We start from the raw sequence: 55,753 nt of genomic DNA, 5'->3' as shown, positions 1-55,753 counted from the left end.
CGCGCAGTTGCTGATCGACTTGCCCGGCCCCGTGCTCGCGTACTGCCGCAGCGGCAACCGCGCCACGAGCCTCTATCGGCTCGCGCAGCAAGGCGCGCCCACCCAGGCCGCGCAAACCGCGAACGCCGCGCGCGCGGCGACGGCAGCCTGCGCGTGGGAAGGCGAAACCTGGGACGTCGTCGTGATCGGCGGCGGCACGGCGGGCATCGCCGTCACCGCAAGCCTGTTGCGCCGCGAGCCGAACCTGAAGATCGCCATCGTCGAGCCGAGCGATCACCACGACTATCAGCCCGCGTGGACGCTGGTCGGCGGCGGCGCATACGACGTGACGAAAACGCGCCGGCCCATGGCGAGCGTCATGCCCGCGGGCGTGAAGTGGTTCCGCGCGGCCGCCACGCGCGTCGAGCCGGACGCGAACGTCGTGCAGCTCGACAGCGGCGTGCGCGTGGCCTACCGCCAGCTCATCGTGGCGCCGGGACTGCGCCTCGCGTGGGAGCGCATTGCGGGCCTCACGGAAACGCTCGGCAAGAACGGCGTGACCTCGAACTATCGCTATGACCTCGCGCCCTACACCTGGCAGCTCGTGCAGCAGATGAAGGGCGGCACCGCGCTCTTCAGCCAGCCCGGCATGCCGATCAAGTGCGCGGGCGCGCCGCAAAAGGCGATGTACCTCGCCTGCGACCACTGGCGCCGCCAAGGCGTCATCGGTAAGGTCAACGTGGAGTTCAATCTCGCGGGCGCCGTGCTGTTCGGCGTGGCGACCTTCGTGCCGCCGCTCATGGAGTACGTGAAGCGCTACAACGCGAACCTCGCGTTCTCGTCGAATCTCGTGGCCGTGGACGGCCCGGCGCGCATCGCCACCTTCGAAGTGAAGGATGCGAGCGGCAACGTCACGCGTGTGGAGAAGCGCTTCGACATGCTGCACGCCGTGCCGCCGCAGGTCGCGCCCGACTTCATCCGCGACAGCCAGCTCGCCGACGAAGCCGGCTGGTGCGAAGTGGATCACGCCACGCTCCAGCATCCGCGCTATCCGAACGTGTTCTCGCTCGGTGACGTCTGCTCCGCGCCGAACGCCAAGACCGGCGCGGCCGCACGCAAGCAGGCCGTGATCGTGGCCGGGAACCTGCTCGCCGCACGTGCGGGCGCGCCGCTGGCGTATCGCTACGATGGTTACGGCTCGTGCCCGCTCACCGTGGAGAAGGGCAAGGTCGTGCTGGCCGAGTTCGGATATGGCGGGCGTCTCTTGCCCACCTTCCCGCTCGACCCCACGCGGCCGCGCCGCCTCATGTGGCTGCTCAAGGCGAGCGTGCTGCCGAGCTTCTACTGGTGGGGCATGCTCAAGGGTCGCGAGTGGCTCACGCGGGCTGCGCGCGGCTGATGAAACTCGAGGGCAAAGGCTCTTAGCCCTCGAAATCGAGCCCGCCTAGCAGCACCTCCGGCTCGCCTTGCGTGCGCGAAGCGAAATCGACAGAGCGCGCCGACTCCCATGACGCCAGCTTGCGCCCGGTCGCTTCGAGGTAGTGCTCGAAGCGCACTTCGCCGCCGGGCTCCATGAGGCGCTCGATCTCCTCGGTGTCCCAGGTCAGCGCGACGTTCAGCGGATACACATACGGATGCCGGTGCTCGTTCGCGACGCCGCGCAGGCGCACTCGCGTAGGGTGCCCGTGCCCGGCGTTGGGCACGACATCGACGTGCACCGAGGGGCCGAATTGTTTCGCCAGCTTCGCCGCAATGCGCGGTGCGAATTCTTCCTCGAACCGGCGAACGGCTTCGATACTCATACGCGGGGCACTCCACGGCGAATTAGCTGCATACAAGGGCCTTTGCACCATCTGACGACTATCAAACGACGCGGCATCGTCGTCGCATCCTACCTCGCCATCCGTGCGCCGGCCAATATGACGCACGCTTCACGTTCGCAGCGATCGTTCTGCGAGCAACGTGCGCGCTGGAAAACGTGGACAGGTCAAGTGCCTGGCCAGGGTTGGAGGCTTGAGTGACAAGTCGACGCAGCTACAACGGATCGTGGCCAGCACGATATTGAGGCGTCAGCCGGAGATGGAAGCCGTGACGCCCGTATCGATACGCCTGCAAGGGAGTCGCATGATCTGGCGTGCGCCAGGCTTTGTCCGCCCCGAATTCGGGTCTTCGATTCGCGAGGTTTGTGCCAGACGGCTCTGGAAATGGGCACGACCGCATCTGAAGAGACGCTTGTGTACGCAAAATACAGACTTTACGAGAGCCCCTCCGGCGAGAAAGATCAACCCTGCCTTTACAGCCTGTCGTATTTTCTGGATTCCCCGGGGTACGCAGTGCTTCGGCGTTGGGGCGATTCAAGTCCACGTCGCAGACCGGGCTTGACGCCTCCCGTCATGGCATATACTCTTTGTATATACAAGCGAGGTACATCATGCCGAGTCCAACGTCATCCGCGCGGCCAAGAGAGGCCAAGCTCTTTCGCAACAATCGTAGTCAGGCGGTGCGTATCCCTGTCGAGTTCGAGTTGCCAGGCGATCGCGTTCTGATCTATCGGGAAGGCGACAGGCTCGTCATCGAACCGGTGAGGACGCCCGCGAACATCATCGAGCTGCTGGCTGCATGGAGACAGGAGCCGCCGCTCGCACCCGATGATCAGTTTCCGGATATTGAAGATCCGCCTGTTCAATCGGAGGACGTATTTTGAGCGGTTATCTTCTGGACACGAACATCATCAGCGACATGATCCGCAATCCGTTCGGACAAGTGGCCACTCGTATCGAGCAGATTGATTCCAGGGCGATCTGCACGAACATCGTCGTTGCCGCGGAACTTCGCTATGGTTGCGCAAAAAAGGGTTCCGCGAAATTGCTGGCCAAAGTAGAAAGCATCCTCGCGACAATCCCGGTGCTGCCGCTGGAAGTCCCTGCCGACATGGAGTACGGCCGGATCCGCGCGGAGTTGGAGATTGCCGGCCAGAAGATAGGTGCGAACGACCTCTTGATCGGCGCTCATGCCTGTGCATTGGGGCTGACACTCGTGACTAACAACACGAGAGAGTTCAGCCGCATTGGCGGCCTCACGATTGAGAATTGGCTTGAACAGTAGATCGCGGCGCTGAGGTTCACTGAAGCGCTGATCGTGAAGCTCACGGCCGTGGAGTCGGCGCAAACATGCGCGAGCGCAGTGGCGGGCCACAGCGGATAGATGTCGTTCGCAATCGCGGGTAAATCACCGCCCGAGGCGACGCCGCACCCTTGTGCGAGTCATATCACCACCGACCGGCAAATCGCGTGCGTTCAAGTTCACGCCGTTCCGGCGGTCATAGCGAGGCGACATGCACAAGCTATCGAGTGTAATTTGCGGGAACGATGTGAGGACTTCAACGCGGGACGCAACCCCTCGTTGATTGCGTCGCCTGCAGCGTCTCCCAAAAAGAAGGACGCCCCCCTCGGCCCGCCGCTCACGCCGCGCGGCGCGCCCGCGCGGCCACGAGGCTGCGCACGCCTTCGAGCGAATACACGCCGAGCGCGACCCAGATCGCGCCGTAACCCACGGCGCGCACCGCACCGAACGGCTCCCCGTAAATGAGCACGCCGGTGAGCAACTGCAGCGTGGGCGTGACGTACTGGATCAGACCGAGCATCGACAGCGGAATGCGCCGCGCGGCCGCGCCGAAGAGGAGCAGCGGAACCGCCGTGATCGGGCCGGAGGCCGCGAGCAGCAGTTGCAGCCCGCGCGAGGCATGCGTGAAGTGGCTCGCCTCGGCGAGGCCTACGATCGTCAGATAAACGACCGCAACGGGAAAGAGCAGGACGGTTTCGAGCGCGAGGCCTTCGAGCGCGCCGAGCTGCGCGGTCTTGCGCAGGAGCCCGTAGCCGCCGAAGGTCACAGCGAGCGCGAGACTGATCCAGGGCGGCGCGCCGTTCTGCCAGGTAAGCCACACCACGCCCGCAGTGGCCAGCGCCACGGCGGCCCATTGCAGGGCGCGCAGGCGCTCGCGCAGGAACGCATAGCCGAACAGCACGTTGATGAGCGGATTGATGAAGTAGCCGAGGCTCGCCTCGACGATGTGCCCGGCATTGACGGACCAGATATAGATGCCCCAGTTGGCCGAGAGCAGCACGGCGCTCGCCACGAAACGCCCGAGCAGGCGGCGATCGCGCAGCGTCGGCCCGAGCCAGCGCCAGTGATGGCGCACGACGAGCACGACGAGCACGACGAGCACGACGAGCACGAACACGAGCGACCACGCCATGCGGTGCGCGAGCATTTCGAGCGCGGGGATCTGGTGCAGCGTCTTGAAGTAGATGGGGAAGAGCCCCCAGAGAACGAATGCAGCGAACGCGTAGAGGATGCCGGGGTTCATGTCGGATTCTGTTTATGGTGGCGCCAGTGCTGCGCGGCGCTGTTCGGCACGTGCCTGCGAACGAAGGGACGCGGAAGGGACCTGGAAAGCACGTGAAGTTGCGAGCCGGCATCTGGCCCGCATCCTGCCCGTGGATCAATGCGACGGCAATTGAAAGCCAGGCGCCGCGCGCCCGAATTTGCTTAACCCTGCGCCAGGCCGCCGGTTTTGCGACAATAGCGGATTTTCGCCGCCAGCCTTGGCCGTTGTCCAGCCTGACGCGCCGCTTACGGCGCGCGCTGTTCTCAACGCGGCAGGCGACGGCGTAGCCCCCCTGAAACGGCCTCTTCGCGCGCGATGTCCTTCCCCCATATCGATCTGCTGTATTCGCTGTCCGGCCTGTTCGTCGGATTTCTGGTCGGCCTGACCGGCGTGGGCGGCGGCTCGCTGATGACGCCGATCCTGGTCCTCCTCTTCCACGTGCACCCGGCCACGGCAGTCGGCACCGACCTGCTCTACGCGGCCGCGACCAAGTCGGCGGGCACGCTCGTGCATGGGCTCAAGGGTTCGGTGGACTGGCGCGTGACGCTGCGGCTCGCGGCCGGCAGCGTGCCCGCCGCGACGATCACGCTGATCCTGCTGCACCGCTATGGCATGGACACGCCGCGCGCCGGGCATCTGATCCAGGCCGTGCTGGGCGCGGCGCTCCTCGTTACGGCCGTGGCGCTCATTTTTCGCCCGCAGCTCGCTGCGTTCGCCTCGCGCCACCGCCATGGGCCGGGCGAAGCGCGCACGCTCTTTTTCACGATTCTCACGGGTGCGGTGCTCGGCGTGCTCGTCTCGCTGACCTCAGTGGGCGCGGGCGCCATCGGCGTGACCGTGCTGCTGCTGCTCTACCCGGCGCTGCCCACGGTGCGCATCGTCGGCTCCGATGTCGCGCACGCCGTGCCGCTCACGCTCCTCGCGGGCGCCGGCCACTGGCTGCTCGGCTCGATCGACTGGCACATGCTGCTTTCGCTCCTGTGCGGCTCGCTGCCCGGCATCGCGATCGGCAGCCTGCTCGCCTCCAAGGCGCCCGAAAAGCTGCTGCGCGTGCTGCTCGCCGCGACCCTCACGCTCGTGGGCGTGCGGCTCGTGCTCTCCTGAACGCGGCGCACGCCACGCTCGCCGCGCACCTCGTGCGCTTCAGGAGTGGGGCGCCTGGCGGAAAAATCTGCCGTTGAGATCGACCTCGAACTGGCGCAGCCATTGGCCGCGGGCGTCGATGCGATAAGCCTGCGCCCAGGCGCCGCGCCGCACGATCAGCATGTCGCCGTGCTCCGGGTCGCTGGGATCGGCTTCGCCGCGAATGTCGAACTGCATGGGCGCAAAGCCGTGCCGCGCACAGGCCAGCTCGAAGGCCGCGCGGTCGACGAGCGGCAAGTCAGTATAGGTATGAATGGTCATGGCGATTTCCTGCTTTCCAGCAATGAGGCCGCGCTCGACCTCGGGAAGGACGCGCGATACCCACGGTATACCCCCAACGGCGGGAAGACTGTGTGTCAAACTACACTTTGGCGGCTGCATCCAACATGTCAAAGCCGCATGCGGGGAGTGATCCGGGCTGCAGTTTCACGCGCGACGCGTACAAGCTGACGGCTTCGAACGATAACACCCTCAAACACCCGCCAACCGTACGCCTGCCACACCTGCGCAAAAAAAGCCCGGCCGTAGAGGCCGGGCTTTTTGCTATCGCTTGCAGCAGCAGACGCCCCGTTTCCAGGGCGAGTGCGGCGCTTATTGCTGCACTCGGACCGTCAGCTTGTTCGTCACCGACGTCACGCCCGTCACGCCTTGCGCCACCTCGCCAGCCTTGTCGATCTGGCCCTGATCCGGCACCGTGCCGGTCAGCGTGACCGCGCCGCTGCGCGAGCGCACATTGATCTTTGAAACGTCGAGGCCTTGGGTCTTCGAGAGCGCCTTGCGCACCGTGTACCCCAGCTTGCGGTCGACCTTCTTGGCCGACGTCGCCGGAGCAGCCATCGCCGCCGCGGGTGCGCTCGCCGAGTTGTCTTGCGCGTACGACGCGCTGCAAGCCACCGACAGGCACAGTGCCGCGCCCAGCGTCTTCAGAATAGCGACCGATTTCATGTTTTCTCCTTGTGTCTTCGCGTTGTTGCGGGGTGTTGCCTGGAATAGGACCGTCTGCCTAGCCGCCGAGCGGCTCGAAGGCCGCCCGTCAGCCACGCTCTGACGGCTTCGTTACCACTACCGAGGACAGCGCACAGCGCGCAATGCACGTGTACGCGGCCAGGGTCTGGACGCGATGCGAGAGGCAAGGATGAAAGGACGTCGAGTTACAGCCAGGTACGCCCGCCCGGACAGGTCTGCGCCCGTTTCCTGTTTGTTATGCATTGCTTATGCGTTGGTGCTCATGCGAGCCCGCCATGCCAGGTGCAGCAGGCGAATCACAATTTAGCCTGGCCGTGGCGCGAGCGCAAAGAGTTTAGCTCAGGCGCATGTGGCGTGCGCTTAAGGTGTTCCGCGAGGCACGCGGGCATGCCGCCGCAACGCCGATTCTCATGTACCATCGGCTCCACAGAGCCCGCGCGGCGCGCGCGCCTGAGCCGACCCGGCGCCAGCGCCGGACCCGACGCGGACCCGACCCGCACTCCCCCCGAACCACCCGAGGCCCGCCCCACCCCGATGAAGTCCCGTACCGGCCGCAAACCTCCTCCCCGTCTCGTCGCGCGCTTCGTGGCGATCTCGTGGCGCGACCTGGCCGTCACGTTCGGTCCCATCCTGCTCGTGAGTGCGGCGGCCATCTGGCTCGCGGTGCGCCTCATCCAGCCTGCGCCGCCCAGCACGCTCACCATGAGCGCCGGGCCCAAAGGCAGCACCTTCTGGAACGCCGCGGAAAAGTACAAGGCCATCCTCGCGCGCAACAACATCACGCTGAACGTGCTCGAATCGGAGGGCTCGGCGCAGAACCTGCAGCGTCTCGCCGACCCGAAGTCGAACGTCGACGTCGCATTCGTGCAGGACGGCCTCGCGAGCAGGGTGCCAGGCGGGCTCGTCTCGCTCGGCAGCGTGGCTTACGTGCCACTCGTGGTGTTCTATCACGGCCCCGTCGCCACGCGGCTCTCGCAGTTCGAAGGCCAGCGCATCGCCATCGGCGCCGAGGGCAGCGGCACGCGCGAGCTTGCGCTCAACCTGCTCAAGGCGAACGGCATCGAGCCCGGCGGCGCGACGAAGCTCCTGCCGCTTTCCGGCGACGACGCCGCGCGCGAACTCGTGGCAGGCAAGATCGACGTCGCCATTCTCGCGGGCGACTCTGCGCAGCCGCCCGTCATGGGACGCCTCATGCGCATGCCGGGCGTGCGCTTCTTCGACTTCGTCCAGGCCGACGCCTACGCGCGGCGTTTTCCGTACCTCACGGCCATCACGATCCCGATGGGCGCGTTCGACTTCGGCCGCAACCTGCCGCCAGCTCCCCTGCATTTCATTGCGCCCACGGCCGAGCTGGTCGCGCGCGACTCGCTGCATCCCGCGCTCTCCGACCTCCTGATCGAAGCGGCCAAGGAAGTGCACGGCCGCTCCACGCTGCTGCAGCGCGCCGGCGAATTCCCCGCGCCGCGCGCCCAGGACTTCCCGATCAGCGCCGACGCCGCGCGCTACTACAAGTCGGGCAAGAGCTTCCTGTACCGCGTGCTGCCGTTCTGGGTGGCGAGCCTCGCCGACCGGCTCGTGGTGCTGCTCGTGCCGATCATCGTTGTGCTGATTCCAGGCATGCGGATCGTACCTTCGCTCTACGCCTGGCGGGTAAAATCGCGCATCTACCGCTGGTACGGCTCGCTCATCGCACTCGAGCGCGCCGCGATGGCCGACAACTCGCCCACCGAGCGCCGCGGGCTGATCCGCCAGCTCGACAAGATCGAGGAATCGGTGAACGGCATGAAAATGCCGCTCGCCTACGCGGAGCAGTTCTACGTGCTGCGCGAGCATATCGGCTTCGTGCGCGCGCGCCTGTCCGGCACGCGCGAAGCGCCGGACGCAGGCGTTGGGGCTGAAGACGAGCAGGCAGCGCAAAGCGCCGAAGAGGCAGAGGCGCCGGAAGGCGGGGGCAACAACGCAGGCACAGCGGGTACAGAGGCGAGCCATGCAAACGAAAGCGGCGGCAATAAAACAGGCGAGCGCACGCATTAGCGCCGCTGCACGCATTTTGAACCGAACAATGGGCCATGCAAGCAATGGCCCGGAAATCGCCACAGAGCGGAGGAACAGCATGATCGACGGCATCGACGCCAGCCAGCCGGCCTGGTTCTACGACTTCGTGTCGCCGTTTTCGTATCTGTTGCTGGAACAGCAGGACAAGTGGCCCGGCTTCGACTTTGTGCCGACGCCCGTGCTGCTTTCCGAGCTATACCGGCACTGGGGCCAGCCGTTCAGCTCCGCGGTCCCGGCCAAGCGCGTCTTCACCTACCGGCACGCGCTCTTTCGCGCCGAGCAGCTCGGCATTCCGTTCAAGATGCCGCCCGCTCACCCGTTCGACTCGGTGAGGCCGATGCTGCTCGCCATCGCGGCGGGCGGCGACTTTCCATGCGTGCGCGAGATTTTCCGCTTCATCTGGCGCGAGGGTCGCGACCCGTCGAGCGACGAGGGCTTCGAGCAGCTCTGTGAGCGCGTGGGCATTCCCCACGGCGAGTCGCTGATCGAGGAAGAAGCCGTGCGCGCACAGTTGCGCCGCAACACCAACGACGCGATCGCGCTGGGCGTGTTCGGCGTGCCGACGTTCTGGATGAACAAGCAGCTCTTCTGGGGCGAGGACGCCTTGCCGATGGTGCTCTACTGCGCACGCAGCCCGAACTGGCTCGACTCGCGCGAGGTCAAGCGCATCAGCACGCTGCCTTCGGGGCTCGCGAAGCCGGTTACCGAGTAACCGTCAACGCGCCGCAGAACCATCCAACGCGCGTCCTTCTGATGCCGGTCATGCCGCGCACCCTATGGCGGTAGTGCGCGAGCAGGCATATGGTTACGGGTGAATCCGTGCGCGCAACGATGTGCGTCTGCGCGCACGCGCCCTTGCCCGCCACACCCCATGGACGACGATAACGCCCTCACCCTCGACATCTGGCTGGTGCGCGTGCTGCGCACGCTGCTGGTCGAGCGCAGCGTCACGCAGGCCGCGCTGCGCCTGAACCAGACCCAGCCCGCCATCAGCACGGCATTGCGCCGGCTGCGCGAGATCCTGGGCGATCCGATCCTCGTGCGCGGCAAAGCCGGCATGGTGCCGACCGAGTACGGCGAGTCGCTGTTGCAGCACGCGCAGCGCGTGCTGCGCGACGTGGAGTTCGTGGCCACACCGCACGGCGACTTCGACCCGGAGCGCTCGAAGCGCACATTCCGCCTCGCCGCCCCCGACTACCTCAACGACTTCTTCATGCCGACGCTGATCGCGCGCTTTCGCGAGACGGCGCCGGCAGCGCGGCTGGAAATCCTCTCGCTCTCGCCCACGCTCGACCATCACGGCGCGCTGGACTCGGGCGAGCTCGACATCGTGATCGGCAACTGGCCGAAGCCTGAGGCGCGTTTCGCGCGCAGCGACCTCTTCTCCGACAAGGTCGTCTGCATGATGCGCGCGGATCATCCGCTCGCGCGCCGCGAACTCACGCGCGAGGCGTATCTCGCCGCGCCCCATCTCGCGCCCACGCCCTATACGGGCTCGCATGCGAGCGCGATCGATCTGGGGTTTGCGAAGGCGAAAGCCGAGCGCCGCATCGTCGCGACGCTGCCCTACTTCGGGCTCGTGCCGCAGGTCTTGCTGCAATCGGATCTGATCTTCACGACGACACGGCGCTTCGCGCAGCATTACGCGAAGCTCATGCCCATTGCCGTCGTCGAGACGCCGTTCGCGTTTCCGCGCATTCACTGCTACCAGATGTGGCATCCGCAGCCGGACCGGCCAAGCGACGTGGGTTGGCTGCGCGGGTTGATCGAAGCGGTGTCGGGAACGTTGACCACTGAGCGCGGCACGAAGCGCGCCGGGGCGAAGAAGGCCGCGAACGCGACCGGCGAAGCGACGCCCACGCCGCCGCTCGAAGCCGCCTGAACCAACGCAAGCGGGCGCCTCATCATCGAGGCGCCCGCTTCGTTGTGCGGCTCGTGGAATCAGGCGCGCTCGAGCGCGACCGTTCTCACCACCGCCGGGCGCTGCGCCACCCGCATCTGCATGAGTTGCGCGGCGACCGCCACCGCAATCGACGAAGGCGCCTTGTCGACGATCCCCGTCACGCCGATCGGGCACGTCATCTCGTCCATGCGCTGCGCTTGCACGCCGCGCTCCATGAGCCGCCGCTCGAACTTCACGCGCTTCGTTTTCGAGCCGATGAGGCCGAACCACGCGAAATCGCGCCGCCGCATGATGCGCTCGGTCAGCTCGAAGTCGAGCGCGTGATTGTGCGTCATCACGAGAAAGTATGCGCCCGCCGGCGCTTCGTCGACGATGGCCGCCGGCGTGTCCGTCGCTTCGATCTGCACGTTGGCGGGCACTTCGTCGGGGAACAACTCGTCGCGCTCGTCCACCCACTGCACGACGCACGGCAGCATGCCGAGCAGCGTGACGAGCGCGTGCCCCACGTGGCCCGCGCCGAACAGGACGATGTGCATCGGCCCGTAGTGCGGCACCGGCGTACTACGGCGGCCGATGATCACGCGCCCGGTTTCGTCGACGCGCACGCAATGTTCAGGATGGCGATTCATTTCCCAGCCCCCTCGCGCGCCATCGTCCGCACCGCGCGCACGCCCTTGAGGATTTCCTCGGCGGTGGCCGGCGCATTCATCGGCGGATTGAAGCGGTAGTCGGCCACGCTCGCCACAGCGTCGCGAATCGCGAAGAACACCGAGAACGGCAGCAACAGCGGCGGCTCGCCCACGGCCTTCGAGCGGTGGATGCTGTCTTCCGCGTTGCGGTTCTTGAAGAGCCGCACGTTGAATTCGGCCGGCGTGTCGTTCACGGTCGGAATCTTGTAGGTGGACGGCGCGTGCGTCATGAGCTTGCCGTCCGGCTTCCACCACAGCTCTTCCGTGGTGAGCCAACCCATGCCCTGGATGAAGCCGCCTTCCACCTGGCCCACGTCGAGCGCCGGATTCAGCGACGCGCCCACGTCGTGCAGCGCATCGGCGCGCAGCACGCGCATTTCGCCCGTGAGCGTGTCGATCACGACTTCCGATACCGCCGCGCCATACGAGTAGTAGTAGAACGGCCGCCCGCGCAGCGTGGCCTGATCCCAGTACAGCTTGGGCGTGGTGTAGAAACCATCGGACCAGAGCTGGACGCGCGCAAGATAGGCCTTCGACACCAGCGTCTCGAACGGCACGATCGTCTCGCCCACGATCACGGAGTCGTTGGCGAAGCCCACGTCGGCGGCGCTGATTTCACCCTTGCCGTAGCTGGTCGCCGCCAGCGCGGCGAGGCGCACACGCAGCTGGCGTGCGGCGTCCTGGGCCGCCTTGCCGTTCAGGTCGGTGCCGGTCGATGCTGCCGTGGCGGAGGTGTTCGCGACCTTGCTCGTGTCCGTGGCGGTCACGCGCACGCGGCCGAACTCGATGCCCAACTCGTGCGCCACGACCTGCGCGACCTTCGTATTCAGGCCCTGGCCCATTTCGGTGCCGCCGTGGTTCACGAGCACCGAGCCGTCGGTGTAGATGTGAACGAGCGCGCCCGCCTGGTTGAAGTGCGTGACGTTGAACGCAATGCCGAACTTGACCGGCGTGAGCGCAATGCCCTTCTTGAGCACGTCGTTGTTCGCGTTGAATTCGCGAATCGCGGCGCGCCGCGCGCGATAGCCGCTCGTTTCCACCAACTCGTCGATCAGCTCGTGAATGACGTTGTCTTCCACGACCTGGCCATAGGGCGTCTCGTTGTTCTGCGTTTTACCGTAGAGATTGCGGCGGCGCACGTCGAGCGAATCGAGGCCGAGCGTGCGCGCGACGTCGTCCATGATGTATTCGATCGCGAACGCGCCCTGCGGGCCGCCGAAGCCGCGAAACGCGGTGTTCGACTGCGTGTTGGTCTTGCCGCAGAAACCGGCGATCGACACGTCGGGCAGCCAGTAGGCGTTGTCGAAGTGGCAAACGGCGCGCGTCATCACCGGGCCGGAAAGGTCCGCGGAGAAGCCGCAGCGCGAGGTCATGTCGACCGACACGCCTTCGATCGTGCCCTGGTCGTCGTAGCCCACTTCGTAGGTGTAGTGGAAATCGTGGCGCTTGCCCGTGACCATCATGTCGTCGTCGCGGTCGGGGCGCAGCTTCACGGGGCACAGGAGCTTCCAGGCGGCGAGCGCCGCACAGCAGGCGAAGAGGCCCGACTGCGATTCCTTGCCGCCGAAGCCGCCGCCCATGCGGCGGCATTCCACGAGCACGTTGTGCGAGGCGACGCCCAGCACATGCGCGACGAGGTGCTGCATTTCGCTCGGGTGCTGCGTGGAGCACCACACGTGCATGCCGTCGTCGTCCTTCGGCACCGCATAGGCAATCTGGCCTTCGAGGTAGAACTGCTCCTGGCCGCCCAGCAGCATCTCGCCTTCATGCCGATGCGCGGCGCGTGCCGCGCGCGTGGACGCCTCGCCGCGCGCGAGCTTCATCGGCGGCAGCACCGACTGCTGCGCGGCACGCGCCTGCTGCGCCGTGAGCACGGCGGGCAGCTCTTCGTACTGCACCTCGGCGCGGCGGGCGGCGAGGCGCGCCGTGTCGTGCGACGTCGCCACGACGATGAACATGGGCTGGCCCACGTACTGCACGACGCCATCGGCGAGCACGGGATCGTCGTGGATGATCGGGCCGCAGTCGTTCACGCCGGGAATGTCCTCGGCCGTGAGCACCGCCACGACGCCCGGCGTCGCGCGCACTTTGGCGAGGTTCATCGAAACGATGCGGGCGTGCGGCTTCTGCGAAAGCCCGAGCGCGGCGTGCAGCGTGCCGGCCACGACGGGAATGTCGTCGGTATAGGTGGCGCGGCCGCTCACGTGCAGATGCGCGGATTCGTGCGGGCGCGATACATGCACTTGCGCGAAGGGCTCGCGTGCCTTGAGTTCGTCCAGGAACGGTTCGGCTTGCTGGTTCATTGTCTCGTTCTCCGTATGTCTTTTCCGATTCCTGAATGTCTCAAGCAGTTTCTGCGGCTACGTTGCGTACATTGAGCGCTTGCGACGCAAGCGGGTTATGCGGACGCGTTTCGAGCCAGAAGCGGTACAGCGTGTTCTTGGCGGATTCGAGGCGGTAGTCGCTCGTCGCGCGCATGTCGGACAGCGGCGCGTAGTCCTTGCCGAGCGCGATCATCGCGGCCTGGGCCGTCGCTTCGTGCCAGTGCGCATCGGTGAGCACGCCCTCCGCGTGGCTCGCGCGCTTCGGCGTCGCGGCCATGCCGCCGAAGGCAATGCGCGGCTCGCGGATCACGTCGCCATCGGCGATATAGGCGTAGGCGGCGCACACGGCCGAGATGTCCGAGTCGAAGCGCTTCGAGACCTTGTAGGTGCGAAAACGCAGGTTCGCGCGCGCGCCGGTGCGCGTGGGCACCTTGAGCGCGAGCACGAACTCGTGCTCGGCCATGTCCCTCTTCTGGTAGGCGAGGTAGAGGTCTTCGAGCGCCATTTCGCGCTCGATCTCGCCGCCGCGCAGCACCACGCGCGCGCCGAGCGCGATGAGCCCTGGCATCGAGTCGCCGATGGGCGAACCGTTCGCGACATTGCCGCCGATCGTGCCCGCGTTGCGAATGGGCAGCGAGGCGAAGCGCTGCCACATCTCTTCGAGTTCCGGGTAGTGCTTCGCGAGTTCCGCATAACCACGTTCGACGCTCACGCCCGCGCCGATCTCGATCCACGCGTCGCTCACGTCGATGCGGCGCATCGCGTCGACCTGGCCCACGTAGACGATGTCGCCAAGTTCGCGCATCTGCTTCGTGACCCACAGGCCGATGTCGGTGCTGCCCGCGAGAATGCGCGTGTTGGGGCGCGCGGCCTTGATCGCGGCGAGCGCGTCGACGGTGCGCGGCGCGTCGTACTGCTGGCCGCGGCTCTCGTAGTGGAAGGTGTCCGTGCGTTCGAGCGTGGCGAGCGTCTGTGCGAGCGCCTTCACGTCGATGGGCTGCTTCGGCGCGCCGGCCTGGAACATCTGCTCGGCGGCGTCGAGGATCGGCCGGTAGCCCGTGCAGCGGCACAGGTTGCCCGTAAGAGCGTTGGCGATCTCGTCGCGCGAAGGCACGCTGCACGCGCCCTTGGCGGCACAGGCGCTTTGACCGACGTGCGCGGCGTGCCCCGCGTGCTCGTGGCCATGCTTCTCGTAGAGCGCCCACATCGACATCACGAAGCCTGGCGTGCAAAAACCGCACTGCGAGCCGTGGCAGTCGACCATGGCCTGCTGCACGGGGTGCAGCGAGCCGTCGGGCTGGCGCAGGTCTTCGACGGTGAAAAGCGCCTTGCCGTCGAGCGTCGGCAGAAACTGGATGCAGGCGTTGACGGCCTTGAAGCTCACGCCGCCCGCCTCGTTGCGCTCGCCCACCACGACCGTGCAGGCGCCGCAGTCGCCTTCGGCGCAGCCTTCCTTGGTGCCGGTGCAGCGCGCGTCTTCGCGCAGGTACTGCAGAACGGTGCGGGTGACGCCCGCGTCGCTGACTTCGCGAATCGCGTTGCGGTGGTAAAAGCGGATCGGCTGGCTCATGGTTTCTGGCTCGTCGTTGGCTGCGGCTCGCAAAAGGCGTGTGCCGCTCGAGTGGACGGTTCGAAAACTATCACTGCCAATATTGGCAACCCATAGCTAGAGGAGCATGGGGGATATATCGTTGAATCGATGAATCGGCGTGCTGCAGTGCAGCCGCGCTTATGTTGCTGTGTCTCGATCGCGAGATTTCACAGACGATTTGCGAATATCGGACATATTCGACTGACCATTTGGCCGCTGAGATGCCGATTCCTCCGCACGAACGGTCGGACCAGGACGCCGCTACAGCGCGAATTGCCGCCAACGTCGCGCAAAATCTCGGGATCTTCGCAGCTGGGCTATCGGACGTAAAACGCCGTCATCTGCGCAGAAAACGCGTGTTCCGAGGGCCGAAACAGCTTTTCAATTTCTGCATAAAAACCGGTTCCATGGGACAATCACGCCTTTCCTGCCGTTTTCCATCCGCATTTTCCCCATGTCCGCTGATTTGGCGCCCCCGCGCAAAGCCGCGTCGACGACCCTGCAGATCATTCCGGTCGTCTTTTTCACCTTCCTCTGCTACCTGACGATCGGGATTCCGCTCGCCGTGCTGCCGGGCTACGTGCACAACGACCTCGGTTTCAGCACCGTGGTGGCGGGCGCCGCGATCAGCGTGCAGTACATCGCCACGCTCTGCTCGCGCGCGCTCGCCGGCCGCTCGGCAGATACGCTCGGCCCCAAGAAAACCGTGACGATCGGCCTGACGATCTGCGGCGCGAGCGGCGTTCTGCTGCTGCTCGGCACGCTCGTCGATCACTGGCCCGGCCTCTCGCTCGCGCTGCTGGTGGTGAGCCGCCTGTTGCTCGGCTGCGGCGAAAGCCTGTGCGGCACCGGCGCGATCCTCTGGGGCATCGGCCGCGTGGGCACGGCGCACAACGCGAAGGTGATTTCGTGGAACGGCATCGCGACTTACGGCGCGCTCGCGATCGGCGCGCCGCTGGGCGTCGTGATGGCGCACGCCCTCGGCTACTGGATGCTCGGCATTTCGGTCATCGCGATGGCCGCGCTCGGTTTCTGGCTCGCGCGCCCCATCGCGCCGGTGCCGACCGTGCACGGCGAGCGCATGTCGTACCGCAGTGTGTTCACGCGCGTGCTGCCGCACGGCATCGGCCTCGCGCTCGGCTCGGCGGGCTTCGGCTCCATCGCAACCTTCATCACGCTGTTTTACGCCGCGCGCCATTGGCCCAACGCGGCGTTCACGCTCACGGTGTTCGGTCTGATGTTCATCGGCGCGCGCCTGTTGTTCGCCAACACCATCAAGCGCTTCGGCGGCTTTCGCGTCGCCATCGTCTCGTTCTCGTGCGAATGCGCGGGCCTCTTGCTGCTGTGGCTCGCGCCCACGCCGCAAGTCGCGCTCGCGGGCGCGGCGCTCACCGGCTTCGGCTTCGCACTGGTGTTCCCGGCACTCGGCGTGGAGGCGGTCGGGCTCGTGCCGCCCGCCAGCCGTGGCGCGGCGCTCTCGGCCTACTCCGTGTTCCTCGACCTCTCGCTGGGCATTACCGGCCCGCTCGCCGGCTACGTGGCGAATCTGTTCGGCTATGGATCGGTGTTTCTCTTCGCCGCCATCGCGGCCGCTTCCGCCGTGGCGCTTTCGGTCTCGCTTCATCGCAAGAGCGTGCGGGCGCACGCCGCGCACGGTGCACAACACGCGAGCGGCGCCAGCGCGCCCGCAGGGCAACGAGCCGAATAAAGAAGGTTCCTCGCGGATTTCCGGGGAGCGAAGACTACGATCTTTCAGTCATCCGGCCCGGTCGGGGAGCGCCGCACCCGTGTCAGGCGTCGATGCTTTCCTCAAATTCGAATAGTGCGCCTTCATGAGCCTCGAGCATGGTGCGTATATCGGGCAGCGCACGGCGAACCATCGGGCGCGCAGACCTCGGGAGATTCGAGCAGGCGAGCTCGATATCGCCGCTTCTGTGCTCGCCGAGCATCGCGAGCATCACGCACGCCTGCTGGATATCTTTCTGCGACTTGACCAGCATGTTGGTGCGCAGGCGTGAAACGAGGATCTTGTGGATCGCGAAGCGTGCGGGGTCCGGCACGCGAACCGCCACCGCGCCGTGCCTTGAAATCAGTGTGCCCATGTGGGACTCGCCGAGCAGATAGGCGAGATAAGGCATGCCGCTCGCATGCGCGCCAAGCTCTGGAACGGCGACGGTCGGAAAGGTGTTGTCCTTCGAAGGCACGAGCAGATCGACGTGAAAACGCGTCCGCCCCGCCTGTTTGAACGACGTCGGCGGATCGCCCCTGTTGAACCCCGGCACCGGCACGAAGTCGATTCCCGTCTCTTTCAGGATTTCGAGCAGGCCGCCCGAGGGCACACCCTGTAACGCAAGCTGGCCGGCGCGCGCGATATCGATGTCCTCGGTCGCGTAGGCAAGCGCCTTGATGCCGAGGCTGTTGAGCAAAACCGCGTACGCGTGAGAACCCACGAGCACCGCGCCCGCCTGAAAAAGTCCGTGATTGTGGAGGACTGCCATGGTCGCGTAGGTCTTGTTGTCGGCGATCTGGAAGCCGAGCTTCGCGAGCTCGCGGACGCGGCTGATGAGGTCTTTGGACTGCTCGATCTGCGCCATCACCACAGCGACGCGCTCGTCGACAGCCGGATCGCCCTTGGGGCCGCCAAGACTCTCCTGCTGCCGCTTGCCTTCCGCGTTCATGAACTGCCGATAGTAGTAGACAGCGATACCGCGATGGTGCTCGGTGATCGTGCCCGGCGCGCCCACGAGAATCCGCCCCTGGCTGGCGGCCGCCTGCTCGACGTTCGCGTACTGGGAGCAGAACGCCTGATCGTGTCGCTGGTAAAGAGGAAGTCCGTGCATGTCAGATAATTGCAGTAATTTTTCAAATTTTACTGCAAAAGATGAGACCATAATTGCAGTAATTTCATGAAGATTACTGCAATCATCATAAGCTGCTTCGCGGTTGCCAGTTCGATCTTCCGTCGCACCCCAAACGCAATCACGCTCCCGGCTTCGGTTAGTGTGCGCCCGAGGATGCGCGGCAAACGATAGATGCCCCTACCCCGGAACTCTGCGAAGAACCATAAAAAAACCGCACCCGGCAATTCACGCCGGATGCGGCCTGGACTTCAAACGTATCGGGACTCGAGGCGGCTACGCGCCGCCTGCGCTTACTTCTTCACCGAGGTCGGATCGAGGTTCTTGCCCATGGCCTCGTTATAACGCTGCACGTATTCCTCGGTGAGCTTGCGCACCGCGCGGCCGATCTTGCGATAGTCCGACTCGTTGAGGTTCGCGAGCGACACGCGGCCCGACGGATGCGGCGTGCCGAAGCCCTTGCCCGGCAGCAACACCACGCGCGCCTCTTCCGCGAGACGGAACAGCAGTTCGTTCGGTTTGACCTGCTTGAGCAGCCAGTCGACGAATTCGCGCCCGAAGCGCTTCTCGCCCATGTATTCCATGTCGAGGATCGTGTAGTAGTCCACTTGGTTCGGATCGCCCTCGCCGTAGGGCACGCCCATTTCCTCGAAGAGCGCGCGCTTGCGGTTGCGAATGAGGCGCTTGAGCGCGCTCTTGTACGCGTCGGGCGTGTCCATGAGCGAGAACAGCGAGAACAGCACCATCTGCACCTGCTGCGGCGTGGAAAGACCGGCCGTGTGGTTCAGCGCGACAGTGCGGCTGTCGGCCACCAGACGGTCGATGAACTTGAGCTTGTCCGGCTCGGTCGTGATCGACTCGTAGCGCTTGTGCAGTTCCTTCTTCTGATCCTTCGGAAGCTTCGCGAGCGTGTGGTCGAGCACGTTGTCGCGATGCGTGGCGATCGCACCCAGACGCCAGCCCGTCGCGCCAAAGTACTTCGAATAGGAGTACACGAGAATCGTGTTCTTCGGCGCGAGCGCGAAGAGCGAGACGAAGTTGTCGGCAAAGGTGCCGTACACGTCGTCGGTCAGGATGATGAGGTCCGGGCGCTCCTTCACGATCTCGGCGACGTACTCGAGGCTCGCGTCGTCGATCTTCACCGAAGGCGGGTTGCTCGGGTTCACGAGGAAAAACGCCTTGACCTTCGGGTCGCGCAGCTTGTCGAGCTCCTTCTTCGAGTACTGCCAGTTGTTTTCCACCGTGGCGTTCAGATGCACCACGTTGAGCTGGTAGTCGTTGAGTTGCGGAATTTCGATGTACGGCGTGAAGATCGGCATGCCGAGCGCGATGGTGTCCCCCGCCTTGATCAGGAAGTTCTCGCGCATCGTGTTGAAGATGTACGTCATGGCCGCCGTGCCGCCTTCCACCGCGAACACGTCGAACTCGCCGACGAACGGATGTTTGCCGATCATTTCGCGGCGCAGGTACTGCCCGACGATGATCTCCGAAAGCTTGAGCATGCGGTCCGGCACCGGATAGTTGCAGGCGAGAATGCCTTCGCACATCTCATAGAGGAAGTCGCCCGCCGAAAGCCCCAGCTGGTCGCGCACGTACGACACCGCGCCCGCGAGGAACTTGATGCCGGGCTGCCCCTTGCTCTCGCGCACGAAGAGGTCGAAGCGCTCGACGATGCCGTCGCGCTGCGGGAAGCCGCCCACACCCTCGGGCATGTAGGCAAACGAGCGCTCCGACTCGCGCATGGCGAAGAGTCCGAGTTGCCAGAAACCGTGGCGCGGAATCGTGGCGAGGAAGTTGGGATTGCCGCGGCCCGCGTTGAGCATCGCGAGATTGGCCGGGCGCGCGCTCGCACCGCCGCCGGCCGCCTTGATGAGTTCGTCCTTCAGCTCGAACGGGCTCAGTGCATCGAGACCCGACTTTTCTTTCGCGCCGTTACCCTTCGCTTTCGTTGCCATGGTGTTCTCTCCATTGGAAGACGTTGCGCGTGCCGTGCGCGTTGCTTGCGCCTTTGAGCGATCGCATTGCGCCGGCCCGCGGTTTCGACAGATTCGTTGAGGCGAGCCGCACTCACATGAGCGGCCCGCGTTGAGACTCATCAGATTTTGTTCCGAGAAGCCCCGTCATTCATGGCGGGGAAAAAAGGGGCGCCGCTGCTTGACAGTGGCATTCCGCGGTTAAAATGACTGGCTTGATCCTCGTCTACCGCTACCGGGTGAAGTCGCTCAGCGGCCTGCTCAACAAGCAGAGCCGAGCGGTGAACTATGTGTGGAACTTCTTCAATGACACGCAGAGGCACGCGCTCCGGTGGGGCAAGAAATGGCCGACCGGTTTCGACCTTAATGTGTTGACGACGGGCAGCAGCAGGGAGCTCGGCGTCCACTCCGGTACGGTCAACGCGACGTGCGAACAGTACGCGAAGTCGCGCAGCCAGCACCGGCGGCCTTACTTGCGCTACCGCGGCAGGAAGTCTCTCGGCTGGGTGCCCCTGAAGGGGCGCGACCTCAAACGCGAGGGTGAGGCGTTCCGCTTCGCTGGCAATACCTTTCGAGTATTCAACAGCCGCCCGCTGCCTGAAGGCAAGATCAAGGACGGCACCAACTTTGCCCGGGACGCACGCGGCAACTGGTTCGTGAACATCGTCATCGAGGTTGCTGACGTACCCGCGCGGCCAATCCGGTCGGGTGTTGGCATCGACCTTGGTCTGAAGGCCTTTGCTGCACTCTCCACTGGCGAAAAACTGCCCAATGCCCGGTTCGGTCGATGTGCGGCCGACAAGCTGGCACAGGCGCAGCGTGCGCGCAAGCACAAACGGCATATCGCGAAGCTGCATGCCAAAGTAGCGAATGCCCGCGCCGATTTCCAGCACAAGCTCGCGCTCGATCTGGTGCGTCGCTTCGACTACATTGCGGTTGGCAACGTCTCGGCCGCCAAGCTCGCCAGAACCAGAATGGCAAAAAGCGTCTACGACGCATCCTGGTCGTCCTTCCGGGAGAAGCTCCGTTATAAAGCGATGGCGCACGGAGCAACCTTTGAGGAAGTGAACGAAAGCGGTTCTACCCAGTCCTGCTCGGCGTGCGGTTCGAAAGACAGCATGACGAGGCCGAAAGGTATCGCGGGACTGCGAATAAGGGAGTGGACCTGCAGTAGTTGTGGTGTCGTACATGATCGTGATACCAATGCTGCGCTAAACATTCTCCGATGCGGACGTGCATCGCCAGGTGTGGGAATCCCCTGCCTTTAGGCGGTGGAGGACGTCAAGTCATGCAAGACCGACTACGAGCGGCCCGAGCAGCGTTAGCAGCACGTTCGCGATCGCGTAGGTAATCGCGAACGGCACGGTGGGCACCGCGCTCTCCGCCTTGTCGAGAATGCCGCCGAAGGCCGGGTTCGCACTGCGCGAGCCGGACAGCGCGCCGGCCAGAATGGCCGCGTTGTTGTACTTGAGCACGTAGCGGCCGAACAGCATCGTGAGAATGAGCGGCACGATCGTCACCACGACGCCGAGCAGGAAAATGGTGAGGCCGCTCTGCTTGACCGTCACGACGGCTTGCAGGCCCGAGTTCAGCCCTACCACCGCGACGAACGCCGCAAGCCCGAAGTCCTTGAGCAGTTGCGAAGCCGCAGGCGGCATCACGCCGTACATGGGGTGCTTGCCGCGCATCCAGCCGAACACGAGGCCCGCGAGCAGACAGCCGCCGCCGGAGCCGAGCGTGAGCGGAATGCCGGCCACGTTCACCACGATCAGACCCACCAGCAAGCCGAGCACGAGGCCCACGCCCATGTAGATGAAGTCGGTCTTGTTGCTGTACGCGAGTTCATAGCCGGCGGCCTGCACGGCGCGCTTCGTGTCGGTGGCGGTGCCATAGATCGTCACTACGTCGCCGTGCTCGAGCTTCGTCTCAAGCAGGAGCGGCACGGGCTGGCCCACACGCTCGATCTTCTCGATGTACACGCCATGACGCAGATCGCGATCGACGTTCTTGCGCACCTCGGCAATCGTCGTGTGGTTCATGCCCTTCTTCGTGAAGACGAGCTGGCGCGTTTGCATCACGAGGCTCATGCCGCCCGAGTCCGGCACTTCCGGCCCGATCAGCGCGCCCACTTCGACCATCTGCTCGCGACGGCCCACCACCAGCACGACATCGTCCCGGCTCAGCACGAAGTCGGGAGTGGCGTCGAGCACCTTGCCGGCGCGGCGAATTTTCTCGACCGCCACGAAGTCGCTCTCGGCCAGTTCGATCTGCTTGACGGTTTTGCCTGCGGCCGCGTCGACCCGGAACACGCGCCCGAACAGCTCCGGCAGCGCCGTGATCTGTCCCGGGCCCGCGGCGGCGTCGCCCCCCGACATCTCGCGTTCGGCGTCCGCCGAAGCGTCCTTCAGGCTGCGGCCCATGAACTTCGGCAGGATGTTCACGCAGACGATGATCGCGCCGAGCGAGCCGAACACGTAGGTGACGGCGTAGCCGATCGCGACGTCGGCCTGCATGGCCTTCACCTGGTCGGGCGGCAGACCCAGGCGCGCGATCGCGTCGCCGGCCGTGCCGATGATGGCCGACTGCGTCATGCCGCCCGCGGCGAGACCGGCGGCGAGGCCCTTGTTGAGGTGAAAGAGCTTCGCGCAAATCAGCACGGTGGCGAGACCCGCCAACGCCATGAACACCGCCATGGCGATTTCGCGCAGCGTCTTGCGGTTGAGCGAGTTGAAGAAGCCCGGGCCGGAGTCATAGCCCACGGCGTAGATGAAGACGGCGAACATCACCGACTTCACGCCGTTGTCGACGGTCACGCCCACCTGGCTCACGACGACGGCCGCGAGCAGCGAGCCGCCCACGCCGCCTAACTGGAACTTGCCGAAGTTGATCTGGCCGATCCAGTAGCCAACGGCCAGAGAGAGAAATAGCGCGATTTCCGGGGATTTGTGAAAGATGTCATGCAACCATTCCATCGTGTCCTCGCTTTGGAAAGAACCCCCGTTGCTGCTGGGGATGGCCGGCAATGGAACACCGCCAGCCAGGTCGAGCCGAAAACACCAGCCAAAAGTCGTCAGCCAAACTTCGCCGCGAGCCCGACCACCACGGGACCCATGAGCGGCAAGAGGATGTTCGACAGCGCGTAGGTGATCGTGTAGCCGATCACGGGAGTCGAGTTGCCGGCTACGCCGACGAGCGCACTGATCGCCGGCGTGCTGCACTGCTGACCGGCAATCGCGCCGAGCAGCATCGGCGCCTCGAGCTTGAGGAACATGTGCCCGATCCAGAGTGAAAGGAGCCCGGGAATCAGCACCATCAGAATGCCGGCGAGCGGCAGCGCAAGACCGTACTCGCGCACGAGCTTGATGGCGTCGGGGCCGGCGGAGAGCCCGACGGCCGCGATGAAGGTGGCAAGACCAAAGTCCTTGAGCACCTGCGCGGCGGCCGAGGGCAGCGAGCCCACCACGGGGTAACGCGAACGCAGCCAGCCGAAGAACAGACCCGAGAGCAGACACCCGCCGCCCGTGCCGAGCACCAGCGTGACGCCGCCCACGTTCACGCCGAAACGCCCGATCATCATGCCGACCAGCACGCCGAGGCCCAGATAGACGAAGTCGGTCTTCTGGGTCTGCTGGATCACGTAGCCAAGACGCTTCGCGCCGCGCGCGACGTCGCTGGGCGTGCCGACCAGTGTCAGCACGTCGCCGCGATGCACGACCATGCCGGGCAAGGCGGGCACCGTGGTGTCGAGCCGCGTGATCGCGCCGACGTAGATGCCGCGGCCCGCTTCCGGCGCGGCGCGTTCGCGCATTTGCGCGAGCGTGAGGCCGTTGACGTCGCGCTGCGTGACCATCACGTCCACGCGTTTGGCGAGCAGCTTGAACAAGCCCTCGCCCGGCATCTCTTCGCCCAGACTGCCTGCGGCTTCGATCACGGCTTCGCGACGCCCGGCGATCAGCACGATGTCGCGCGGCTGCAGTACGGACTGCGCGTCGGCGTCGAGCTGGCGCCCGTCGCGCAGTACGTACTCGATCGTGACGTTGTTGCCAAAGCGCGCCTCGAAGGCGGCGACTGCGGCGCCGGCCGCGGGACCCACCTTGAACGCGCGACCTTCGAGCGGCGCAAGCGCGAGCCGCTGCCCTTCGTCGAGCGCGCCGTCGCCGCCGAGCTTGCGATACAGGCGCGCGGCCTCTTCGCGCAGGTTCACGCGCAGGATCAGCGGGGCAATCTGGCTCGTGAAGAGCACGATGGCGATGAGGCCAAACAGGTAGCTCACGCTGTACGCGGTCACGATGTGCGCCTGCAGCGTGCTCACCTGGGCGTCGGTCAGGCCGAGCCGCGTGATCGCCTCGGAAGCCGTGCCGATCACGGCCGATTCGGTCGCCGCGCCCGCGAGCAGGCCCGCCGCGGTGCCCGCATCGAGCTTCATCACGACGACCGCGATCATGACGAGCGCCATGACCGAGACGATCTCGACGATCGAGAGAAGTCCGTAGCGCCAGCCGCGCCCGACGTTCGCGAAGAACTGCGGACCGCCCGTGAAGCCGAGCGCGAAGATGAAGAGTGCGAAGGCAATGTTCTTGAGGTCCGGCGAGATGCGCGCGCCGGTTTGCCCGAGCACGAGCGCGACGATCAGCGTGCCGCACACGCCCCCGAGGGAGATCGGCCCGAAGCGGATCGAACCGATCAGATAACCGAGCGCGAGGCTCACGAACAGGGCAATCTCGGGTTGCGACTTCAGCAATTCGACGATCATGTCTGGTCTGCCGATTTACGTTTTTAGTGAGCCCGAAAGCATGCTCAAAAACGAGCAGCAATGCACATTAAATAACATTCAATGCTAATGCCGGTCGTTATTTTTTCCATGCGAAATAATTGCCTCATGCAGCAAAAGAATCAATGCACGCTTAATGCCGGCATGTAAATTACGAGGAATTCCCAGACCGCAATGACCCACAATCGGCCGCAGGCAAAGGTGGATCCGCCATGAATCTGGCAGTTCTGACAGATATCCGTTGCTTGCGCGAATTACGCAAACACGTTATCTGCAACGCACAATAATTCGATAGTGACAAAAACGCACAACACATTCCTCACTCAATACATGCCGATTGCGGATTGAATCTTTTACAAGCAAGAAATGATGCAGTGTGTTGAGATAGATATTGTAATTCTCACCGACTGTCAATATTATTTTTGTTAGATTCCCGCAGTCGCCGATCGCAGTCGTTCATTCGAAGCACATTGACCATAACAACGCGACACACCGCTTCGATCCTCAACTTCGCCAGCCGTTGCGGCGCCCCTCAACCGGTCCATGCATCGAGCATACGAGGCTACACATGAACCAGATACACGCCATGCGCGTCTTCGTCAGGGTTGCGGAAACCGAGAGCTTTCGTCGCGCCGCGCAGCAGCTCGACGTCTCCAACGCGCTCGTCACGCGCTCCGTCGCGATGCTCGAGGCGCACCTGAATACACGCCTGATCAATCGCACCACGCGCAATCTCGCGCTTACCGAGGCAGGCCAGCGCTACCTCGAAGGCTGTCGTTGCGTGCTCGAGGAACTCGATCATCTGGAGCGCTCACTGGCGCACACGGAAAACGAGCCGAGCGGCACGCTGCGCGTGGTGGCGGCGGGCGCGCTCTCGCTCGCCACGCTCACGCCGCTCATCGACGGTTACCGGCGTCTGTATCCGCGCGTGAACGTGCGACTCACGATCGCCGAGCGGCCCGTGGATGTCATGGAAGACGGCTTCGACGTGGGCATCGTCGGCGCTACGCCCACGCGCAACGGCGAGTGCGTGGAGCGCGCGCTCGGCACCACGATGTTCGTCCCCTGCGCGGCTCCCGCGTGGCTCGCCGAGCACGGCGAGCCGCATACGCCCGAGCAGCTCGCGCAGTGCGCGGCGGTCGCGCTGCCTCCTGAGGAACGCAGCGCGACGTGGCAGTTCGCGAAGCCCGGCGAGCGCGCCCAGCAGGTCACGCTGCAGCCCGGCTACGCCGTCAACAACATGCTGATGGTGCGGCTCGCCGCGCTGGCCGGCATGGGTGTCGCGATCGTGCCCGCGCCGCTCGTCGCCGACGACTTCACCGCGGGCACCTTGCGCCGGCTCCTGCCCGACTACGACATCGACGATCCCGACACGCGCATGTCGATCGTCTATCCGAGCCGCCAGTACCTGCCCGCGAAGACGCGCCGCTTCGTCGACTACACGGTCGAGCATTTCGAGCATGCGCGTCATGCATCGCCCATGCCGGCGAGTGCCACTGGCGCACCGAGCCGGCCGCTGAGCGTGGCGTGAGCCCACATCGGGCGCGCGTAGTATGTGCGTCGCGCGTGCGCCCGCTTGTTTGAGAACATGCCGGCAAGCGAGCGCGCCGTTAGCGAACATGCCGTTCGCGGCGACGGCGCATCAAAGCCGGGGCGAGCTGCCGTCGACCGGAACCAGAACGCCCACGTCGCCCGCGCCGCACAGCTCGCGCAGCAATGCCGCTTCGCGCTCGTGCACTTCCACGGGTAGCCACAATGCCCCCGCCCACGCGAGGTAGCGCGCGCGATGCTGGCCATTGCGAAACGCCACCACGCCCTCGTGCGCGAGTCCGAACCATCCGGCCAGCCCCGCCACGCGGCGTTTGCTGATCGTCACATAGGGCATCTGCGGCACGCGCTCGTTGTCCGGATCGAGAAACTCGCGAATGCCGCGAATCTTGCCGCTATGCCAGTCTTCGACGGGCTTGAGCACATAGTCGGTGTCGTCGCGGTCGGCGCAGAGAAGCAGCCTGTGCAGATCGACGATCACGACGACGTGGCGCGTGCCGTCGGTCGTGAAGACGCGCTTGAAGCGCACATGGTCATACGCGTCGTGGTCGGGCAACGGGACGGTCCACAAGGGCCCACAAACGGGATACGGCGAGGAATCCGAAACGGAGGTGATGCTGGACATGGACGTCGATTGCATGCGTGCGGTGGGGAAAACGTAGTTCAGGAAATGAAACCGGCCTAAGCTACGGATGAGCCATTAAATTTTTATGACGAATGCGGGGCGCATCGAGGACTGACACATGACGATTGAAACCTTCGGCGAGCATGTCCGCATCGAAGCCCAGGAACGTGTAGCAATTCTCGTGCTCGACCGCCCCGCGCAGCGCAACGCCATCGACAGACCCGTGGCGAACGCACTCGCTGCCGCCTTTACGCGCTTCGAAGAAAATCCCGCGTGGCTCGCGGGCGTACTGTACGGCGCGGGCGGCACCTTCTGCGCGGGCGCGGATCTCACCGCGCTCGCCGACCCCGAACGCCGCAATGAAATCCACGCCGACGGCGGCGGCCCAGGCCCGCTCGGCCCCACGCGCATGTCGCTCAGCAAACCCGTGATCGCGGCGATTTCTGGCTATGCCGTAGCGGGCGGGCTCGAACTCGCGCTGCTATGTGACCTGCGCGTGGTCGAAGAAGACGCGGTGCTCGGCGTGTTCTGCCGCCGCGTGGGCGTGCCGCTCATCGACGGCGGCACGGTGCGCCTGCCGCGCCTGATCGGCCTGTCGCGCGCACTCGATCTGATCCTCACGGGGCGCGCCGTCGATGCGCAGGAAGCCCTCGCATTCGGCCTCGCCAATCGTGTGGTCGCAAAAGGCGGCGCGCGCGAGGCCGCCGGGCAACTGGCCGCGCAACTCGCAGCGCTGCCGCAGGCGGCGTTGCTCGCGGACCGCCGCTCGGCGCTCGAGCACAGCATGCTGCCCGACACCGCCGAGGCGTTGCGCCGCGAAGGCGCGCTCGGCTATCGCGCGGTGCTCGACGAAGGGCTCGCGCTCGCGGGGCGCTTCGCGGCCGGCGCGGGCCGTCACGGTGAACCGCTCGATCCACGCGAACCGTAGTCAGCTAGACGAAAATCGCACGCGAACCTCGCGACGGTCGATTGAGCCGATCGACTTCTAGATGGCCACCGTGCGCAGCGCTTGACGCTTGAAGGCGCGCGCGCGACCCACTACATTGAAATTGATCCGCGCCGCTGCCCCCGCCCCTGCCGCCATGTGTCATGACGCTGAGTACGCCTGCGTCTAACGGCAATCTTCAGACGAACCGCCCCGGCGCCCCCTTCCCTGATGCCGCATCACGGGAGAGACCTGATGCCGACGGATCGAATCATCCGCTTCGCGGACTTCGAACTCGACGTCGAGCGGTACCAGTTGCGCCGAGAAGGTACTGCGGTCAAGCTGGAGCGGTTGCCCATGGATCTCCTGATCCTGCTTGCCTCGCGCCGCGGCGAACTGATCTCGCGCGCGGACATCGTCGACCGGCTGTGGGCCGGCAACCCCTTTCGCGACACCGACAACGGCCTGAACACGGCGATCCGCAAGATCCGCATCGCGCTCGCCGACGACCCCGCCACTCCGCGTCACCTCATCACGGTAAAGGGTAAGGGCTACCGGTTCGACGGTATCCTGCCTCCACGCGCCGACGCTCACGATGCGCCGGCTGCCGCGCGCGACCCGCACGCGTCGCGCGAGAGCGAGCACACGCTGGCCGCCGTACGCATGCTGGTGCTGCCGTTCGCCAACCACACAGGCGACGCGAGCCAGGACAGCCTGTGCAGCGCGCTCGCCGACGAGATCTCGGTCACGCTCGGCGCGCTCAACCCGGAGCGCCTGCTCACGATCGCGCGCACCACGGCAGCGTGCTACCGCGCGACGCAAAAGAGCATCGGCGAGATCGCGCGCGAGTTGAAGCTCGACTACGTGCTCGAAGGCTCGCTCACGCGCGCGGGGCAGCAAACCCGCATCCTCACGCGTCTGATCCGCTGCGCCGACGAAGCGCAGATCTGGAGTCGCGCGCACGAAAGCGCCACGCAAGGCGCACTCGACATCCTCAAGGAAGCGGTCGCGGCGCTCGCCGAGAACCTGGCGTCGACGCTTTCCGAGCAGCAGCGCACGCGCCTCGAGCGGCGCCTGCCCGTCGATCCCGCCGCGCACGACGCGTATGTGCGCGGGCGTTTCTTCTGGTATCGCCGCGTGCACTTCGAAGCGGGCTTTTGCGCGCATCACGGCATCGACGGCGAAGACTTCGTGCGCAGCCGCACCTACTTCGAGGCCGCGCTCGAGCACGACCCGAGCTATGCGCTCGGCTACACGGGCCTTTCGAACTACTACGGATCGACGGTGGTGCACGGCTTCGTCGCGCCCGACGACGGCTGGCCGGTCGCGCGCTCGCTTGCCGAAAGCGCGCTCGAACTCGACCCGGACCTGCCCGAGGCGCATCACGCGCTCGCGGCCGTGCGTTACTTTTACGACTGGGACTGGGACCAGGCCGAGGCCGGCTTCAAGGCAGCCCTGCGGCGCAATCCGAGTTACCCGGAGGCGCATCGGCTCTATGCGCGCATGCTGGTGGCGGCGGGACGCCGCGCGGAAGGCGACGCCGCGATGGAGCGCGCCGAGCGCATCGATCCGCTGGCGTTCCAGGGGTCGCGCGCGTTCGGCATGGTGATGTCCGGCAGGCATGCGGAAGTCGTCAGCGAATATCTCGCGCCGGGGCACATGGACCATCCGCCGCTCGTCTATCAGTTGCTCGCTACCGCGTTCGAAGTGAAAAAGCTCTACGCGCAGGCCGTGGATGCCACCGTGGAGGCGCTCGAACGCTGCAACCAGCAAGCGCGCGCGACCATCATTCGCGCTCGCTGGGAAACGGGCGGCTATGACGCGGTGCTGCGCTGGTATCTGGAGGACCTGCTCACGCGGCGGCGGGCCCGGTACACCTCGCCGCTGCTCATCGCCGAGGCCTACGCGCGCTTGGCGCAGCCCGACGACATGTTCCGCTGGCTCGAAACGGCGCTGGCCGAGCGCAGTTCGCGGCTATGCGAGTTGCGCACGAATCCATGGTTCGCGCCCTGGCGTCCGACGGGGCGCATGCGGCGCATCGAAAAACATATTGGCGGCGGCCCGACACGCTGAGCGCCTGGCGCAGATTGCGAGAGCGCGTCGGGTCGCCGTCCTGATAGCTGGGTCTTTCCTGTCTACTCGTTGCCGTCTCAGTTACCGTGATAGAGCCCTTCGCTCAGCGCCTTTTGCTGACCCGATTGCTCGGAGCGCACCAGGTCCTGATAGACCTGCGCGTGCGTGAGCGCCATCGGCGCGCCCGAAGCGCCTGTCGACATCGGTGAGCCGCCCACGTCCTGCGCAGCCGGCGGCATGCCGGCCTGTTGCGTCGGGTCGTCGCTCTGCGATTGCGCCAGTGCGCTACCTGCGAATAAGGCGGCCGCTGCGGCCACCACGATGCGTACTGCGGTCATCGTGTTCATGTCATCGCTCCAGGAGGGTTGCGCAAGTTCGGTTCCGTCATGCGCGGGACGGACGACGCGAGGGCGGTGCCCGCCGGCGGGCGGACCGGATGGCGGACTGTTTTGCTCGTTGGATCGTGTGGGTATCGTGCTGCCCGCGAGCGCGTTGCGCCATGCACGTAACCTGTAGAAATCGTCAAGAAATGTGAAGGAACGGTGAACAGGGGCCGGCAATAAAAGCTGTTGTTTTCCCAACAGCATTGAAAAGCGTGCCGTATGCGTTGTGTCAGGTTTCAGTACAATTCCGCGTTGACTTAAATAAAACGGCTTCGCGCTTAAGGCCCGCCGCCGTCCTGCGCCGACCACACGCCATGCCCTTGCCTCTTCTCGCCCTTGCCGTAGCCGCCTTTGGTATCGGTACCACCGAATTCGTCATCATGGGCCTGCTGCCCGACGTCGCGCGCGACCTGAGCGTCTCGATCCCGGCCGCGGGCATGCTCGTCTCGGCCTACGCGCTCGGCGTGACGATCGGCGCGCCCATCGTCGCCATCGCCATCGCCAATGTGCCGCGCAAGCAGGCGCTCATGCGCCTGATCGGCATCTTCATCGTCGGCAACCTGTTGTGTGCGCTCGCCCCGAACTACTCGATCCTGATGGCCGCGCGCATCGTCACCGCGTTCTGCCACGGCGCGTTCTTCGGCATCGGCTCGGTGGTCGCGGCTGGCCTCGTGGCGCCGAACCGCCGCGCCCAGGCCATCGCGCTGATGTTCACGGGCTTGACGCTCGCCAACGTACTGGGCGTGCCGCTCGGCACGGCGCTCGGCCAGATCGCCGGCTGGCGCACGACGTTCTGGGCCGTGACGGCCATCGGCATCCTCGCGGCGGCGGCGCTGCAGGTGTGCCTGCCCGCGAAGATCGAAATGCAGAAGGCGAGCCTCGTGCATGAGTTCGGCGTGCTGAAGAACCCGCAGGTTCTCATGGTGCTCGGCATGAGCGTGCTGGCCTCGGCCAGCCTCTTCGCGGTGTTCACCTACATCACCCCGATTCTCGAAGACGTGACCGGTTTCTCGCCGCATGAAGTCACGTTCGTGCTGCTGCTGTTCGGCCTTGGGCTCACGGTAGGCAGCACGCTGGGCGGCAAGCTCGCCGACTGGAAGCTCATGCGCTCGCTGCTCACGTTCCTCGCCATGATCGCCGTGGTGCTCGCCGTGTTTTCGCTGACGATGCACGACCCCATCGCGGCCATGGCGACGATCTTCGTGTGGGGCATTCTCGCGTTCGCGATCGTGCCGCCGTTGCAGATACTGATCGTCAACCGCGCGAGCGACGCGCCCAACCTCGCCTCCACGCTCAACCAGGGCGCGTTCAATCTCGGCAATGCAGGCGGCGCCTGGATTGGGGGCGTGGCGATCAGCGCGGGCGCGCCGCTCACGGCGCTGCCGTGGGTGGGCGTGGTCACCGCGTTCGCGGCGCTTGGGCTCACGCTGGTTTCGGCGCAGATCGACCGGCGCGCGCGCCGTCGCGTGGCGGTATCCGGGCCGACTTCCTGCGCGTGATGCTTTTCTCGATGCGGGCACGGGCGGGCTCGTATTGCACTGAGTCGCGCGTGCTCAACCTGAGACACGCCTGCGCCGCGATTTTCGTGCGCACGTAGTAGCATCTCGCCCGATGAAAACCGTCCTCACCCGCGACTTTCTCGCGCTGATCCTGAGCGTGGCCGTGGTCGGCCTCGGCTCCGGCGCGACGCTTCCGCTCACTGCCCTCGCCCTTACCGACGCCGGCTACGGGACCGCCATCGTCGGCCTGCTCACTGCCGCCCAGGCGCTGGGGGGCCTCGCCGTCGTGCCGTTCACGGCATGGATCTCCACACGCTTCGGCTCGCGCCAGGTGATCGTCGGCTCGGTGCTGACCGTGGCCGTCGCGACCGCATTGATGCAGGCAAGCGCCAACCTGTGGCTCTGGGCGCTCCTGCGCATGCTCTGCGGCGCGGCGCTCATGCTGCTCTTCACAATCGGTGAAGCCTGGGTCAACGAACTCGCCGACGATTCGAACCGCGGCCGCGTGGTGGGCATCTACGCGACCACGTTCACGCTGTTCCAGATGTCGGGTCCGGTGCTCGTGAGCCAGATCGCGGGCTATACGGCGTGGCGCTTCGCAATCTGCGGCGCGCTCTTTCTCATCGCGCTGCCGATGCTCGCGGCGATCCGCTCGAGTCCGCAGCAAACCGACATGCACGAGCCGCACGGAAGCTGGCGTCACGTGATGCCGAAAATGCCCGCGCTCATCGTCGCCACCGGCTTTTTCGCGCTGTTCGATACGCTCGCGCTGTCGCTGTTGCCGCTATTCGCGATGGGTCACGGCATCGACACCGAGGTGGCCGTGCTGTTCGCCTCGGTCGTGCTGCTCGGCGACACGACCATGCAATTCCCCATCGGCTGGCTCGCCGACCGGCTCGGCCGCGAGCGCGTGCATGCGCTCATGGGTGTGATCGTCGCGGTGCTGCTGCCGCTGTTGCCGTTCGTCGTCGATACGCCCTGGCTGCGCTGGCCGCTCCTCTTCGTGCTGGGCGCGGCGGCGGGCTCCATTTATACGCTCGCCATCGTGGCCTGCGGCGAGCGTTTCGAGGGCGTCGCGCTCGTTTCCGCGAGCGCGCTCGTGAGCGCGGCGTGGAGCGCGGCGAGCTTCGGCGGCCCGATCGTCACCGGCGCACTGATGGAGCACGCGGGCCGCGACGCCATGCTGTGGGTGCTGTTTGCGGGCGCATTGGTGTTTCTCGGCGCACTGCGCTGGGAGCGCTCGCGCGGTTTGGCGCAAGCGCGCGCATAACGCGAGCACGAACGAAAAACGGCCGATGCGCCCTCAAAGCGCATCGGCCATTTTGCTTGCTGCGTCCCAGGCGTGGTTACTTCAGAGCCGGGAGAATCTTGCCGACGCAGGCACCAAAGCCCACGCGATAGCCATCGCCCTGGCACCAGCCCGCGAGCGTGAGTTCGTCGCCGTCTTCGATGAAGCCGCGCGTGCCGCCGCTCTTCAGTTCGAGCGGATTCTTCGCGTTCCACGTGAGTTCGAGCAGGCTGCCGAACGAGTCCGGCGTCGGGCCCGAGATCGTGCCCGAACCCATCAGGTCGCCCACGCGCGTGTTGCAACCCGCCACGGTGTGATGCGCGAGTTGCTGCGCCATCGACCAGTACATGTGGCGGAAATTCGTGCGCGCGATGGTCGTCGCCTCGGCCGCGCCATCGGGGCGCATCAGCACTTCGAGCGAAATGTCGAACGCGTGGTCGCCCTCGTGACGCAGGTAGTCGAGCGGCTGCGGTTCCTGCACCGGCTGCGCGACGCGGAACGGCGCCAGCGCGTCGAGCGTCACAACCCACGGCGAGATCGTGGAAGCGAAGGTCTTCGCGTTGAACGGCCCGAGCGGCACGTACTCCCATTGCTGGATGTCGCGCGCGCTCCAGTCGTTGAGCAGCACCATGCCGAAGATGTGGTCCTCGGCGTCTTCGCACGCGATCGGCTCGCCGAGCGCATTGCCGCGCCCGACGATGAAGGCCGTTTCCAGCTCGATATCGAGCTTGCGGCACGCGCCGAACACCGGGCGATCCTGATCGGGTAGCTTCAACTGGCCGTTCGGGCGGCGCACCGGCGTGCCGCTCACCACCACCGACGAAGCGCGGCCGTTATAGCCGATCGGCATCTCGGACCAGTTCGGCAACAGCGCATTCTTCGGATCGCGAAACATCGAGCCGACGTTCGTCGCGTGCTCCTTCGACGAGTAGAAGTCGGTGTAGCCCGGAATCTGCACGGGCAGATGCAGCTTCGCGTCGGCGAGCTTCACGAAGGCGCGCTGGCGCAACGCCGCGTCGTCGCGCAGCGCGGCCGTTTCGCGCGCAAGCAGCGACGAAAGTTGCACGCGCACGCTGCGCCACGTCTCGCGGCCAAGCGCGATGAAGTCGTTCAGCGCGGCACGCGCAAAGACGTCCTGCTGCGCGCCCGCGGGCAGACGCAGCAGCCCGGCTTCGTGCAGCACCGCAAGGTCGGCCACGAGGTCGCCGATCGCCACGCCCACACGCGCCGTTGCGTTACTGGTATCGCTGAACACGCCGAACGGCAGGTTCTGGATCGGGAAGTCGCACTGCGCGTCGTTCGCGCTCTCGACCCAGCTCTTGCGCCTCGCGTCGAGCGTTGCCTTGAGTTCGTCCGTCATGGTGCTGTTCATTGCTGCTCCGGATTGAAGTGTTTCGTGAGGCCTTGCCAGCACTCGTAGTAATGCGCCTGCAACTGGCTCGTTTCGAGCGCGTAGCGCGTCGGGCGGATCAGCGTGCGGGTCTCGAACATGAACGCCATCGTGTCGCCGACCTTGTGCGGTTTCGTGGTGTCGGCATGCGAGGCTTTTTCGAAGGTCTCGGCATCCGGGCCGTGACCCGACATGCAGTTGTGAAGGCTCGCGCCGCCCGGCACGAAGCCTTCGGCCTTGGCGTCGTACACGCCGTGCACGAGGCCCATGAACTCGCTCGCCACGTTGCGGTGATACCAGGGCGGGCGGAACGTGTTCTCGGCCGCGAGCCAGCGCGGCGGGAAGATCACGAAGTCGATCGAGTCGACGCCCGGCGTGTCCGTGGGCGCGTGCAGCACGAGGAAGATCGAAGGATCGGGGTGGTCGTAGCTGATCGAGCCGATCGTGTTGAAGCGGCGCAGGTCGTACTTGTAGGGCGCGTAGTTGCCGTGCCACGCCACCACATCGAGCGGCGAGTGGCCGATGTCGGCGCGCCAGAGCTGGCCGTTAAGCTTGGTAACGAGCTCGAACTCGCCTTCGCGGTCTTCATACGCGGCGACGGGCGTGAGGAAGTCGCGCGGATTCGCGAGGCCGTTCGAGCCGATCACGCCGAGATCCGGCAGACGCAAGAGCGCGCCGAAGTTCTCGCAGATATAGCCGCGTGCTTCGCCATCGGGCAGATCCACCGTGAAGCGCACGCCGCGCGGGATCACGACGATCTCGAAGGGTTCGACGTTGAGCCGGCCCATCTCCGTGCGGATGGCAAGACGCCCTTGCTGCGGGACGATCAGCAGCTCGCCGTCGGTGTTGTAGAAAAAGCGGTCCACCATCGGCCGGTTCGCCGCGTACAGGTGGATCGCGCAGCCGCTCATCGAGGCCGCCGAGCCGTTGCCCGACATCGTCACCCAGCCGTCGATGAAATCGGTGGGTTCCGTAGGCATGGGCAGCGCGTCCCAGCGCAGCTGGTTGGGCGGCGTGGGCGGCACGTCGCCGAAATCGGCGACGAGGCGCGGCGCGCCATTCACATCGAGGCGCGCCGTGACCGGCACAAACGGCTGATGCACGGCGCCCGGACGGATCCGGTAGAACCAGGTGCGGCGGTTGTGCGAGCGCGGCGCGGTGAACGCGGTGCCGGAGAGCTGCTCGGCGTACAGGCCATAGGCGCAGCGCTGCGGCGAGTTCTGGCCTGCGGGCAGCGCGCCCGCCAGCGCCTCGGTCGCGAATTCGTTGGCGAAGCCGCTCATGTAGCCGTGCTGGACTTCGGTTGGGTGCCGCAAAGGTGCGTTCATTGCTGTCTCTCCACGTTCTCGGGTCATGACATGACGTCACGCGATTTACGAATGGTAAAACTGATTACGATTAGTGAAATTAGGCGTATACCCTGACGAGTGGCCGATCGCCTCCAGAACGGGCGCGAATGGTCGATAACGTTATGACCAAACAGTCCATCCGGCGCGGCTGCGGGCTGCTACCATCGGGTCATGCGACCCCGTGTGGGGCTCACGCTTTTCACCCGCTTTCACCCGCTTTCCGCTACATCACCATGATCGCTCCCACCATTCCCGAGCTCGTTGCCCGCGCCGCCGACCATCCGTTTCTCGGTGAGCACCTGGCGATGGGCACTGGCGCTCACGCCAAAGAGGCCGTGGCGCAGCGGCGCGGCGTGGAGCTATTGAGCGCCTACGAGCCGATTTACGACATCAGCGTGCACAGCGGGGCGCAGTCGCTCACCGCCGATCTCGCGATGGCCTCGCGCTTCGGCGATGAACTCGGCTTTCAGGCGGTCACGCTGCGCGAACAGGACGGCCTGCTCGCGCCCTGCGACGCATTCAGCGACACGCTCGACGATCCCGACCTCGTCGCGGTCGACCGCATGGTGCGCGCGCTGCACGCCATCAATTTTCTGGGTGGCCAGCAGCACGGGCTGCTCTTCCTGCGCGTGCACGAGCGGCTCCTGAAGAGCGTGAAGTACGACCATGGAAGGCATTTCTCGAACGTGCTGGTGTCGTTCGGGCTCAACCCCGGGCGCATCGTGATCGAGCTGCCGGCGGCGGCGGTCGCGCACCGCACCTTTCTCGGCTATCTCACGAAGAGCTATCAGCGGTACGGGTTCAAGGTGGCCGGCAATCTGCCCAATGCCGGGCAGATTCTTTCGGTGTCGGACGTGCCTCGGCCTGACTTCGTGAAGATGGATGCGGCGTCTGCGCTGCGCGATTCGATGGTGAAGCCGCTCGTGAGCTATGCGGCGCGGCTGCGCATTCCGCTGATTTTCAACCGCGTGACCGATGCGGCGCAGTTCGAGCAGTTGCAGCAATACGACGTGCGCTTCGTGCAGGGGCCGGTGTTCGCGACCCAGGACAAGGTGATTTGAGGGTGTGATGCAAGCGCGGCGCCGGGCGGCGCCTGAGAGGCCTTAGAGGCTGACGGGTTCCTGCTCCAGCTCCACGCCGAAGCGCGCGAGCACGTCGCGCTGGATCGCCTCTGCGAGTTCAAGAATGTCCGCGCCGGTCGCGCCGCCGCGATTGACGAGCACGAGCGCCTGACGCTCATGCACCGCCGCCGCGCGCACCGCGCGGCCCTTCCAGCCGCACCGGTCGATCATCCAGCCCGCCGCGAGCTTCACGCGCCCGTCGGCCTGCTGGTACGAAACGATCTGCGGCTCGCGCACGACGAGCGTATCGAACTGCTGCGCTTCGATCACGGGATTCTTGAAGAAACTGCCCGCATTGCCGAGTTCGAGCGGGTCAGGCAGCTTCGCGCGCCGCACCGCGACCACGGCGTCGAACACGGCGCGCGCATGCGGCGTCTCGCCGGCGTTGTGCTGCGCCAGCTCGCGCACGAGGTCGGCGTAGCCCGCGTTGGGCTGCCAGACCTTCGGCAGGCGGAACGTGACCGCAGTAATGACGAAGCGATCGCGCCCTTCGCGCTTGAAAAAGCTGTCGCGGTAACCGAAGCGGCAGGCGGCCGCGTCGAACTCCACGGCTTTGCCCGTCGCCATCTCGATGGCCCGCACCGCCACGCAGCGCTGGGCCATCTCGAGCCCGTAGGCGCCGATGTTCTGAATGGGCGCCGCGCCCACCGTGCCCGGAATCAGCGCCAGATTCTCGAGGCCCGGCATGCCCGCTTCGAGCGTCCAGGACACAAAATCGTGCCAGTTCTCGCCCGCGGCCGCTTCCACGTACCAGGCGTGGCCGTCTTCGTACGCGACGCGCTTGCCGGCCAGCGCCATGAGCAGCACGAGACCATCGAAATCGCGCGTGAGCACGACGTTGCTGCCGCTGCCCAGCACGAGCGTGCGCAAGCCCTGGGCGCGCGGATCGCGCACAGCGGCGGCGAGATCGGCCTCGCTTTCGACCCGGCACGCGTAGCGCGCGCGCACGTCGAAGCCGAACGTGTTGTGCGCGCGCAGCGCAAAGCCGGCGGCAAACCACGTAGTGACGGGCGTTTGGATGACGGGCATCGAGGAAGAACGGAACATGGACAGCAGACGAAAAATGGCCGGAGAGGCCGCCGGCGGGCACCTGCGCACCGCGGACTCGCCACCGGGCGGCGGCAAGCCGCCTTGGGCAAACGCAACAGCGCCGGTAGAATGGCGTCGGTCCGTGATTATAGCGAGTGCGCGAACCGCTGCCTGAAAATGCGTCAGCGGGCTGCGGAATACGGCTGCGACCCGCGGGCACTCAGCTTGCATAGATTTTGCATCGCCGTTTGCGCACCTCGTACTTTTTGGAGAAAGCAATGCCATCGTTTGACGTCGTCAGCGAAGCCAACATGATCGAAGTAAAGAACGCCGTGGAGCAATCCAACAAGGAGATCTCCACGCGCTTCGACTTCAAGGGCTCGGATTCGCGCGTCGAGCAAAAGGAGCGCGAGCTGACCGCGTTCGCCGACGACGATTTCAAGCTCGGCCAGGTGAAGGACGTGCTGGTGTCGAAAATGGCCAAGCGCAATGTGGACGTGCGCTTCCTCGATTACGGCAAGATCGAGAAGATCGGCGGCGACAAGGTCAAGCAGGTCATCACCGTGAAGAAAGGTGTGTCGGGCGACCTCGCGAAGAAGATCGTGAAGCTCGTGAAGGACAGCAAGATCAAGGTCCAGGCGAGCATCCAGGGCGACGCCGTGCGCGTAACGGGCACCAAGCGCGACGACCTGCAAAGCGTGATCGCCATGCTGCGCAAGGACGTGACCGACACGCCGCTCGACTTCAACAACTTCCGCGATTAACGCGGCAAGTCCAGCGCATGGCGGGGCGGCTCGGGCCGCCCCGTTTCATTTCAGACGTTTGCGCGTTTCTCGCGCTCAGTCCGCCGTCACCACGAGCGGCATGAGCACTTCGCCGGTTTCCAGCAGTGTCTTGAGATTCGAGAGGATGCGTGGCCAGCCGCCCGACACCTTCTCGATGAAGATCGATCCCGGCCGCGCCACGCTATGCGTAATCGTGAGCTTGACCGCGTACTCGACGGGTTCGATGTCGATCGTGCACAGCGAATCGCCCTCGGCATGGAGTTCGGCCAGGAACATGTTGCGCCAGCGCAGCACGAGCCGGCGCGGGGGATCGGATTCGACCACCGCGCCCGAGTCGGCAATCCGGCCGTCGGCGAAGCGCAGCGACCAGGGCGAGCCCGTTTGCCAGTCGCATTCGTGATGCATGCCGAACCAGTAGCGCTCGGTGAACTCGCGGCTCGTGAGCGCCGTCCACAACGCCTGCGGCGTGGTGCGGATGAACGTGACGTAGACGAACGTCGAGTCGCCGGCGGCACTGCCTTGCGTGTGCTTGTCGCTACTCATGACTGTCTCCTTCGAGTGATCGCTTGAGGTCGACGAGCGCGCCCACGCGCTCGTGCTCGAACTTGCCGATCCAGCGCGCGGCAATCTCGCCGATGGGCACCGGATTGATGAAATGCCGCTTCTCGCGCCCATGCCGCTGCGTCGCGACGAGATTCGCCTCTTCCAGCACCGCGAGATGCTTCGTGACCGCCTGGCGCGAGATGGCCAGCCCCTCGCATAAATCGGTCAGCGTCTGGCCGTTTTTCGCGTGGAGGCGGTCCAGCAGTTGACGGCGGCTCGCGTCCGCCAGCGCGCGGAATACGGCGTCGTCGTTCATGCAACTATTATGCAACCGTATGGTTGCATGTCAAGGTAAAAAAACGGCGCCGCAGCACCGTCCTTTCACTCCGCGAGATTGGCGCCCCAGCCGCGCCGGCCTACTTGCCGGCGCCCGCCGCCTTCTTTTCGCCGATACGGCTCTCCTTGCCCGCGAGGAGCTTGGAGATGTTCGCGCGATGCCGCCAGAACAGCAGCACGCTCATGGCGAGGATGGCGAGCGCGACGACGCGCGGGCCGAACATGAACACGTAGTAGAGCGGCGCGAACACGGCGGCCGCCAGCGCCGCGAGCGACGAGTAGCGCGTGAAGAACGCGACGATAAGCCAGGTGGCAAGCGTGGCGACACCGAGAATCGGATTCACGGCGAGCAGGACGCCGGCCGCAGTGGCGACGCCCTTGCCGCCCTTGAAGCGGAAGAACACCGGATACAGGTGGCCGAGGAACACGGCGATCGCGGCGAGCGCGACGGCGGCGTCACCCAGACCGTAACGCGGGCCGAAGTGCGCGACGAGCCAGACGGCCAGCCAGCCCTTGAACGCGTCGCCGATCAACGTGAGGATCGCGGCCTTCTTGTTGCCGCTGCGCAGCACGTTGGTCGCGCCGGGATTGCCGGAGCCGTAGGAGCGCGGATCGTCGAGGCCCATGAAGGCGCTCACGATCACGGCGAACGAAACCGAGCCGATCAGATAGGCGAGAACGGCGACGAACAGGTTGTACATGCACGAAACCCGGAGGAAGTGGAACGATGCGCGCCGGGCGGTAGCGATGGTCATCGCCGCCCGGCAACGCGCGACGGCGCTCATTCTACCGAAGCGCGGGCGCGCCCTGCCCACAGCGGCGGCACAACCACGCACAAACCAGGGTAATCAGGGAAGCAACGGGAACTGAGGGGCGGATCCGCTCAGCGAGCGTCGCGCGTTATTCAAACGTTATTCGACGCTCGCGCACTGCACCGGCTCCGCGTTCAGGAGCGTCGTGAGCACCGCGGGGGCAAGGCTCACGAGATAGCCGCGACGGCCCCCGTTGAGCCAGATCTCGTCGAGTTCGAGTATGGTCGATTCGACGTACACGGGCATGGCTTTCTTCGTGCCGAAGGGCGACGTGCCGCCCACCAGATAGCCCGAATGACGGTTCGCGACTTCGGGCTTGCACGGCTCGATGCGTTTCGCGCCGATCTGCCGCGCGAGATTCTTCGTCGACACCTTGCGGTCGCCATGCATGAGAACGATGAGCGGCTTCGCGCTCTCGTCCTCCATCACGAGCGTCTTGACGACGCGATGCTCGTCCACGCCGAGCTGGCGCGCGGACTCTTCCGTGCCGCCGTGTTCGACGTACTCATAGGGATGCTCGCCGAATGCGACGCCCGCGCGGCGCAGCATCTGCGTGGCGGGCGTTTCGGACACATGTTTCGTTTTGCTCATCGGCGCATTGTAATCGGATGGTCTGCAACAACTGCGCCAAACGCGTTTGCCAGGGTCAGCCGCGCGGGTGATGCTTCTCGTGCAACAGGCGCAGCCGCTCACGCGCGACATGCGTATAGATCTGCGTCGTGGAGATGTCGCTGTGGCCGAGCAGAAGCTGCACGACCCGCAAGTCCGCGCCGTGATTGAGCAGGTGCGTGGCGAACGCGTGGCGCATCGTGTGCGGCGAGAGCGGCGCGTGGACGCCCGCCGCCGCCGCGTGGCGCTTGATGATGTGCCAGAACTGCTGGCGCGTCATGCCTTCGGCGCGCGCGGTCACGAACAGCGCGTCGGCCGTGCGTGCGCCGAGCAGCGCCGGCCGCGACTCGCGCAGATAGCGCTCGATCCACGCGTGCGCCTCCTCGCCGAACGGAATGAGCCGCTCTTTCGAGCCCTTGCCGAGCACACGCACGACGCCTTCGTTCAAGCCCACCTCGACCGTCTTGAGCGTGACGAGTTCGGTCACGCGCAGGCCGCTCGCGTACATCAGTTCCAGCATCGTGCGATCGCGCAGGCCGAGTGGCGTCTCGACATCGGGCGCGCCGAGCAGCGCCTCGACCTGCGCCTCGCTCAAGGTGGACGGAAAGCGCGGCGCCTGCTTCGCCGAGCGGATGCGCACGGTCGGGTCCGAATGCACGCGCTGCTCGCGCAGCGCCCAGCCGTAGTAGCGCCGAAACACCGAAAGGCGCCGGTTCGCCGACGTGGATTTATCGTCCTTGCGGCGCGCACTGTAGGCGAGCAAGTCGTCTTCGTGGGTCGTATCGAGCGCATTGGAGCGCTCGCGCGCGAGCCATTGCGCGAAGAGGCGCAGATCGCGCCGGTAGGCGTCGAGCGTGTTGCGCGAGAGGCCATGCTCGAGCCACATGGCGTCGCAGAACGTGTCGATGGCGGTGAGGCTCGATGCGAGCACTTCGGCCGCGGCGGGGTCGAGCGCCTGCTCCGCTTCGTCGGCGGCGTCGCTTGCGGCAAGCGGCGGATTCGTCGTCATCGTCATCGTGTCAGCGCAGTTGAAATCGGTTCGACGTGCATTCGTGGGCGAGCAGCCAGCGCTTCACGTCGCGAAAGAAGCCTTCGCCGCCGTGATGCGCGAAACCGCCGAGGCCGCTCGCCGACACCACGCGATGACACGGAATCACGAGCGGAAAGGGATTGTCGCCGCACGCCTGGCCCACGGAGCGCGGGCTGACGCCGCCAATGCGCTTCGCGAGTTCGCCGTAGGTCAGGACTTCTCCCGCTTCGATTGCGCAGATGCCGTCCCACACGCGCCGCTGGAATTCCGTGCCGAGCGGCGCGAGCGGCAGGTCGAAGCCGGCGTCGGCGTTCTCGAAATACTGGCCGATCTGCCCGGCCGCGCACGCGGCGAGTTCGCAATCTGGCGCGACGCTCGCCGTGTGTCGCGGCAGATAGACGATCTCGCGCAGCGCTTGACCGACGGTGCGGATGCCGATCTTGCCGAATGGCGCGTCGATCACTGCGTTGAACATCGTCGTCTCCTTCGTGCGCGAACGTTGCACGCCATGGTGCCGCGTTGGGCGCGCGATTTCCAGCGCGCCGTCGTTCAGTTTCATGTCCATGCCCGCCTCTGCCAATTTCATCCGCATCAAGCCGCTTCGAGCGCCCAGTGCACGTGCTCGCGCACGACCGCCGATTCGTCATGCTCGCGCTCGCGCAGCGCCTGCACGATCGCCGCGCGCGCGGCGTCGCGGGCGTTATCCGCGCCTTCACGCGTGGCGCGCAGCGCATTGCCCATCGCCACCGCGATGTTGCGTGACCAGCTCTCGTAGCCGATGCGCCGTATCGCGCTGCCCTGCATGCGCTCGTCGAACTGCGCCGCGCTCCAGCCGAACAGGTCGACGAGACTCGCGCGATCGAGCCCATGGCGCACGTCGAAATCCGCGACAGGCGCGGCCTTCGCGAACTTGTTCCATGGGCACACGAGCTGGCAGTCGTCGCAGCCATACACACGATTGCCGATCAGCTCGCGCAGTTCCAGGGGAATACTGCCCTTGAGCTCGATCGTGAGATAGGAGATGCAGCGGCGCGCATCCACGCGATACGGCCCGGTGATCGCCCCCGTTGGGCACGCGTCGATGCAGCGCGTGCAACTGCCGCAATGCGCGCCCGGCGTTTCCGGTGCGGCGCTGGCTGGGTCGTCGGCGTCGGTGGGCAGCGGCACGTCCACGTAGATCTCGCCGAGAAAGAAGAGCGAGCCCGCGTCGCGCTGCAGGAGCAGCGTGTGCTTGCCGCGCCAGCCCACGCCTGCCTTCTGCGCAAGCTCGACTTCGAGCACCGGCGCGGAGTCGGTGAACACGCGAAAACCGAACTGGCCGATCTCGGCCTCGATGCGCTCGGCAAGCTGCTGGAGTCGCGCGCGCAGCACCTTGTGATAGTCGCGGCCGCGCGCGTAAATCGACACGACAGCGGCATGCGGGTCGGCGAGTCGCGCGTGCTCGCGCAGACGCCAGTCGGCGTGAACGCTCTGGTGGGCAACGTTCGTGCCAGCGCTCTCGCTGCGATCCGGGCCGCCTTGCGAAGCACTTTCGTGCGTCTTTCCCGCTGCATTCGGCGCGAGCGTATCGATGGGCAAATAGGCCATGCGTGCGGTGATCACGCGTCGCGTGCCGGCCACAAGCTCGGCGGGCCGCGCGCGTTTCATCCCATGTTTGGCCATATAATCCATCTCGCCGTGGCAGCCTGCTTCGAGCCACGCGGCGAGGCCCGCCTCGGCATGGGAAAGGTCGGTGTCACTGATACCGATCGCACCGAACCCCAGCTCGCGCCCCCACGTCCGGATGCGCGCCGCGAGCGCGGCGAGCGCCGCCTCATCAAGCGGCGTGGCCTGCTCGACGGCCGGCGCAGACGACTCTCGCGGCGCGTCAGCTCGAGCATGCGCTCGAGCACCCGCCTGAGCGGACGTTGGGTCGAGCGCCTCCGAAGACGCGCGCGCATCCTGCGCGGAGTTGGAAGGGGAGTACGTGGGGTTCATTACGTCATTTTACGAGAATGCCCGACACGCCCGGTCACGACCACGCGCCGCTTTCGCTTGATCCATCCGCCGCCGTTCTCCTCGAACGCCGTTTCGATCTTGCAGACACCGACGCCACCGACGCCTTCGGCGCACGCTTTGCGCACGCGCTCGACTCGCTGCGCGCGAATCGTGCGGAAAGCCACGACGCACCGACCTTTCATGGCCTGCACGTGCAGTTGCACGGCGACCTCGGCGCGGGCAAGACTTCGCTCGTGCGCGCCACGTTGCGCGCGCTCGGCCACACGGGCCGCGTGCGCAGCCCCACCTACACGCTCGTCGAACCGTACACGGTCGCCACGCCCTGTGGGGAACTCCAGCTTTATCACTTCGATCTGTACCGTTTCAGCGATCCGGCCGAATGGGCCGACTCGGGCTTTCGCGAATATTTCGCGCAAGATGCGGTGTGCCTCGTCGAATGGCCGCAACGCGCGGGCGGCCTGCTTGGCGTACCCGATCTCGTGTTCTCGCTGGAGCCGGATGCAAGCGGCGAAGGCCGCGTGCTCACCGCCTACGCATACAGCGCATCAGGAAAGGCATGTCTAGAAAGATGTTAATCAAACCGTTCCGCTCGATCGAATCGGCCGCCACCGCCACGCACAACTGGCGTCGCCGGCAGATTCTGAAGGCGGGCGCCTCCACGCTCGTGCTCGGTCTTGCCGTGCCGCGCCTCGCGTGGGCCACTTCGGTCGTCGGCGTGCGCGTGTGGCCCGCGCGCGACTACACTCGCGTCACCATCGAATCGGACCAGCCGCTGCAGAACACGCAGCAACTGCTGCAGGGCCCGGATCGGCTCGTCGTCGATCTCACCGGACTCGATCTCGACGACGCGCTCAAGAACCTCGTCTCCAAGATCACGCCGAACGATCCGCAGATCCAGGCCGTGCGCGTGGGCCAGTACCAGCCGCACGTGGTGCGCATGGTGTTCGACCTCAAGGGCGGCGTGAAGCCACAGGTGTTCACGCTGGCCCCGATCGGCTCGTACAAGTACCGGCTCGTGTTCGACCTCTACCCGGCGGTCGCGCCCGACCCGCTCATGGACCTGCTGGCGCAAACCGAGCACAAGCAGCAGCAGCTCGACGCGCACGAAGCGATGAAGGACAGCGTGCCGCCCTCCACGCCGCCCACGCTCGCCGGTCCCAATGCCGGAATCGGCGCGCCGGCTGCGCACGACAACAGCGACGCATTTTTCGAGCGCTACGCGCAGAACGACTCGGGCGCCTCGCCCGGCACGCCGCGTTCCGCGCCCCCCGTCGTTGCGCCGCGTCCGCCGAGGCCTGCCGCGCCGAAGCCGCCCGTCGTCGCCCAGCGCAACAACGACGACGACAACGCCAGCGCCAGCGCCGACGACAACTACGGCTTCACCGCGCCGAAGTCCACCAGGGGCGGCACCACGCGCCTGTTGACGGTCGCGATCGATCCGGGCCACGGCGGCGAGGACCCGGGCGCGATCGGCAGCGCGGGCACCTACGAGAAGCACGTCGCGCTCGACATCGCGAAGAAGCTGCGCGCCAAGATCGACGCCCAGCCCAACATGCGCGCGATGATGACGCGCGACGCCGACTTCTTCGTGCCGCTGAACGTGCGCGTGCAGAAGGCGCGCCGCGTGGGCGCGGACCTGTTCGTCTCGATCCACGCCGACGCGTTCACGACGCCCGAGGCACGCGGCTCGTCGGTGTTCGCGCTGTCGGAGCACGGCGCGACGAGCGCCGCGGCGCGCTGGATGGCGAACAAGGAAAACGCGTCGGATCAGATCGGCGGCATCAGCGTGCAGACGGCCGACGCCGCCGTGAACCGCGCGCTCTTCGATATGTCGACGACAGCGCAGATCCGCGACTCGCTGCGTTATGGCGGCTTCGTGCTCAACGAGGTCGGCGAGATCAACAAGCTCCACAAGGGCTCGGTCGAGCAGGCGGGCTTCGCGGTGCTCAAGGCGCCTGACATTCCGTCGATCCTCGTGGAGACGGCCTTCATCAGCAATCCCGAAGAAGAGACCAAGCTCAACGACGACGCCTATCGCGAGAAGATGGCGAACGCGGTTCTCAAGGGCATCAAGCGCTATTTCGCGGCCAATCCACCGCTTGCGAAAAGCCGCATGACCTGAGTGCCGTGTGAGGCATCCGGCGGCTTCAGAAGCGCCGCGCAAGCCTTCGGGCTCGCGCGGCGTTTTTCATCTGGCGCGCAGGCGTTACGAGCGCACGGCCCCGAGGCGCTGCTTGACCCAGCCCCCGAATACGTTGACGGCGAGGCCGCCCATCACGAGCACGGCGCCGCCGATCTCGGCCGCGCTCAACTGCTCGCCGAGCAGCAGCGACGCCGAGGCCAGCCCGACGATCGGCACGAGCAGCGAGAACGGCGCCACCTGGCTTGCGGGATACTTCGAGAGCAGGCGACTCCAGAGGCTATAGCCGATGAGCGTCGCCACGAACGCGAGATAGACGATCGCGCCCACCGACGTCACGCCGATGCCCGAGAGCGCGGCCACGATGCGCTGCGGGCCTTCCGTCCAGTACGAAAGCACGAGAAACGGCAGCGGCGGCACGAGGCTCGCCCACACCACGAGGCCAACGAGGTCCACCTTGCCCACCTTCTTCGTGACGATATTGCCGAGCGCCCACATGCAGGCCGCACACAGCGTGAGCGCGAAACCGGCGATGGTCATGCCTTGCGCACTGTTGCCCGCCCCGCCCCCCATCGACTGCACGCCGATCAGCGCGAGACCGCCCGCGGCGATCAACAGGCCGATGACGTTCTGCGCGTGAAAGCGCTCACGCAGAAATACCGCCGCAAAACCGAGCGTGAAGAACGCCTGCGCCTGCAGCACGACCGAAGCGAGGCCCGCGGGCATGCCCACGTACATTGCCGTGAAGAGGAACGCGAACTGGCCGAGCGAGATGGTCGTGCCGTAGGCCAGCAGCCAGCGCAGCGGCATCCGCGGGCGCTTCACGAACAGCACCGCGGGGAACGCCGCCAGCATGAAGCGCAGCGCGCCGAGCAGGAGCGGCGGCACGCCGTGCAGCCCCACCTTGATCACGACGAAATTCACGCCCCACGCGAGCACCACCACCAGCGCGAGCAACAAGTCCTTCGGCGACATCCCCTCTCTCCCTTTTTGCGTCAGACCTCTTCTTCGAAGCGGCGATCTTACCGCCTCGCGCCGCGGCGCGCCGTGCCGCCCGCGCCGGGCCCCTGGGTTGGCCGCACGCCGGGAAAGCCGGCGTTAGAATGAGCGCCAGCCTCGCGCGCGGCCTGCCCGCGCGTCGATTTCGCCCACTGTTGGGCTCAAGCGCGTGCCGTACGACTCATCCAGGAAGCATCATGTCCTCATCGATCAAAGCGGTTCTCAAGCCTCATCAACGCGACATCGGCAATCTCTATGTGCGGCGCGTGCTGCCCGCGCTCGCCGCACGCCTCGTCGGCCCGTTCATCTTCTTCGACCACATGGGCCCCGCCACGCTCGCGCCGGGTTCGGGCGTGGACGTGCGCCCGCATCCGCATATCGGGCTCGCGACGGTCACCTATCTCTTCGACGGCGCGCTCATGCATCGCGACAGCATCGGTTCGAGCCAGAAGATCGTGCCCGGCGACGTGAACTGGATGACGGCCGGGCGCGGCATCGTCCACTCCGAGCGCACGCCCGACGAGGACCGCGCCACCGGCCTCACCATGCACGGCATCCAGACCTGGGTGGCGCTGCCGCTCGATCACGAAGACGCCCAGCCGTCGTTCTTCCATCACGCCGCCGCCATGCTGCCCGAAATCGAGCGCAACGGCGTCACGATGCGCGTGATCGCCGGCACGGCGTTCGGCGCCACCTCGCCGGTCGAGACCTTTTCCGGCACGCTCTACGTCGCCGCAGATTTTGCGCCGGGCAGCGCGTTCGCGCTCGACGCGGAGCACGAAGAGCGCGGCGTGTATCTCGTGGAAGGCGATCTCGCGATCGACGGCACGCCGCTCGAACAGCACACCATGGCCGTGCTGGTGCCGGGCGAAACCGCCACGCTCTCGAGCACGAATGGCGCACGCGTGATGCTGCTCGGCGGGGAAAAGCTCGAAGGCGAGCGCTTCATCGAATGGAACTTCGTGGCAAGCTCGCGCGAGAAGATCGAAGCCGCGAAAGAAGCCTGGACGCGCCAGGAAATGGGGCATGTTCCCGGCGAAACGGAATGGATTCCGCTGCCGGAAAAGAAGCCGCGCTAACGGCTCGCCGCTTCGGACGGATGATTGAAACCTGGGCGTTTCGTCCCCAACTAGCGACATGACGCATTTCTCAACGAGGACGCAATGGACACCACTCTCGCCACTTTCGAAAAAGACGTGATCGAAGCGTCGGCGCTCGCGCCGGTGCTGGTCGACTTCTGGGCGCCCTGGTGCGGCCCTTGCAAGAGCCTCGGCCCGATGCTCGAAAAGCTCGAGGCCGACTACGCGGGCAAATGGAAGCTCGTGAAGGTGAACGTCGACGAGAACCAGGAGCTCGCCGCGCACTTCGGCGTGCGCAGCATTCCGCACGTCGTGGCGTTCGCGGACCGCCAGGCGGTCGATCAGTTCGTGGGCGTGCTGCCCGAAGGCCAGCTGCGCCAGTTCCTCGACGGCCTGATCCCCGACGGCGCCGACGCCGCGCGCCATGCCGCGCAGGAGGCGCTGGCCGAGGGCCGCCGCGACGAAGCCTATGAAGCGCTGCAGGCCGCGCTCGCGTTCGATCCGGGCAACGACGAAGTGCGCATGGACCTGATCGAGATGCTGCTCGCCGACAACCGCGCCGACGACGCGCAAAAGGAAGTCGAGCTGCTCTCGCCCAAGACCACACAGGGCATCGACGCGCGCTTTAACGCGCTCAAGACGCGCCTCGACGCGCTCGACGCCGCCGCCGACCTGCCGCCCACCGACGCGCTCGAAGCCCAGGTGGCCGCCAATCCCGGCGACCTCGAAGCGCGCTTCGATCTGGCGAGCGCGCTGATCGCGCGGCACAAGTACGCGGGCGCGCTCGAGCATCTGCTGGAGATCGTGAAGCGCGACCGCGCCTTTCGCGACGATGTGGGCCGCAAGACCATGCTTTCCGTGTTCGATCTCGCGGCGCATCAGCCGCAGCTCGTGAGCGAGTGGCGACGCAAGCTGAGCGCGACGCTGAACTGATATTGGGCACGCGGAGGACGCCGCGCGCGTCCTCGCGTTACAGCCTCGCCTTACGTTCAGTCAGCTACGCCTGCTGAACCCGACCGTACTGGTCGTCGAAGCGCACGATGTCGTCCTCGCCGAGATAACAGCCCGACTGCACCTCGATGATCTCGAGCGCCGTCTTGCCTGGATTCTCGAGCCGGTGGGTCATGCCAAGCGGGATATAGGTCGATTCGTTTTCGGAAAGCAGGAGCACCTCATCGCCGCGCGTGACGCGCGCCGTGCCGCGCACCACGGTCCAGTGCTCAGCGCGGTGGTGATGCATCTGCAATGAAAGCCGGCCACCCGGCTTGACAACAATGCGCTTGACCTGAAAGCGCTCGCCCTGATCGACGGAGTCGTACCAGCCCCACGGGCGCTCCACGCGCCGGTGCTGCCGGGCCACCTCACTGTGCTGCGCCTTGAGCTTTGCAACCACCGCCTTGACGTCCTGAACGCGGTCCTTCGCGACAACGAGCACGGCGTCCGCTGTCTCGACCACCACCATGCCCCGCACGCCCACGCAGGCAACGAGCCGGCCGTCCGAATGAACGAAGGTATCCGCCGCATCCTCGAACAGCACGCGCCCGCGCGCGACGTTGCCATTCTCGTCCTTCTCCGAGACCTGCCACAGGGCATCCCACGCCCCGACGTCCGACCAGCCCGAACGAAGCGGCACAACCACGCCCGCGAGCCGCGCATTGACGCCGACCGACTCCATCACCGCGTAGTCGATCGAATCGGACGGACAGGAGGCGAGCGCATCGCGGTTCAAGTGGACGGTGCCGTCAGCGTCGACGGAAGCATTTTGGAAAGCCGCCGCGCACTGCGCCGCGATGAGCGGCCGGCTGTGCGCGATCGCCGCGAGCCAGACCGATGCGCGCACAACGAAAATCCCGCTGTTCCAAAGATAGTTACCCGAAGCGACATAGCTTGCAGCGCGCTCAGCATCGGGTTTTTCCACAAAATGCTCGATGCTGCGCGCTCCGCTGCTGCCGAGCGGCAAACCCGCACCGATGTAGCCGTAGCCCGTTTCGGCACGCTGCGGCGGCACGCCAAGTGTGACGATGGCGCCGCGCGCCGCGTGCGCCACGGCTTCCTCGAGCGCGGCGGCAAACGCGGCGCCATCGGCGATCAGATGGTCGGCGGGCATGGCAACGAGCACGGGATCGCCGTCGCCGCTGGCGGCAAGCGCGACCGCCGTCAGCGCGGGCGCCGTGTTGCGCGCGAGCGGTTCGAGCACGAAGCGAGCGGCCATGCCACTGCGACCGAGACGGTCAGCGGTCAGATGGCGCAAGTCCTCGCTGCTCACGACGAATGGCGCAGCCTTGCGAACCGCGGTGTGCGCTTCAGGCAATGCGGCGCCGGCGTGCAGGAACACGCCATCGAGGCGCCGTACAGTCGCCTCGAGCAGCGACTCGCCATCGAGCAGATCGATCAGTTGCTTGGGACATTGTTCGCGCGAAAGCGGCCATAGCCGCGTGCCGGAACCACCCGCCAGCACAACGGGCTGAACGACGAGTTCGGCGTCACCTTCGCTGATCGCGGCTAGCAGGCCGGCAGATGTCACATCGTTGTTCATTCGAGTCACTCCCCCCGAAGTCATGCACCGAGTCTCGTTATTGGTTCGCGTACGGATGACATTTGAGCAAGACACATCGCGCGAATCTGTACGCGCAACCACATTGATCGCATGGACCGTCAGGAAATTTTTCTTTGGGACGCAGGCGCAGTCATCGCGCAGTCATCGTTATGTGCGGCAACGCACGAAGCGCGAAGATGGCCGCGCAAGGTGATGTTTCACATCCGAACGTTTTTGCGACAGTGTCGGTGCCCCCCCAACAGAACTGAATCAAAACCGCGTCGCTTCAAAGGCAGGCACAGAACGCTCTCAAGGCGATGGCCCAACGATGTTTCAGCGAGGACTCATTTCCGCGCATCCGCGTGCGCAGCGAAAGTAGCTATATAAATCAAGGCGTTGGCGACATCAAACTCTAGCGACTTCGCAAACGGCGCCGCGCTGGCGCTGTACAAAACTGAAACAATAATGCGGCTTTGCGTCGCGCCGGAAATAGCTCGCGCCGCGCAGAACCGCAAGCGTCCTCACTTTCGCGGCTGCTGGCACAACCCCTGCTAAGTAGAGTTCGCCACACAGGCGTAGATGCCGACAATAAAGATCGCAAAACGCTAACGGGGCTTATGGGGCCGGCGCATCGAACGTAGAGCCGTACGGGTAGCGGCGATAACAAAAAGTTCGGCAGCCGGAAACAGAAAAAACAGGAGGCGGCATACGCCGCTTTACGCGAGGACCGATCATGTTGACCCTTCAATCCGATCTGCACGGCAATCATCTGCTGGGCGCACTTCCGTCGAACGAGTGGCAGGCGTTGGCGCCGCATCTCGAACTTGTTCAACTGCGCAATGAACAACTGCTCTGCGATTGCGGCCAGCGCATTCATCACGTTTATTTTCCGACGACCGCCGTCATCTCGATGCTCACGACAATGGAAGACGGTAGTTCCGTCGAAATTGCAGCCGTGGGCCGGGAAGGCATGACCGGCGTGCCTGTGCTGACCGGTGGCGAAACGATGCCGAACCGCGTGCAAGTGCAAAGTTCGGGCTTCGCCTACCGCATCAGCGCACAGGCGCTCAAGCAGCAGTTTGCGCGCTCGGACCTCCTGCGCCGCATCACGCTGCTTTACATGCATGCACTGCTCACGCAGGTCGCACAGACGGCCGCCTGCAACCGGCACCACTCGCTGAGCAAGCAGCTGTGCCGGTGGCTGCTGATCGAAGTGGACCGCGTCGACTCGAACGATCTGAGCGTGACGCAGCAACTGATCGCCGACATGCTCGGCGTGCGCCGCGAAGGCGTCACGGAAGCAGCCGGCAAGCTGCACGACGAAGGTCTGATCCACCACAGCCGCGGCAAGATCCGCGTACTCGACCGCAAGCGCCTCGAAGCGCGCGCATGCGAGTGCTACGGTCTCGTACGCCGCGAGTTCGATCGCCTGCTGCCGCGTCTGCACGAAGCGGAAGCGGTCGAATAAGGCGATCGACGCGCGCGGTTCGTTCGCTTTCCAGGGCTATACGAAAGCGTGCCTTATCAGGCACGCTTTCTTGCGTTCTTGCCGCTCGGCATCAACGCCCGCTGGCTTGATGCGCCAATGCGCGCAGCACATACGAAGCCGCCGCGAAACCAAAACTCGCCGTCACGCAAACGCTCGAACCGAAGCCCGCGCAGTTCAGCCCAACCGGACCGTGATGCCCCGGCGACGTGGTGACGTGCTCGGCTTCGGCGTCGATATCGCACACGGCCGCCTCGGGATAGATAAGCGGCTCGTCCGAATACACCGCGCTCACCTTGAATTTCGCCTTAGGCCCGCGCGGAAAGCCATGCTGCTTGCGCAACTGGCCGCGCACCTTGGAGAGCAGCGGGTCCTGGATCGTGAGCGCGAGGTCGTCGATGCGAATGCGCGTGGGGTCGAGCTGCCCGCCCGCGCCGCCCACCGTGATGAGCGGCACGCGGTGCTCCACGCACCAGGCGATCAGCGCGGTCTTGGTGCGCACGCTGTCGATGGCGTCGATCACGTAGTCGAAGCCGCCGCCCAGCAACGCGTCAAAGTTCGATGGTTCGACGAAATCCTCGACGAGACGCACGTTGCAGGCCGGGTCGATGAGCTTGATGCGCTCGGCCATGGCCTCGACCTTGGGCTTGCCGTAGTTGCCGTCGAGCGCGTGGATCTGGCGGTTGGTGTTGCTCTCGGCCACGTTGTCGAGGTCGATCAGCGTGAGCTTGCCGATCGCGCTGCGCGCGAGCGCCTCGGCGGCCCAGGAGCCCACGCCGCCAATGCCGATCACGGCGACGTGGGCGCGCTCGAACGCATCGAGCGCCGGTGCGCCATAAAGCCGCGCGATTCCGCCGAATCGGCGGGCGCGGTCGGCAACATCGTCGGCAGGGCTCGGGGTAAGATCGACGGAGCCGGCGGCAGGGGAAATCGGAGTACTGGACATGACGGTAGGCAATCGTAAGCGGACCGGTCGCACGCTGCTGTCGCGGTCCTCGCAAGACCCGTATTTTGCCTGATCTCGCCGAACGAGGCCGTGCGCTCCTGGCCGGGCGCCCCTGTTTCCTCGCCTGTTCGATATACTTGTCCGCATTGAAGCGTCTGCCTAAAAGATGACCTCCCTCGCCGATCTCCGCAAGACCTACTCGCTCGGCTCGCTCGACGCCGCCGATGTCGATCCCGATCCGATCCGCCAGTTCCAGACCTGGTTCGCCCAGGCGCTCGACGCCAAGCTGCCCGAGCCCAACGCCATGACGGTCGCCACGGTCGACGCACAAGGCCGCCCCGCCGCGCGCATCCTGCTCATCAAGGGCGTGGACGAGCGCGGCTTCGTGTTCTTCACGAACTACGAAAGCCGCAAGGGCCGCGAGCTGAGTGCGAATCCGCATGCAGCGCTACTCTTTCACTGGATCGAGCTGGAGCGCCAGGTCCGCATCGAGGGTAAGGTCGAACTCACGAGCGCCGAGGAAAGCGACGCCTACTTCAACTCGCGCCCGCTCGGCTCGCGCATTGGCGCGTGGGCTTCGGAGCAAAGCACGGTGATCGCGAACCGCGAGACGCTCGAAGCGCGCGAGCGCGAAATCGCCGCCCAGTATGGCGAAGCGCCGCCGCGCCCGCCGCACTGGGGCGGCTACCGGCTCGTGCCGGAGGCCATCGAGTTCTGGCAGGGCCGCCCGTCGCGCCTGCACGACCGCATCCGCTACACGCGCGAGCGCGCGGGCGCGGCCTGGCAAATCGAGCGTCTCGCGCCCTGAGTGCATGCGCGCGGCGTAACACATGTACCGCACTTACGCCGCGCCCACCGGGTTTTCGTCTCACCGCTTTCGTTGCACGTCGTTCAGTAGCTCGCTGTTGCCATAACGCTGTTGCCAAAAACCTGCATCGCAATTCGCTTTTGTCATTGGGCTTCAATCGTTCATCTGACACGGAGAGAAACGCATGTTCTGGGAGAAAAAACTCGCACAGTGGGCAGAAGAAGTGCGCAGCAAGGCCGACTTGCCCGCCCGCCTCGTGCTCTGGAGCGGGCAGCAATACGACTTCGGCCACTTCGCCGCGCCTCAGGTCACGCTCAAGGTCAATAGCGCGTCGGCGCTGCCGCTCCTGCTCACGCCGAGCCTCGACAATCTCGGCGAGGCCTACGTGAAGGGCAAGATCGACATAGAAGGCAAGCTCGCCGACATCATCAACATCAGCTATTCGCTCGCGCGCAACACCGTCACGAGCGCCGGCAAGCTCGCGCGCGTGCGCCGCTATTTCACGCATTCGAAGTCCACGGACAAGCGGGCCATCCAGTACCACTACGACGTCTCGAACGAGTTCTACAAGCTCTGGCTCGACGAGAACATGCTCTATTCGTGCGCGTACTTCGAAAACGGCGACGAAGACCTCGCCACCGCCCAGCTCAAGAAAATCGACCACATCCTCACGAAGATCCAGGTGAAGGCGGGTCACACATTGCTCGACATCGGCTGCGGATGGGGGGCGCTCGTGCTGCGCGCGGCGCAGAAGTTCGGCGCGCGCTGCGTGGGCGTGACGCTCTCGCAGAACCAGTTCGATCTCGCAACCGCACGTGTGAAGGCGGCGGGCCTCGAAGACCGCATCGAGATCCGCCTGCAGGACTATCGGGACATACAAGGCCAGTTCGACCGCATCACGAGCGTGGGCATGTTCGAGCACGTCGGGCGCAAGAATCTGTCGGGCTATTTCCGCAAGGTCCACGACCTGCTCGCCGACGACGGCGTCGCCATGAATCACGGCATCACCTCGTCGGACGCCGAATCGGGCGAAACGGCGCTGGGCGGCGGCGAGTTCATTGACCGCTACGTGTTCCCCGACGGCGAGCTGCCGCACATCGGCCTCGCGCTCCAGGCGGCGCAGCACGGGGGCCTCGAAGCGGTTGACGTGGAAAGCCTGCGCCGTCACTATGCGCACACGCTCGATTTGTGGGCGGAGAATTTCGAGGCGCGCGCCGAGGAAGCGAAGCAGCTCGTCGACGACGAGAAGTTCCGCATCTGGCGCGTTTATCTGGCGGGTTGCGCATACGCGTTCGAGCACGACGACGTGTCGATCTTCCAGATCGTCTGCCGTAAGGCCGGCCGCAGCGCGACAACGCTGCCGTGGTCGCGCCGGTATATGTACGAGAAGCCGCTCTGACGCAGGCGGCGGCGCGGTTCGCCGCGCCGCCAGCGTGTCAACTGTTCCCGCAGTTGCGCCCGGCCAAGGCGGCTTCGCCCCACGACCGCCATCACGACGCCCCTGCGCGACGCCACTGCATGAACGAACGCGACGACGGCCACGACCTGTTTGGCGACAGGACGCTCGGGCCGGCCAACGACTCCGGCCCCGACGACGCCCACCCGGGCACACGCCCGGCTGCGCGCCGCAACGCGCCGAAGGCCGAAGCCCGTGCGGTGCCGCAGCCTGACTTGTTCGGCTTTGCGGCGCCAGCGCCCACGCCTGCGACGAAGCCCGCCACGAAATCCGCCACCCAGCGCCTCGCTGGCGCCGCGCGCGACGACGACACCGGAATCG

General features: G+C 65.7%; 50 protein-coding genes (2 of these 50 only partly in view). 24 read left to right on the top strand and 26 right to left on the bottom strand.

What is annotated here, in order from left to right:
* Window positions 1-1,378, top strand: partial view of a bifunctional protein tyrosine phosphatase family protein/NAD(P)/FAD-dependent oxidoreductase gene (locus tag A3CW_RS0102065; RefSeq protein ID WP_028202086.1) — the 3' portion only. 239 nt of this gene lie to the left of the window's left edge; only the last 1,378 of its 1,617 coding nucleotides appear in the window; its start codon lies off the left edge, out of view; its stop codon occupies window positions 1,376-1,378.
* Window positions 1,379-1,400: 22 nt separating this feature from the next.
* On the opposite strand, the gene A3CW_RS0102060 is transcribed toward A3CW_RS0102065, so the two are convergent.
* Window positions 1,401-1,781: a DUF5594 family protein gene (locus tag A3CW_RS0102060; RefSeq protein ID WP_028202085.1), complete on the bottom strand. Its 381-nt coding sequence runs from the start codon at window positions 1,779-1,781 to the stop codon at window positions 1,401-1,403.
* A gap of 629 nt (window positions 1,782-2,410) precedes the next feature.
* Between A3CW_RS0102060 and A3CW_RS0102055 the strand changes: the two genes are divergently transcribed.
* Together A3CW_RS0102055 and A3CW_RS0102050 are read left to right on the top strand one after the other, a co-directional pair.
* Window positions 2,411-2,683: an AbrB/MazE/SpoVT family DNA-binding domain-containing protein gene (locus tag A3CW_RS0102055; protein ID WP_028202084.1), complete on the top strand. Its 273-nt coding sequence runs from the start codon at window positions 2,411-2,413 to the stop codon at window positions 2,681-2,683.
* Window positions 2,680-3,084 carry a type II toxin-antitoxin system VapC family toxin gene (locus A3CW_RS0102050; protein WP_028202083.1) on the top strand — a complete coding sequence of 135 codons (405 nt, stop codon included), beginning with the start codon at window positions 2,680-2,682 and terminating at the stop codon, window positions 3,082-3,084. Before A3CW_RS0102055 ends, A3CW_RS0102050 begins: the two co-directional genes overlap by 4 nt.
* 355 nt (window positions 3,085-3,439) lie before the next feature.
* Here A3CW_RS0102050 and rarD read toward each other — a convergent pair whose 3' ends face one another.
* Complete coding sequence (gene rarD, locus A3CW_RS0102045; RefSeq protein ID WP_028202082.1) at window positions 3,440-4,345, bottom strand: EamA family transporter RarD; 906 nt, start codon at window positions 4,343-4,345, stop codon at window positions 3,440-3,442.
* Between the two features lie 336 nt (window positions 4,346-4,681).
* Here rarD and A3CW_RS0102040 point away from each other — a divergent pair, with 336 nt between their 5' ends.
* Complete coding sequence (locus tag A3CW_RS0102040; RefSeq protein WP_028202081.1) at window positions 4,682-5,470, top strand: sulfite exporter TauE/SafE family protein; 789 nt, start codon at window positions 4,682-4,684, stop codon at window positions 5,468-5,470.
* A gap of 39 nt (window positions 5,471-5,509) precedes the next feature.
* Here A3CW_RS0102040 and A3CW_RS0102035 read toward each other — a convergent pair whose 3' ends face one another.
* Together A3CW_RS0102035 and A3CW_RS0102030 are read right to left on the bottom strand one after the other, a co-directional pair.
* Window positions 5,510-5,770: a hypothetical protein gene (locus A3CW_RS0102035; protein WP_028202080.1), complete on the bottom strand. Its 261-nt coding sequence runs from the start codon at window positions 5,768-5,770 to the stop codon at window positions 5,510-5,512.
* Between the two features lie 330 nt (window positions 5,771-6,100).
* Window positions 6,101-6,454, bottom strand: a complete 354-nt coding sequence (locus A3CW_RS0102030) for a BON domain-containing protein (RefSeq protein WP_028202079.1) — start codon at window positions 6,452-6,454, stop codon at window positions 6,101-6,103.
* 555 nt (window positions 6,455-7,009) lie between these two features.
* On the opposite strand from A3CW_RS0102030, the gene A3CW_RS0102025 reads away from it, so the two are divergent.
* The 3 genes from A3CW_RS0102025 to A3CW_RS44875 all read left to right on the top strand — a co-directional run bounded on the left by A3CW_RS0102025 (window position 7,010) and on the right by A3CW_RS44875 (window position 10,412).
* Window positions 7,010-8,509, top strand: a complete 1,500-nt coding sequence (locus tag A3CW_RS0102025) for a TAXI family TRAP transporter solute-binding subunit (protein WP_028202078.1) — start codon at window positions 7,010-7,012, stop codon at window positions 8,507-8,509.
* 79 nt (window positions 8,510-8,588) lie between these two features.
* Entirely contained in the window at window positions 8,589-9,242 is a 654-nt protein-coding gene (locus A3CW_RS0102020) for a 2-hydroxychromene-2-carboxylate isomerase (protein WP_028202077.1), read from the top strand.
* A 159-nt stretch (window positions 9,243-9,401) separates the two neighbouring features.
* A complete protein-coding gene (locus A3CW_RS44875) occupies window positions 9,402-10,412 on the top strand; it encodes a LysR family transcriptional regulator (protein ID WP_051481122.1) in 1,011 nt (336 codons plus the stop codon).
* A 59-nt stretch (window positions 10,413-10,471) separates the two neighbouring features.
* Here A3CW_RS44875 and xdhC read toward each other — a convergent pair whose 3' ends face one another.
* From xdhC to xdhA, 3 genes are read right to left on the bottom strand one after another with little or no spacing between them, the layout of a single operon-like run.
* Window positions 10,472-11,062: a xanthine dehydrogenase accessory protein XdhC gene (gene xdhC / locus A3CW_RS0102010; RefSeq protein WP_051481117.1), complete on the bottom strand. Its 591-nt coding sequence runs from the start codon at window positions 11,060-11,062 to the stop codon at window positions 10,472-10,474.
* A complete protein-coding gene (gene xdhB / locus A3CW_RS0102005; RefSeq protein WP_028202075.1) occupies window positions 11,059-13,425 on the bottom strand; it encodes a xanthine dehydrogenase molybdopterin binding subunit in 2,367 nt (788 codons plus the stop codon). Before xdhB ends, xdhC begins: the two co-directional genes overlap by 4 nt.
* Before the next feature lie 40 nt (window positions 13,426-13,465).
* Window positions 13,466-15,016, bottom strand: a complete 1,551-nt coding sequence (gene xdhA / locus A3CW_RS0102000) for a xanthine dehydrogenase small subunit (RefSeq protein WP_028202074.1) — start codon at window positions 15,014-15,016, stop codon at window positions 13,466-13,468.
* 475 nt (window positions 15,017-15,491) lie between these two features.
* Between xdhA and A3CW_RS44870 the strand changes: the two genes are divergently transcribed.
* Window positions 15,492-16,745: an MFS transporter gene (locus A3CW_RS44870; RefSeq protein ID WP_081771483.1), complete on the top strand. Its 1,254-nt coding sequence runs from the start codon at window positions 15,492-15,494 to the stop codon at window positions 16,743-16,745.
* Between the two features lie 82 nt (window positions 16,746-16,827).
* Here the strand turns inward: A3CW_RS44870 and A3CW_RS0101990 are convergent, their stop codons facing one another.
* Both A3CW_RS0101990 and A3CW_RS0101980 read right to left on the bottom strand, forming a co-directional pair.
* Entirely contained in the window at window positions 16,828-17,877 is a 1,050-nt protein-coding gene (locus tag A3CW_RS0101990; RefSeq protein WP_028202073.1) for a GSU2403 family nucleotidyltransferase fold protein, read from the bottom strand.
* Window positions 17,878-18,188: 311 nt separating this feature from the next.
* Entirely contained in the window at window positions 18,189-19,850 is a 1,662-nt protein-coding gene (locus A3CW_RS0101980) for a bifunctional aspartate transaminase/aspartate 4-decarboxylase (protein WP_028202071.1), read from the bottom strand.
* A 233-nt stretch (window positions 19,851-20,083) separates the two neighbouring features.
* On the opposite strand from A3CW_RS0101980, the gene A3CW_RS0101975 reads away from it, so the two are divergent.
* The gene (locus A3CW_RS0101975) at window positions 20,084-21,136 is read left to right on the top strand and encodes an RNA-guided endonuclease InsQ/TnpB family protein (protein ID WP_028202070.1); all 1,053 of its coding nucleotides are present in this window, start codon (window positions 20,084-20,086) and stop codon (window positions 21,134-21,136) included.
* An 18-nt stretch (window positions 21,137-21,154) separates the two neighbouring features.
* Here A3CW_RS0101975 and aspT (A3CW_RS0101970) read toward each other — a convergent pair whose 3' ends face one another.
* Both aspT (A3CW_RS0101970) and aspT (A3CW_RS0101965) read right to left on the bottom strand, forming a co-directional pair.
* The gene (aspT, locus tag A3CW_RS0101970; RefSeq protein ID WP_028202069.1) at window positions 21,155-22,840 is read right to left on the bottom strand and encodes an aspartate-alanine antiporter; all 1,686 of its coding nucleotides are present in this window, start codon (window positions 22,838-22,840) and stop codon (window positions 21,155-21,157) included.
* Between the two features lie 98 nt (window positions 22,841-22,938).
* The gene (aspT, locus tag A3CW_RS0101965; RefSeq protein ID WP_028202068.1) at window positions 22,939-24,621 is read right to left on the bottom strand and encodes an aspartate-alanine antiporter; all 1,683 of its coding nucleotides are present in this window, start codon (window positions 24,619-24,621) and stop codon (window positions 22,939-22,941) included.
* Window positions 24,622-25,207: 586 nt separating this feature from the next.
* Between aspT (A3CW_RS0101965) and A3CW_RS44865 the strand changes: the two genes are divergently transcribed.
* Window positions 25,208-26,170 (top strand): LysR family transcriptional regulator, encoded by a 963-nt coding sequence (locus tag A3CW_RS44865; RefSeq protein ID WP_051481115.1) that lies wholly within the window; start codon window positions 25,208-25,210, stop codon window positions 26,168-26,170.
* A gap of 111 nt (window positions 26,171-26,281) precedes the next feature.
* Here A3CW_RS44865 and A3CW_RS44860 read toward each other — a convergent pair whose 3' ends face one another.
* Window positions 26,282-26,812, bottom strand: coding sequence for a plasmid fertility inhibition factor family protein (locus A3CW_RS44860; protein WP_154677829.1), 531 nt, complete (start codon window positions 26,810-26,812; stop codon window positions 26,282-26,284).
* A 118-nt stretch (window positions 26,813-26,930) separates the two neighbouring features.
* On the opposite strand from A3CW_RS44860, the gene A3CW_RS0101950 reads away from it, so the two are divergent.
* Both A3CW_RS0101950 and A3CW_RS0101940 read left to right on the top strand, forming a co-directional pair.
* Complete coding sequence (locus A3CW_RS0101950) at window positions 26,931-27,740, top strand: crotonase/enoyl-CoA hydratase family protein (protein ID WP_028202067.1); 810 nt, start codon at window positions 26,931-26,933, stop codon at window positions 27,738-27,740.
* A gap of 252 nt (window positions 27,741-27,992) precedes the next feature.
* Complete coding sequence (locus tag A3CW_RS0101940) at window positions 27,993-29,810, top strand: winged helix-turn-helix domain-containing protein (RefSeq protein WP_245623511.1); 1,818 nt, start codon at window positions 27,993-27,995, stop codon at window positions 29,808-29,810.
* A 77-nt stretch (window positions 29,811-29,887) separates the two neighbouring features.
* On the opposite strand, the gene A3CW_RS0101935 is transcribed toward A3CW_RS0101940, so the two are convergent.
* Window positions 29,888-30,157, bottom strand: coding sequence for a hypothetical protein (locus A3CW_RS0101935; RefSeq protein WP_051481111.1), 270 nt, complete (start codon window positions 30,155-30,157; stop codon window positions 29,888-29,890).
* Window positions 30,158-30,507: 350 nt separating this feature from the next.
* On the opposite strand from A3CW_RS0101935, the gene A3CW_RS0101930 reads away from it, so the two are divergent.
* On the top strand, window positions 30,508-31,692 hold the full coding sequence (locus A3CW_RS0101930) for an MFS transporter (RefSeq protein ID WP_028202064.1): 1,185 nt from the start codon (window positions 30,508-30,510) through the stop codon (window positions 31,690-31,692).
* Between the two features lie 112 nt (window positions 31,693-31,804).
* Entirely contained in the window at window positions 31,805-32,962 is a 1,158-nt protein-coding gene (locus tag A3CW_RS0101925; RefSeq protein ID WP_028202063.1) for an MFS transporter, read from the top strand.
* Window positions 32,963-33,038: 76 nt separating this feature from the next.
* Here the strand turns inward: A3CW_RS0101925 and fahA are convergent, their stop codons facing one another.
* On the bottom strand, window positions 33,039-34,352 hold the full coding sequence (gene fahA / locus A3CW_RS0101920; RefSeq protein ID WP_028202062.1) for a fumarylacetoacetase: 1,314 nt from the start codon (window positions 34,350-34,352) through the stop codon (window positions 33,039-33,041).
* Window positions 34,349-35,698: a homogentisate 1,2-dioxygenase gene (gene hmgA, locus A3CW_RS0101915; protein WP_035512138.1), complete on the bottom strand. Its 1,350-nt coding sequence runs from the start codon at window positions 35,696-35,698 to the stop codon at window positions 34,349-34,351. The genes fahA and hmgA overlap by 4 nt, the downstream gene beginning before the upstream one ends.
* Before the next feature lie 254 nt (window positions 35,699-35,952).
* On the opposite strand from hmgA, the gene A3CW_RS0101910 reads away from it, so the two are divergent.
* Window positions 35,953-36,780 carry an EAL domain-containing protein gene (locus A3CW_RS0101910; RefSeq protein WP_028202060.1) on the top strand — a complete coding sequence of 276 codons (828 nt, stop codon included), beginning with the start codon at window positions 35,953-35,955 and terminating at the stop codon, window positions 36,778-36,780.
* A gap of 42 nt (window positions 36,781-36,822) precedes the next feature.
* Here A3CW_RS0101910 and murB read toward each other — a convergent pair whose 3' ends face one another.
* A complete protein-coding gene (gene murB / locus A3CW_RS0101905) occupies window positions 36,823-37,869 on the bottom strand; it encodes a UDP-N-acetylmuramate dehydrogenase (RefSeq protein WP_028202059.1) in 1,047 nt (348 codons plus the stop codon).
* A 278-nt stretch (window positions 37,870-38,147) separates the two neighbouring features.
* On the opposite strand from murB, the gene A3CW_RS0101900 reads away from it, so the two are divergent.
* Entirely contained in the window at window positions 38,148-38,633 is a 486-nt protein-coding gene (locus A3CW_RS0101900) for a YajQ family cyclic di-GMP-binding protein (protein ID WP_028202058.1), read from the top strand.
* A gap of 75 nt (window positions 38,634-38,708) precedes the next feature.
* Here the strand turns inward: A3CW_RS0101900 and A3CW_RS0101895 are convergent, their stop codons facing one another.
* The 7 genes from A3CW_RS0101895 to queG all read right to left on the bottom strand — a co-directional run bounded on the left by A3CW_RS0101895 (window position 38,709) and on the right by queG (window position 43,961).
* Window positions 38,709-39,197: an SRPBCC family protein gene (locus A3CW_RS0101895; protein WP_051481110.1), complete on the bottom strand. Its 489-nt coding sequence runs from the start codon at window positions 39,195-39,197 to the stop codon at window positions 38,709-38,711.
* Window positions 39,190-39,513 carry an ArsR/SmtB family transcription factor gene (locus tag A3CW_RS0101890; RefSeq protein WP_028202056.1) on the bottom strand — a complete coding sequence of 108 codons (324 nt, stop codon included), beginning with the start codon at window positions 39,511-39,513 and terminating at the stop codon, window positions 39,190-39,192. Before A3CW_RS0101890 ends, A3CW_RS0101895 begins: the two co-directional genes overlap by 8 nt.
* A 100-nt stretch (window positions 39,514-39,613) precedes the next feature.
* Entirely contained in the window at window positions 39,614-40,234 is a 621-nt protein-coding gene (gene plsY / locus A3CW_RS0101885) for a glycerol-3-phosphate 1-O-acyltransferase PlsY (protein ID WP_028202055.1), read from the bottom strand.
* Window positions 40,235-40,444: 210 nt separating this feature from the next.
* Window positions 40,445-40,936: a Cys-tRNA(Pro) deacylase gene (gene ybaK, locus A3CW_RS0101880; protein ID WP_028202054.1), complete on the bottom strand. Its 492-nt coding sequence runs from the start codon at window positions 40,934-40,936 to the stop codon at window positions 40,445-40,447.
* 55 nt (window positions 40,937-40,991) lie between these two features.
* The gene (xerD, locus tag A3CW_RS0101875; RefSeq protein ID WP_407669680.1) at window positions 40,992-41,969 is read right to left on the bottom strand and encodes a site-specific tyrosine recombinase XerD; all 978 of its coding nucleotides are present in this window, start codon (window positions 41,967-41,969) and stop codon (window positions 40,992-40,994) included.
* Between the two features lie 4 nt (window positions 41,970-41,973).
* Window positions 41,974-42,459 carry a methylated-DNA--[protein]-cysteine S-methyltransferase gene (locus A3CW_RS0101870; protein ID WP_028202052.1) on the bottom strand — a complete coding sequence of 162 codons (486 nt, stop codon included), beginning with the start codon at window positions 42,457-42,459 and terminating at the stop codon, window positions 41,974-41,976.
* 116 nt (window positions 42,460-42,575) lie between these two features.
* Complete coding sequence (gene queG / locus A3CW_RS44855) at window positions 42,576-43,961, bottom strand: tRNA epoxyqueuosine(34) reductase QueG (RefSeq protein WP_081771482.1); 1,386 nt, start codon at window positions 43,959-43,961, stop codon at window positions 42,576-42,578.
* A gap of 17 nt (window positions 43,962-43,978) precedes the next feature.
* On the opposite strand from queG, the gene tsaE reads away from it, so the two are divergent.
* Entirely contained in the window at window positions 43,979-44,557 is a 579-nt protein-coding gene (gene tsaE / locus A3CW_RS0101860; protein ID WP_028202051.1) for a tRNA (adenosine(37)-N6)-threonylcarbamoyltransferase complex ATPase subunit type 1 TsaE, read from the top strand.
* Window positions 44,539-46,104 (top strand): N-acetylmuramoyl-L-alanine amidase, encoded by a 1,566-nt coding sequence (locus A3CW_RS0101855; RefSeq protein ID WP_028202050.1) that lies wholly within the window; start codon window positions 44,539-44,541, stop codon window positions 46,102-46,104. Before tsaE ends, A3CW_RS0101855 begins: the two co-directional genes overlap by 19 nt.
* An 84-nt stretch (window positions 46,105-46,188) precedes the next feature.
* Here the strand turns inward: A3CW_RS0101855 and A3CW_RS0101850 are convergent, their stop codons facing one another.
* Window positions 46,189-47,097: an EamA family transporter gene (locus A3CW_RS0101850; RefSeq protein ID WP_028202049.1), complete on the bottom strand. Its 909-nt coding sequence runs from the start codon at window positions 47,095-47,097 to the stop codon at window positions 46,189-46,191.
* A gap of 221 nt (window positions 47,098-47,318) precedes the next feature.
* Here A3CW_RS0101850 and A3CW_RS0101845 point away from each other — a divergent pair, with 221 nt between their 5' ends.
* On the top strand, window positions 47,319-48,200 hold the full coding sequence (locus tag A3CW_RS0101845) for a pirin family protein (RefSeq protein ID WP_028202048.1): 882 nt from the start codon (window positions 47,319-47,321) through the stop codon (window positions 48,198-48,200).
* 84 nt (window positions 48,201-48,284) lie between these two features.
* Window positions 48,285-49,133, top strand: coding sequence for a thioredoxin (gene trxA / locus A3CW_RS0101840; protein ID WP_028202047.1), 849 nt, complete (start codon window positions 48,285-48,287; stop codon window positions 49,131-49,133).
* 64 nt (window positions 49,134-49,197) lie between these two features.
* On the opposite strand, the gene A3CW_RS0101835 is transcribed toward trxA, so the two are convergent.
* Window positions 49,198-50,736 carry a mannose-1-phosphate guanylyltransferase/mannose-6-phosphate isomerase gene (locus A3CW_RS0101835; RefSeq protein ID WP_035512136.1) on the bottom strand — a complete coding sequence of 513 codons (1,539 nt, stop codon included), beginning with the start codon at window positions 50,734-50,736 and terminating at the stop codon, window positions 49,198-49,200.
* Window positions 50,737-51,469: 733 nt separating this feature from the next.
* Between A3CW_RS0101835 and A3CW_RS0101830 the strand changes: the two genes are divergently transcribed.
* The gene (locus A3CW_RS0101830) at window positions 51,470-52,204 is read left to right on the top strand and encodes a Crp/Fnr family transcriptional regulator (protein WP_028202045.1); all 735 of its coding nucleotides are present in this window, start codon (window positions 51,470-51,472) and stop codon (window positions 52,202-52,204) included.
* Window positions 52,205-52,295: 91 nt separating this feature from the next.
* Here the strand turns inward: A3CW_RS0101830 and tcdA are convergent, their stop codons facing one another.
* Window positions 52,296-53,168 carry a tRNA cyclic N6-threonylcarbamoyladenosine(37) synthase TcdA gene (tcdA, locus tag A3CW_RS0101825; RefSeq protein ID WP_051481107.1) on the bottom strand — a complete coding sequence of 291 codons (873 nt, stop codon included), beginning with the start codon at window positions 53,166-53,168 and terminating at the stop codon, window positions 52,296-52,298.
* 166 nt (window positions 53,169-53,334) lie between these two features.
* On the opposite strand from tcdA, the gene pdxH reads away from it, so the two are divergent.
* From pdxH to A3CW_RS44850, 3 genes are all read left to right on the top strand, one after another.
* The gene (gene pdxH / locus A3CW_RS0101820; protein ID WP_028202043.1) at window positions 53,335-53,976 is read left to right on the top strand and encodes a pyridoxamine 5'-phosphate oxidase; all 642 of its coding nucleotides are present in this window, start codon (window positions 53,335-53,337) and stop codon (window positions 53,974-53,976) included.
* 184 nt (window positions 53,977-54,160) lie between these two features.
* Window positions 54,161-55,375 (top strand): SAM-dependent methyltransferase, encoded by a 1,215-nt coding sequence (locus A3CW_RS0101815; protein WP_028202042.1) that lies wholly within the window; start codon window positions 54,161-54,163, stop codon window positions 55,373-55,375.
* Between the two features lie 119 nt (window positions 55,376-55,494).
* Window positions 55,495-55,753: the beginning of a DUF72 domain-containing protein gene (locus A3CW_RS44850; RefSeq protein WP_081771481.1), read on the top strand. The gene runs 1,151 nt beyond the window's last position; the window shows 259 of its 1,410 coding nt (coding positions 1-259); its start codon is at window positions 55,495-55,497; its stop codon lies off the right edge, out of view.

This window comes from Paraburkholderia nodosa DSM 21604, assembly GCF_000519185.1.
Taxonomy (GTDB): Bacteria; Pseudomonadota; Gammaproteobacteria; order Burkholderiales; family Burkholderiaceae; genus Paraburkholderia; species Paraburkholderia nodosa.
Note: the sequence above shows the minus strand (reverse complement) of the source record. Positions and strands in the feature narration are given on the sequence as shown.

Excerpts from the sequence above, each read along its gene's own strand:
- A3CW_RS0101980 (WP_028202071.1), bottom strand. The coding sequence starts at position 19,850 with ATGGCAACGAAAGCGAAGGGTAACGGCGCGAAAGAAAAGTCGGGTCTC.
- xdhA (WP_028202074.1), bottom strand. The coding sequence starts at position 15,016 with ATGAGCCAGCCGATCCGCTTTTACCACCGCAACGCGATTCGCGAAGTC.
- pdxH (WP_028202043.1), top strand. The coding sequence starts at position 53,335 with ATGACCTCCCTCGCCGATCTCCGCAAGACCTACTCGCTCGGCTCGCTC.
- A3CW_RS0102040 (WP_028202081.1), top strand. The coding sequence starts at position 4,682 with ATGTCCTTCCCCCATATCGATCTGCTGTATTCGCTGTCCGGCCTGTTC.
- A3CW_RS0101950 (WP_028202067.1), top strand. The coding sequence starts at position 26,931 with ATGACGATTGAAACCTTCGGCGAGCATGTCCGCATCGAAGCCCAGGAA.
- plsY (WP_028202055.1), bottom strand. The coding sequence starts at position 40,234 with ATGTACAACCTGTTCGTCGCCGTTCTCGCCTATCTGATCGGCTCGGTT.
- A3CW_RS0101895 (WP_051481110.1), bottom strand. The coding sequence starts at position 39,197 with ATGAGTAGCGACAAGCACACGCAAGGCAGTGCCGCCGGCGACTCGACG.
- A3CW_RS0102030 (WP_028202079.1), bottom strand. The coding sequence starts at position 6,454 with ATGAAATCGGTCGCTATTCTGAAGACGCTGGGCGCGGCACTGTGCCTG.
- A3CW_RS0101925 (WP_028202063.1), top strand. The coding sequence starts at position 31,805 with ATGAAAACCGTCCTCACCCGCGACTTTCTCGCGCTGATCCTGAGCGTG.
- aspT (WP_028202069.1), bottom strand. The coding sequence starts at position 22,840 with ATGGAATGGTTGCATGACATCTTTCACAAATCCCCGGAAATCGCGCTA.
- aspT (WP_028202068.1), bottom strand. The coding sequence starts at position 24,621 with ATGATCGTCGAATTGCTGAAGTCGCAACCCGAGATTGCCCTGTTCGTG.
- A3CW_RS0101890 (WP_028202056.1), bottom strand. The coding sequence starts at position 39,513 with ATGAACGACGACGCCGTATTCCGCGCGCTGGCGGACGCGAGCCGCCGT.
- A3CW_RS44865 (WP_051481115.1), top strand. The coding sequence starts at position 25,208 with ATGAACCAGATACACGCCATGCGCGTCTTCGTCAGGGTTGCGGAAACC.
- xdhC (WP_051481117.1), bottom strand. The coding sequence starts at position 11,062 with ATGAATCGCCATCCTGAACATTGCGTGCGCGTCGACGAAACCGGGCGC.
- A3CW_RS0101930 (WP_028202064.1), top strand. The coding sequence starts at position 30,508 with ATGCCCTTGCCTCTTCTCGCCCTTGCCGTAGCCGCCTTTGGTATCGGT.
- A3CW_RS0102055 (WP_028202084.1), top strand. The coding sequence starts at position 2,411 with ATGCCGAGTCCAACGTCATCCGCGCGGCCAAGAGAGGCCAAGCTCTTT.
- tsaE (WP_028202051.1), top strand. The coding sequence starts at position 43,979 with ATGCCCGACACGCCCGGTCACGACCACGCGCCGCTTTCGCTTGATCCA.
- rarD (WP_028202082.1), bottom strand. The coding sequence starts at position 4,345 with ATGAACCCCGGCATCCTCTACGCGTTCGCTGCATTCGTTCTCTGGGGG.
- A3CW_RS0101835 (WP_035512136.1), bottom strand. The coding sequence starts at position 50,736 with ATGAACAACGATGTGACATCTGCCGGCCTGCTAGCCGCGATCAGCGAA.
- xerD (WP_407669680.1), bottom strand. The coding sequence starts at position 41,969 with ATGACGATGACGACGAATCCGCCGCTTGCCGCAAGCGACGCCGCCGAC.
- ybaK (WP_028202054.1), bottom strand. The coding sequence starts at position 40,936 with ATGAGCAAAACGAAACATGTGTCCGAAACGCCCGCCACGCAGATGCTG.
- A3CW_RS0101845 (WP_028202048.1), top strand. The coding sequence starts at position 47,319 with ATGTCCTCATCGATCAAAGCGGTTCTCAAGCCTCATCAACGCGACATC.
- A3CW_RS0101855 (WP_028202050.1), top strand. The coding sequence starts at position 44,539 with ATGTCTAGAAAGATGTTAATCAAACCGTTCCGCTCGATCGAATCGGCC.
- A3CW_RS0101910 (WP_028202060.1), top strand. The coding sequence starts at position 35,953 with ATGATCGCTCCCACCATTCCCGAGCTCGTTGCCCGCGCCGCCGACCAT.
- A3CW_RS0101850 (WP_028202049.1), bottom strand. The coding sequence starts at position 47,097 with ATGTCGCCGAAGGACTTGTTGCTCGCGCTGGTGGTGGTGCTCGCGTGG.
- A3CW_RS0101815 (WP_028202042.1), top strand. The coding sequence starts at position 54,161 with ATGTTCTGGGAGAAAAAACTCGCACAGTGGGCAGAAGAAGTGCGCAGC.
- A3CW_RS0102025 (WP_028202078.1), top strand. The coding sequence starts at position 7,010 with ATGAAGTCCCGTACCGGCCGCAAACCTCCTCCCCGTCTCGTCGCGCGC.
- fahA (WP_028202062.1), bottom strand. The coding sequence starts at position 34,352 with ATGAACAGCACCATGACGGACGAACTCAAGGCAACGCTCGACGCGAGG.
- murB (WP_028202059.1), bottom strand. The coding sequence starts at position 37,869 with ATGCCCGTCATCCAAACGCCCGTCACTACGTGGTTTGCCGCCGGCTTT.
- hmgA (WP_035512138.1), bottom strand. The coding sequence starts at position 35,698 with ATGAACGCACCTTTGCGGCACCCAACCGAAGTCCAGCACGGCTACATG.
- xdhB (WP_028202075.1), bottom strand. The coding sequence starts at position 13,425 with ATGAACCAGCAAGCCGAACCGTTCCTGGACGAACTCAAGGCACGCGAG.
- A3CW_RS44875 (WP_051481122.1), top strand. The coding sequence starts at position 9,402 with ATGGACGACGATAACGCCCTCACCCTCGACATCTGGCTGGTGCGCGTG.
- A3CW_RS0101990 (WP_028202073.1), bottom strand. The coding sequence starts at position 17,877 with ATGCACGGACTTCCTCTTTACCAGCGACACGATCAGGCGTTCTGCTCC.
- A3CW_RS0102035 (WP_028202080.1), bottom strand. The coding sequence starts at position 5,770 with ATGACCATTCATACCTATACTGACTTGCCGCTCGTCGACCGCGCGGCC.
- A3CW_RS0101900 (WP_028202058.1), top strand. The coding sequence starts at position 38,148 with ATGCCATCGTTTGACGTCGTCAGCGAAGCCAACATGATCGAAGTAAAG.
- tcdA (WP_051481107.1), bottom strand. The coding sequence starts at position 53,168 with ATGTCCAGTACTCCGATTTCCCCTGCCGCCGGCTCCGTCGATCTTACC.
- trxA (WP_028202047.1), top strand. The coding sequence starts at position 48,285 with ATGGACACCACTCTCGCCACTTTCGAAAAAGACGTGATCGAAGCGTCG.
- A3CW_RS0102060 (WP_028202085.1), bottom strand. The coding sequence starts at position 1,781 with ATGAGTATCGAAGCCGTTCGCCGGTTCGAGGAAGAATTCGCACCGCGC.
- A3CW_RS0101935 (WP_051481111.1), bottom strand. The coding sequence starts at position 30,157 with ATGAACACGATGACCGCAGTACGCATCGTGGTGGCCGCAGCGGCCGCC.
- queG (WP_081771482.1), bottom strand. The coding sequence starts at position 43,961 with ATGAACCCCACGTACTCCCCTTCCAACTCCGCGCAGGATGCGCGCGCG.
- A3CW_RS0101830 (WP_028202045.1), top strand. The coding sequence starts at position 51,470 with ATGTTGACCCTTCAATCCGATCTGCACGGCAATCATCTGCTGGGCGCA.
- A3CW_RS44860 (WP_154677829.1), bottom strand. The coding sequence starts at position 26,812 with ATGTCCAGCATCACCTCCGTTTCGGATTCCTCGCCGTATCCCGTTTGT.
- A3CW_RS0101870 (WP_028202052.1), bottom strand. The coding sequence starts at position 42,459 with ATGTTCAACGCAGTGATCGACGCGCCATTCGGCAAGATCGGCATCCGC.
- A3CW_RS44870 (WP_081771483.1), top strand. The coding sequence starts at position 15,492 with ATGTCCGCTGATTTGGCGCCCCCGCGCAAAGCCGCGTCGACGACCCTG.
- A3CW_RS0101940 (WP_245623511.1), top strand. The coding sequence starts at position 27,993 with ATGCCGACGGATCGAATCATCCGCTTCGCGGACTTCGAACTCGACGTC.
- A3CW_RS0102020 (WP_028202077.1), top strand. The coding sequence starts at position 8,589 with ATGATCGACGGCATCGACGCCAGCCAGCCGGCCTGGTTCTACGACTTC.